We start from the raw sequence: 50,960 nt of genomic DNA, 5'->3' as shown, positions 1-50,960 counted from the left end.
AATAGCGTCGAAAAACCAAAAAACTCCCCTTCGGCGACTCGATCCACTAATACTCCTTCGGGATCGCGCACCTCAAAGGCACCGCTGCGGACCAAATACAATTTCGGCGCATCGGCATCAAAGGTCACAAACCCTGAGGCTTTACTGTAATACCCGACGATGACTGACTTAGCACAATGGCGAATGGTTTCGTCAGGCAAAGTATCAAAGGGAGCTGTAGACGTTAAAAACTGCACAACGGGTTGTAATTCGCTGGCGTTCATAGCAACACCTTATTTTAGGTGAATTTTATCTCACTATAACGCGCTCGATTGTTGGGCCATATACGACTAAAGTCAGGCTCAAACTCTGCACTGACACCACCAAAAACAAAAGGACGCAAACGCGTCCTTTTCTCTTAATCTAGGTGAAAGTTAGTGGCCGCTGGCCTCACCCGCCCCTTTAGGGAAACGGATAGACTCAACCATTTCCTGCACATGAGCTGGTGCCGCTGCGGTCAGTTTGCAGACAATAGCTGCTACCACAAAGTTCACTAGCATGCCCACCATACCGATACCTTCAGGCGAAATACCAAGAAACCAGTTCGCAGGCACGTTTGCAGTAGGATCAACAAACTTGAAGTAGATGATATAACCAGCGGTGAAGAATAAGCCAAGCACCATACCTGAAATAGCACCTTCTTTATTCATGGTCTTAGAGAAGATCCCCATGATGATTGCAGGAAACAGAGATGACGCAGCCAAACCGAAGGCGAATGCCACCACCGCCGCCACGAATCCTGGAGGGTTAACCCCGAAGTAACCCGCAATAACAATACCAATACCAGCAGCAAGTCGAGCGTACATTAACTCTTTCTTGTCAGAAATATTTGGCATCAGGTTTTTCTTCATTAAATCGTGTGACACTGATGTTGAGATAACCAACAACAAACCCGCAGAGGTAGATAGCGCCGCAGCGAGACCACCGGCAGCTACCAGCGCAATCACCCAAGCTGGCAGATTCGCGATTTCTGGCGTTGCTAATACGATGATGTCGTTGTCGATTTTCATTTCGTTAGGGCTAGCAGCATCTTCCATTTTGCCTTTGGCATAGTAGATTTTGCCATCACCATTTTTGTCATCCCATTTGATCAGACCAGTTTTTTCCCAGTTTTTGATCCAATCAGGCGCAGTTTCATAGGCAACACCCTTTTGATCTGGGCCGTTAATGGTTTCGATCATATTGACGCGAGAGAATGCCGCTAATGCAGGAACTGTGGTGTACATGATGGCGATAAACACCAATGCCCAACCCGCTGATATACGAGCATCTTTCACTTTCGGTACGGTGAAGAAACGCACAATAACATGGGGTAAGCCCGCTGTACCGACCATCAAAGCACCAGTAATACAGAACACGTCGATCATGCTCTTAGAACCATCGGTGTAAGGGGCAAAGCCTAAATCCACAGAGAGATTATTCAGTTTCTCTAACAGATAAACGCCAGAATTATTCCCCGCAGCATCGAGTAACTCAGCACCAAAACCAATTTGAGGAATGATATGACCCGTCATCATCACAGACAGGAAGATTGCAGGCACCATAAAGGCGAAGATCAGTACGCAATATTGGGCCACCTGAGTATATGTAATCCCTTTCATACCACCGAGTACCGCATAGAAAAACACTACGGCCATACCAATATATACGCCGGTATCTACCTCTACCTCAAGGAAGCGCGAGAATACCACGCCCACTCCGCGCATTTGGCCAGCAATGTAAGTAAAGCAAATGAAGATGGCGCAAATAACAGCTACCGTGCGCGCCGCTTGGGAGTAATAACGCTCACCCACGAAATCAGGCACGGTAAACTTACCAAATTTACGTAAGTATGGCGCCATACACAGGGCTAATAAAACGTAACCGCCGGTCCACCCCATCAAGTACACACTGCCGTCATAACCGACGAAAGAGACAATACCCGCCAACGAAATGAAAGATGCCGCAGACATCCAGTCGGCGGCGGTTGCCATGCCGTTTACAACGGGATGAACACCACCACCCGCTACATAGAACTCTTTAGTTGAACCTGCGCGAGTCCAGAGCGCAATCCCAATATAGAGGGCAAACGACAGCCCCACAATCAGATAAGTTAATCCTTGTACACCCATCTCTGTGCTCCTTAGTCTTCTTGTACGTTATATTTTTTATCTAAGGCGTTGGCTTTTGCCGCGTAGACAAAAATAAGCGCAACAAAGACATACATCGATCCCTGTTGAGCAAACCAGAAACCTAATTTGAATCCCATAAAATGGATTTCATTGAGTACATCAACCAATAGAATGCCACATCCAAACGAAACTGCGGCCCAAATAGCTAATAGGCCCAAAACCAGACGTAAATTCTCGTTCCAGTAACCTTTTGCTTTATCATTATTTTCAAACGCCATAGCGACTCCCCTGTGCTGTTTTATTTTTAAGTCTCGTTAAATCTAGCAACAGCTGGAGTGACCACAATCAAGACCTTAGTCTAATTTGCGAAATACCTCACATAGCAAAATACAAAATATCATTTAGAACCATCAACTTAACAATGTTTTTACATTTTGTTGTAAAAGTCGTTTTTTGAGCAACTTAGACCAATGTCGAAGAACTTAAGGCTAGAAAGAGACAAATTAGCGTGATAAGTGGAACAACTAGAAAGTAGTAATAGCCTGTCATGTAAACAAAATATCGTATTACTTCGAGTGTAATACGAGAGCAATCATCTCAATCTACACCACTTAGATTTGTCAGCAGACAGGCAAAAAATAACCCAGCATGGCTGGGTTATGGGAAATCGATAAATTGGCGCCAGCATAGACGCCAGTATCAACGTTATTATTTAGCGGCTAAGTACTTCACTAACTCGGCCAATTCTTCAGGAGTATGAACCTTAGACGTGACTAAATAACGGCCATTTACCAATAATGATGGCACACCTTTAATCCCAGCCAATTCCGCTTGCGAATCGTAACTCATCAGTGAAAATTTAGCGTCAACAGAATTCATCGCCGCATCCACATCATCAGCTTTAGCACCTTGAGCCACAAAAAAGGCTTTCACTTGCTCAGGGCGGGTAAATTGCTCACCCTTGTCATGAATTTGTTTAAAAATCGCCTCATGGACTTGCTTGGTCATATTGAGCTTTTGCGCGATATAATAAGCCAATTGGCTCAGTTCCCACGCAGGACGACCCGCCCCCACAGGCGTACGTTCAAAGGCTACATCCTTGCCCAAGAGTTTTACCGTGGAAGCGACAAAGGGTTCCTGTTTGTAGCAATGTGGGCAGTTATAGGAAAAAAACTCTCGCAGCACAGGCTTTTGCGCCTCGCTCATTCCTGCGACAGTGACATAATCCTTCCCTTCTTCAAAACTGGCCGCTTGCAGCGCAAAACTGGCGCTTAAGACCAATCCACAGGCCAAAGCAGCCAAAGGTCGAACAAGATTAGTTAGGGTTTTCATATATTCTCTTCTTATTAGTGAATGATTAACACGCATCATTGAATCGTAAGTCGTTTGCAACAGGCACAAGCCATTAAGATACCTCAAAATATGGCCATTGTTCTTAAACATTTGTTAACAATAGGTGGTAAATCCGCCGCTAACAGGCCGCTAGCATCGCAAGTGGGGAGGTAAACTGATACTTAAATCCCAGATCGCGGACGATTTTATCCCCCAGAATCACTTTGCTGGGTTGCAGCTGGGTATTAAATTGCGGTTCAGCCAATCCCAGTGACAGAGCCGCAGCACCGTAAAATTCGCTTCTCGATGGATGCTCTGGCGCGCATAGATTAAAGATAGAGGCGATCTTCTCTCCCTTTAGCTTAGTGTCAATAATTAAACTGACTGCCGCGACGCAATCCTGTAAATGCACGAGATTGACTGCAACATTACCACCAGCCACATCGGTTTTGCCTGCAAAAAAACGCCCCGGATGACGCTTTGGTCCAACGAGTCCAGCAAAACGCACCACGCAAGTATTAGATTGGTGAGCAAATAAAGCTTCAGCATCCAGCAACACCTGCGCTGAAGGTGACTCGGCCTGGGCATCGGCTTCGGTCATGGATTTATCAAGAGAGGGATAAACGCCCGTGGTGCTAATAAACACTATGCCTTGATATTGCCAGCCTTGGGTTAAGTCGATGAGTTGTTTTAGTTCGTTAAGATAAGCTGTATTACCATGCTTTAGACGAGGAGGAATATTAACAACAAGAAAGTCTGTCTGAAATAAGTCTTGCAACAGTTGTGCATCAGGAACAATATCAGCCTCATCACCAAGTTGTAGTTTGAATGCCTCAATACCCGCGTGTGTTAACGCAGGAAGATCCTCACACTGGCGCTTAGCCCCAGTCACGCGATAACCAGCTTGAACAAGTTGTTTTGCGAGCGCAAAACCGAACCACCCACAGCCTACAACCGCAACACTCTTTTTCTCCACCACAGTGTGTTCCATTATCTCTGACCTACTTACTGCTAATAATATATTTTGGCCAATAGCATACGGAACTCTGGTAAAGGGATTCAAGCTTGTAAGGAACTAAAATAAAAACTAATCCCCTTATCGACCTGCAATGTTCGCCTTGCGCCCTCAGTTAAATCTTCAACTCGCAAAGACTTTTGCACTGTCACGCCCTCATCACTTAAAAAGCGTAACGAAGCTTCACTACCATCTTCTTTACAGGCCCACACCTGAGGCTGACTCACCTCTTTCGTGGTCATAATGACTTTTGCAACGCTATCATCCGATAGCTTAACTAAGGTCCCTGGTGGATAAATACCTAATATCTTGACTAAGACAGAAATCAACGATTCCGAATGTTTACTGGCTCTATTTTTAAATAAGTAACCGAGGGCAACTTGAGGAGAAGAAGCTTGCTGACCACTCAGTTGCTGATCGTAATCATTTGCTAGACTAACGATTTGAGTGACGATGGGAATTTTATGACCTGTGAGCCCATCAGGGAAACCCGAACCATCAACAAACTCATGGTGATGTAACACGATGTTTAGTACTTCTTTAGGGAACAACCCAGAGCGATTAAGCATGTCATAGCCAAAATTAGGATGCATCTGTAAGTAATTGGCTTCATGGGGAGTCAGAGCACCACGCTTTCGACGGATCACATCGGGCACTTTTAGCTTGCCAATATCATGGAATAAACTGCCAAGGGCAATATCGCGCAAATCCCTCGCTGGTAAATCCAGTGCATGACCTATCATCATGGCGAGCACCGCCACTGATACCCCATGCTGGGTCACACTCACATCCTTTTCGTCCATCCCGACTAAGGTCAAGAAGGGTTTTTCCACCTCTTGTAAATGACTGAGTAAATCTTCAACTAAAGCAGCCGATAATCGATAGGCCCCTTCGGGATCACTGACGACCTTACCAAAGATATTACGACACTGATTAACACTCTCCAAAAATCGCTTTTGGCTTAATCGCATCGATTTACGCGTATCCGCTTTCAGATCTCGCTCTGGTGGCGCGGCGTCAATATCTTCAATTTCAACCTCTTCTTCAGCAGTATCAATCTCATCATTACTGCCAGAAATGAGGTAAACATAGGGAACACCAAGCCCCCGGATCATCTCAATCTGAGCCGCACTATTGATATCAACTCGGTTAAATAAGAATGGGTGATTTGTCCACGACAAAGGCAACTTAACCCGCATTCCTAGTTGAAGTTGTGAAAGTAATAGTCTTCTATGATCTGCTTTTGCCACGCAATATGACTCCTTTCATGCACGTAAGAACGCAATATGACTTCTTGGCGCGTACATTTAAGCTAAGTACATATAACTATAGATGATTCAGCAAAATCAGTAAGCTGTTGATGAAAAAATGCTTATCAAACTGAGGTATAGAACACATAAATTATGCTAACTTCATCGAATAAGATATAAAAATCTGTAATAACAAAGAGATGTAGACTAATGTTTTTTAAGTTTTTATTTCCTTCGGCCAATCCGTGAGATAATAAGGCAGTCGTTTTGACTGATAGACATAAAGACAGGACCAAAACAACACCAAGGCATCGAGTGCCAAACTCCAATGGAATAAAAACTGTCCGTGAATTAACCGCTGAGACAGTAAAACCGCATCAACTAATAATAATAACCACAGTCCCCATTTGAGATGGACAAACAACGGCCGAATCCATGAGGGCGAGCGGCGCCGCTCCGCAAGTACGACAAAATAAAGCACTACAGCACCAAGACCTGCCGCGAGTGCAAGTAAAAAGTCTGATTTTTCAGGATAAAAGAGCCTCACCAATTCCGCTCTATCACTGGCTTGAGTCAAGGAGGCTATAAAAATACACCAGCCTCGCGCGAGGAATGCCAAAATCACATATAAAAAAATCGGCGGTTTAATATGGCCTTTATCATCAAGCCAAGTGATGTGACTAAAATTCAACGGCAATCCATTTAGTAAAAACTTAAGCAATAAATATTAAATGGTGCCTATTGGCGTAATTTCAATGGGAGGGATAAACAAATCAAGCACACTCAACGGTTAGATCAACATTTCCGCCGTGTGCGCTACCCCATACTCCCTTCGATATGTAGATTTAACCATTTGAACTTAATATGAATAAGGTCGAAGGATTAGCCCCTTCGACCTGAACATGACAACCAGCCATAAAACTTCAAAAAGGCACATTAATTTACCGTCATATATGGCCAAATAATTGCCGCGGCGATGCTCCACATAGTCAACCAAATAAAACGATCTAAGTATCGCCACGCCGCTGGGCGGCTAAATATCGGCGCCAATAAACGCGCACCAAAACTTAGGCTGAAGAACCAAATAAACGAAGCCAGTACCGCACCCGCACCAAACCAAGGACGATGGGCATCTTCGAACTGAGTACTAATGCTCCCCAGCAGCACGACTGTATCTAAATAAAGGTGTGGATTAAGCAGGCTGATCCCAAGCGTGGTCAGCATGGCTTTACGCAAAGTGTCGGCATTTTGCGCATTATCCATCTCCATCCCTTTAGCGGCAAATGAGGCCTTAAGCGCATTGGCTCCGTACCAAAGCAAAAAAGCGGCACCACCAAAACTGGCCACATGTTTGATGGTCGGGAAGGCTTCAATAATATGCCCAAGCCCAGCAACCCCCGCAGTGATCATTAAGGCATCGATGATTGAACAAAGCAGCGCAATCGGCAAAGGATAAGCTCGCTTAATCCCCTGCTTTAGCACAAAGGCATTTTGCGCCCCTACGGCAATGATCAAACTACCACCAATGCCCATACCTTGTATAAACGCCGTTTGCATAACTACCTCTCATGTCTGAAGAAGGCGCTAGCATAGACAAAACAACAAAATTAATATAACTAATGTTTTTTATGTATCATAAGTAAAATTAATAACCTTAAGGACGGCAATCATGTTGGAATACGCCAATCTTAAAGCGCTTGCGGTCGTCGTCTCCGAAGGCGGCTTCGAGCGCGCCGCCAAAGTGTTGCATATCACCCAATCGGCGGTGTCACAGCGCGTTAGGCAATTAGAAGAACGAGTCGGCCAATCCTTACTTATCCGCTCAACGCCCGTGGTGGCGACCCCAACAGGGAAGCGTTTATTGCGCCACTATTCACAGGTGCAACTACTCGAGAGTGAATTGAGAGCCGAGTTAGATGCCGATGACCCAAATCATCCCACGACGGTGCGAATTGCAGTCAATGCCGACAGTTTAGCGACATGGTTTTTGCCCGCATTGGCCGATATGTTCAGCCGACATGCCTGGCTGCTGGAATTGATTGTCGATGATGAGTCCTACACCCATCACCTATTGAAAAACGGTGAGGCCGTCGGTTGCGTGACCACGACAGCCAACCCCATGGCCGGTTGTAGCAGCGAGTTTTTAGGAACCATGGAATATATGTGCGTCGCCACCCCAGCATTTGCGGCGCGTTATTTCGAATGGGCAAAAAATAGCGATAATGTCGGCGCTCAAATAACCCAAGCGCAGCTTGCGAAAGCCCCGGCCGTGGTGTTTTCGACCAAAGATAAAATGCATGAAAAGTATCTCGCCCAGTATTTTCAAATGTTGCCAGGTCAATGGTGGCAACACAGTATTCCCTCATCGGAGAGTTTTTTAGAGGCGATTAACTTAAGTCTGGGTTACGGTTTAGTGGGTCACTTACAGGCAAAACCCTTGATAGACAAAGGCATATTAATTGAGCTCACCCCAGAAAAACGCATTCGGGTGCCCCTCTATTGGCAGCATTGGAATATCAAAGCCAAACAAACCACTTTGGTTTATCGGGCGCTTGCCGCCACCGCACAGCATCTATTACAGCAATAATGAGTGCAGCAAGAGTGAGTAAAACAATTGTTAGTACAAATAGTTAGCGGATAAAAAAACTGAGCACTCGTGCCCAGTTTTGAACTATTAGTTTTTACCTATTACCAGCGGCTTAGGCTTCTGCCGAATCCGCCTTCACCTGCGCTATCGCCACAGGTTCAATCTCGGTTTTAGGCCAAGCATTGATCACCGCTTTCACCAAGGAGGCTAATGGAATGGCAAAGAACACACCCCAAACGCCCCATAAACCACCGAAAACTAACACAGCAGCAATAATGATCACCGGATGCAAATCCACCGCATCGGAAAACAGGATAGGTACAAGTACGTTACCATCCAAGGCCTGAATAATGCCGTAACCTAGCATTAAATAACCAAACTCAGAGCTAAAACCCCACTGGAAAAAGGCCACCAGCATAATGGGTAGAGTCACTAAGGTCGCGCCCACATAGGGAATCAACACCGACAACCCGGTCAACACCCCCAGTAAGGCCGAGTATCTCAGCCCCATAAAGGCAAAGAAGATGTAGCTCGCTACTCCGACAATCACAATCTCAATCACTTTGCCGCGAATATAGTTAAAGATCTGTTGGTGCATCTCAAACCATACCTTGCGGGCCAGCTGTCGATTAGTAGGGAAAAAACGCTTACTACCGCGGATCAGTTGATCTTTATCCTTAAGAAAAAAGAACACCAACAATGGCACTAAAATAGCGTACACCATCAGCACCAATAATGACGCAGAGTAACCAATCAGCTGTTTCGCAATGTCGAGCACATGTTGGGTATCAAGTAATTTCTTCAACTCGGAGACCATTAAATCAAGCTGTTCAGTACTTATAAATTTAGGATACTGGGTCGCTAACCCCTGCAAGGTCAGTAGCCCTTTATCTATCATATTCGGTAAATCCGTCATCAGACTTACCCCTTGACGCCACACGCTGGGGATTAGCCCAAAGGTCAGCAGCACCACTATCCCTAAAAACAGCACGAGTACTAAGGAGGCCCCCGTCGTGCGATTAATCCCCAATTTCAGCATTTGCGCCACGGGCCATTCGAGTAAAAAAGCCAACACCAGAGCAACAAGTAGCGGGGCTAACAAACCACCAGCAAAATAAAGTACTAACGCTAAACCCACTAGAATGGCCAATAAGGTGACAGCCTGTGGATCACTAAATCGCTCTTGATACCAACGAGAAAAAAAACTAAACATGCATTCATTCCAATGGGGGTTGGCTTTCCCAACAGGCAGGAAAGTGACTTATGAGTTAACCTTATCGCAGTAGATTAACTGTGTATATGCTTGAAAATCAGTTAACTGCTAACTATGACTGACAAGCCTAGGTTAAGTTGCAGTCAGCTAGCTAACTCGCCATTTTGACTGCGGCATTGAATCATGCTTTGTGTATGATTATCCCTGCGATAAATCAACTTTTGTAATTAATAGGCCTAACTGGCTCGCATCATCGTGTAACGTCACGACCTGATGCCCCTGTTTTTTTAAAAAAGTGGGAACATCTCGGCGGGAACCTGGGTCTGAGAGTAGGATATGTAAGCTGTCACCAGCAGACACAGACTTCAACGCAAGTTTGACCTTAACCAAGGGAACGGGGCAGCGCAATGATGTTAAATCAATAAAAATCATAATGAACTTGCTATGAACGAACTTGGGCTATTATCCTAAGTTGCAATTCAAACTACAAGCTAAGGGCTACCTAAGCCTTAGTTGAGACACTTAAAAGAAATAAAGGATCCACTTGCGTAATTTGACGTTTTTGACCCGATGTAAACCCCTTGCGGCGAGTGTGCTTTCATTAATGTTACTCGGTGGAGCCGCAAAGAGTTTTGCCAACAACGACTTGCCCGATCTGGGTACCGCCGCCGTCAATACCTTCAGCCTAGAAAAAGAAATGGTCTATGGCGATGCCTATATGCGCGTTATTCGCTCATCGGCGCCCATGCTGAACGATCCGGTATTGAGCCAATATTTAACTGAACTGGGCAACAAATTGGTCGCCCACGCCACGGGAGTCAAAACGCCCTTTTATTTCTTCTTGCTGCAAAATGATGAAATCAACGCCTTTGCCTTCTTTGGCGGCCACGTTGCGGTGCACACAGGGCTATTTCTTAATGCTGATAACGAAAGTGAACTGGCCTCAGTATTAGGCCATGAAATCACCCACGTGACCCAGCGTCACTTAGCACGCTCCCTCGAAGCACAGCAAAAGACCGGACCTGCGACTGTTGCTGGTTTACTCGGCGCCATTTTATTAACGATCGCAGTTCCTCAAGCAGGGATGGCCGCGTTGGCAACCACCCAAGCCATGGCGACACAATCAAAAATCAACTATACCCGCCTGCATGAAAAAGAAGCCGATCGTATCGGCATGCAAATTTTAGTCGATGCGGGATTTGATCCTAATGCCTCCGCCGATTTCTTTGGCAAACTCGCCAGTCGTTATCGTTTTACGACTACGCCACCGCAAATGCTGTTAACCCACCCTTTACCTGAATCACGGATTTCCGAAGCGCGGGATCGTGCCCAGCAATATCCCCACCGTTATGTGCCGGATAATCTGAACTTCCAGCTCGCTAAAGCCCGTATTCAGGTGCGTTTTTCCAGTTATAGCGACGATGCGGTATTAAGTATGTTTGAAAAGCAGCTCAATAAGCAAACCTACAGCTTTAAAGAGGCGGCCCTCTACGGCAAAGCATTAGCACTGTTTAGATTGAAGAAGTTTGATGAATCCGAAAAAATTGTCGATGAACTATTAAAAATCGATGATAACAACTTGTTTTATCTCGATACTAAGACGGATTTGCTTAACGAACGTAAGGATTATGCCCAGGCAACTAAGTTACTCGAAACTCAGCGGAAGATGAAACCCACTTCGCAGGTGATCAACGCTAACTTAGCCAATATCTATATCGAGGCTGGTGACCCCGCTAAAGCGATTCCGCTGCTCGAAGATATGATTTTCCTCGATAAGCAGAATCAACTGCCCTATCAGTTGCTAAATCTTGCCTACAAGAAACTTGGTAACCAAGGGATGGAGTATTTCTCCAATGCCGAGTTAATGGCGCTAGGCGCTAACTATAAGGGCGCTATCGATCAGCTTAACTTTGCTTACCGCGCCTCGGAAGGTAATCCATTACAACTGGCGCGAATCGAAGCACGTATCCGTCAATTTAAACAAGCGGATAAAGAGATGGATGCCCTAAAGTAAAATCGGCTCTGTTATTTAATCTATTGCTAATCCCTGATAATCGCGCCCCGAACACCCTGACGGGGCGCTGTTTTTTCTGCTATCATCCGCGCCATTGTTTTAGCCGATTGAGCATGAGAACTATGACCCAAGCAACGATTTACCATAACCCACGTTGTTCAAAGAGCCGCGAAACCTTAGCCCTACTCGAGCAACAAGGCTGCGATATCACAATAGTGGAATACCTTAAAAATCCTCCAAGCGCCGCTGATATTCGTGGAATTTTAGCCACGCTCAAACTCAGCGCCCGTGAGTTAATGCGCACTAAGGAAGACGAGTATCAAGCACTAGGTCTTGCCAATCCGGCTTTAACCGAAGAACAACTTATCGACGCCATGGTCAAGACGCCAAAATTGATTGAACGCCCAATCGTACTGGCTAATCAACAGGCAGCCGTTGGTCGTCCACCGGAAAATGTACTGAATATTCTCTAAGTTGTTCAGGCTATTTCACCACTGTTCCAAGATGTTTAGATTAGGAAAATCATGACCTCAAGCTCTCTACTGACACTTAGCCGCTTAGGCTACCTTGCCCTTGTTCTGCTGCTGGGCGGCTGGTTTATTGGTCAAGGCATAAATGGAGAATATACCTTATTATTCAGCCTATTATGGATAGTGCCTTTATTGCTTCCCATCAAAGGCATTTTAAAAGGTAATCCTTACACCTACGCATGGGCGAGCTTTATTTTATGCTTATATATGCTGCACGCCCTCACCTTGTTGTATGTCACGACCGATGCATTGGCCTTTGCCATTATTGAGGTCCTGCTCATTGGCGCGCTGTTAGTCGCGTTCCCGTTTTATGCTCGTATCCGTGGCCGTGAACTCGGCCTAGGTCTGAAGAAAAAATCCGATAAGCAAGACTAATATTCCGAATATAGTAAAGCGCGGTTGATTTACACCGCGCTTTTTGTTGCCCGACACACTCTCTGCGTCAGTCCATCCGTTTTTAGTCAAAATGATCAATGCCCCGCCTATCTCCAATAATCACTACAAACAATCTATACATTTAAGCTACCTTTGATCGCTTTTTGTAACTAAAAGAGCGTGCTATAGTCATTTTTTGTACCAATAAATGACGGTGAATCGTGCCTGTCAAACAACAAAAACAAACAATAACAGCGAATTAATTGGAGTGAGTCATGATGGAAATATGGGGCCCAATTCGTCGATTCAGTATCATAGCCGCAGCAGCAACATTGAGTGCCTGTGGCGGCGGAGGTGATAGCAACAGCGATGGCGGCACCGTTACACCTCCCACAACCAATGTGCCACGTTGTACCTCAGTCACACCATTAGTGACCACAGATACTGGTGCAATTCGGTTTAAGACGGAATCTCAATACGGTGTAGGACAATCCAGTGCCATTATTGCCAGTCTAGGTAATCGCGATTCGCAGGATCTCACCTTCCGTTGGCAACAACTCGAAGGCCCCAACATTGAACTCGTTAGTCAAAATAGTCCTGTGTTAGCGATGGAGCTCCCAGCCGCGGGCAGCTACCGCTTTCGCTTACAAATCACCGGCGCCAATACCAATGTGACGGGTGATATCAGCATTAATGCCGATAACAACACGGGCGGATTGCTGAATATTCGTCAAGATCATCAAGCCGTTGAGGGTAACGATGTGAGCTTGCGAATTGGTCAGCAAGCCGGCCTCAGTGCCGCCAATATCAATTGGTGTATCACCGAAGGCCCCGATGTCAGCCTTGACATAAGCGATCCCTTTAGACCCCTCTTTACCGCACCCGCTGTTGCTCAAGATACCTTAACCCGTCTTAGGGCATCAGCCACGATTAACGGTAATGTAGTGACAGATGAAGCCTTTGTATTAACCACGGCAGCGCCCACGATAAGCTCCAGTTACTTTGATACGCCACTTGCGCGTACTCATGCTTATCATCCAACCTCACCTTATGCCAGTGCGTTAACGAGCTGTGTGTACTCGAATCAGTTAAAAGAGGCTTGTACAATCAATCAATTGCCACTCATAGGCCAAGTTTCGGATAACCTTGATGTCGATACGATTCTTGATAGGGTATTAGTGTCCCACGATTGGATGGGGGACAATTTTGCCGCATTTTTACGGCAGATGGATCCTAATAGTGACTTTGCCCGCCTGCTACAATCGGTCACCGCAGTGGTGATTAGTTATGATGTGCGCCCATCTTTCTATTGGGTTGTTACAGGGGCGATTTATCTCGACCCCAACGACCTTTGGCTGACACCTATGCAGCGCGATACCATCAACGAAGCGCCAGATTATCGCAGTAGCTTTGGCAATGAGCTGAATTTCATCATGCCATGGCGTTACGTTAAAAATAATCAATATGCTTCACAGGGCTTCCCAATCACTACGCGCGCCACACGGACTCTGGCTCAAATTAACCCTGACCTCGCCTCACTCTTATACCATGAGCTCGCTCACGCTAATGACTTCTTCCCAAGAAGCGTGCACGCATCACTTACAGGTCCAAGACTATTGGATGACTATAGTCGCCGAAATGCCAGTAAGAGTTTGATTTCAGATCAAGTAAGCCGCAGTTATCCCCTCACGAGTACCGAAATGACTGGGCTTGCTGGAGTGAGCTTCTTGGGTGCGAAAGCCACTGCCACCCAAAAAGCCTACCAACCTTCGGATGTCAGTACGTTTTTCTCCGGTGATATCGCCAATGATTTTTACAATTATTCCAGCACCCGCGAAGACACTGCAATGCTATTTGAAGAAGCGATGATGAGCTATCGCTATCAGATCCTGCGGGATGTAGCTGTGACAAATGCACCCGATGTAATCACCGCGGATACGATTATCGTCAACTGGGGACAAAGAGGCCGCATTGGCGCCGATAATTTGCTCAACCGTGCAGCCTTAGTGATCGATGGTATGTTACCCGAGTTAGATGGTATTACCTTGCTAGCAAGCCTGCCCGAACCCATCCCGATGACCCAAGGGCAAAGCTGGCGTCAAACATTAGGGATATCGCCCAATGCTGCCATTGTGAAAGGACAACAAAGTAGTACCGCAGCCAGTCGCGATAGCATAGCCGAGCCAGAGCTGCGCTTCAGTGGCGATCGTCATCGCCATCCGCAGCAGTAGTCACTTGATCTAAGCGAGCAGATAGACAAGATTTCAGTATTTCAGCTCATTTGGAGATATAAAAAAGCCCATCGTAATTATGCGACGGGCTTTTTGCTAATACGGTATCGGCTCAGAGGTGCAGCATTTCTTTTGCAAAAGGAATGGTGAGTTTGCGCTGATGCACTAAAGATGCTTTATCAAGTTTATCTAACACATCAAACAGAGTACGAAGGTCTCTTGCCATTCGGTTGAGCAAAAAACGTCCAACGTCTTCAGGTAATTGCAGCCCACGCATGGCAGCACGGCGTTGCAATGCTGCGAGTTTTTCATCATCAGCCATAGGCTGGAGTTGATAATTGAGTCCCCACTGCATTCTTGAGACTAAATCGGGTAATAAAAACCCTGCATCCGCAGGCGAAGACCGACCACTCACCACCAGCGCGCAATGTTTATTTTCAGCAACACGATTATACAGATCAAAAATCGCCTCTTCCCAAACTGGGTGGCCTGCGATGTCGTCCACATCATCAATGCAAATCAAATCAAGTTGTTCCAAACCTTCTAATAGCGCCGTCGAAATACTCGCATGGATCCCAAGTGGCAGATAAAAGCTGCGGCGGTCGAGCTCATTCGCATGGGCACAGGCGGCATGCATTAAGTGAGTACGTCCCGATTTTACGGGTCCCCAAACATAGATAGCCGCTTCACCATGCCCCTCAGCATTAGCGCGCAGCTTTTGAATAAGTTCATCATTACCCGCTGCAGGATAATAACTATTAAAAGTTTCATCGTCTGGCAGATAAACCGGCAATGAAAGTTGTAGCGGTGAGTTTAATGGCACTCGTACGTCTCAATATCAATAAATTATCAACCCCACGCGACTGGGTAGAGTATTTCCCAGCCTCTACGAGGGAAGTTTAAGGTAACCGCCATTGATAGACAGTTTTACCCGCAGGGCTCGCACTGGCGGAAAACTCTCCAGGAGCGACCACCGAAATTCTCGGCTCTAAACTTAATAAACGCTCAAAGTCTGTCTGTGAGCCAAATAGATCTAACGAAAAAGTCACAGTGTTACCTTGAATGCGCGACAAAGTCGCATTCTTAACCGCACTCAGTTGTTTTAAATACTTTTCTACCTCGGCAACTTGTGCCATTTTATCAATGTTCACAAAGGTCACACTGGCGCCAACCTGCTCTCCAGAATCCGCAATAGCATACTTAGTAAAATAGTAATCCCCTAGAGCAGCCATCATCGCTGTGATCGCCTGCGCACTATTTTCGGCACTGCCATTAAAACTAAATAATGGTGGCGTTAGTGAATCAATCGTAGTTTTAGAATACAGATTTAAGCGATAACGCACCTGGTTCCCTGCTGGCTCAATGGCAACAAGCGCTAAGAAATCAGCTTGATAACGTCCAGAGACACTGGCCACGATATCTGCAAACATGCCTTTGACATCGTTCGGGTTAATCCCCATGAGTTCATCAAGATCGAGGATCGGCAATAGCACAGGTATCCCACGTTCATCAGAGAAAGAGCTAAACGACTGACGCTCGATCGATGTGGAAGAATCACTTAATAGAATGGTGTCACCTTCACTGGGCATCGCCACCCAAAACAGGGTCAATGGACGCTGGGTGCCCCATACAGGGAGTTGTGCTTGACGCAACAAGGACACAATCCGTCTATGCTCGAAATTTGCTTTCAGCAGCAATTGACCATTTTGTTCAACATAACCAAATTGACTTAGCAAGGCATCAGGATTGGCTAACTGCGATTGGATCACGCTATTGTCCAAAGAACGGGCCGTCCCCGTGTTTTTAATGATCACTTTTTCTAAAGCGGTTTTCAGCGCGCTATTACGCTCTGGAACCGCACGGGAAGTGACCGGTACATCGGCCTCATCTAATTTACTCACTTCAACAGCTTGCAGGCTATTAACGGTAAACAGGCAGTATAAAAACGCGACTAAGCTTGGCTTTAATAGAAATTTCAGCATCTTTGGGTAGTTGAAGTAACATCAGATAGTGCAAATTGTACCATAGTTCGCGCCTTTAGCGAGTCTTAGCCTTATTCGATAATCTGAATAAGGATCGCTACTCTGACAAGCCATAAAACAGTGATCGCCACCCGCAAATACATCATTTAATAAAGATCATATTGCAACAAACTGTTATCATCTCGCGGTTTACCCTAAATTTACGAGAATAATAAATGAGACGACTTGCTATTCCATTGCAGGGCGCACAAATGCTGTTTGTCGCATTTGGCGCCCTAGTACTGATGCCACTGTTAACTGGGCTCGACACCAGTGTTGCACTCTTTACCGCAGGTATTGGTACCCTACTATTTCAATTAATCACTAAACGCCAAGTGCCTATTTTTCTGGCTTCCTCCTTCGCTTTTATCGCCCCGATCCTTTACGGGGTACAAACTTGGGGGATCCCATCAACCATGGGCGGTATCATGGCCGCAGGCGCGGTCTATGTATGCCTAGGCGCCTTAGTTAAAGTACGCGGCACTGACTTTATTCATCGGCTGTTACCGCCTGTAGTTGTAGGACCCGTCATCATTATCATTGGCCTGGGCTTAGCGCCTGTTGCCGTGAATATGGCGCTGGGCAAAAGTGGCGACGGCAGTCTAACCTTAGTCGCAACCAATACGGCATTAATCATTTCGCTGGTATCCCTTTGTACCACCATTGCCGTAGCGATTTTTGCTAAAGGGTTACTCAAGGTGATGCCCATTCTTGCAGGCATTATCGTTGGCTACAGCCTGAGTCTAGCATTTGGTATCGTCGATTTTGCGGTAGTCACTGCTGCAAGTTGGATCGCCATTCCAAAATTTGTCGCCCCCGAATTTAACTGGCATGCCATTGCGTTTATGATCCCTGTTGCCATTGCTCCTGCGGTTGAACATATCGGTGACATCTTGGCTATTTCCAATGTCACAGGTAAGGATTTTATGAAAAAACCTGGCCTGCACCGCACCTTAACTGGTGACGGCGTAGCAACAATCGCCGCAGCGGCCTTCGGTGGTCCACCAAACACCACCTACTCAGAAGTCACAGGTGCAGTCACCTTAACCCGTAACTTCGACCCAAGGATCATGACATGGACAGCCATCACTGCCATTACCTTGGCGTTTGTAGGTAAATTAGGGGCACTGATGCAAACTATCCCCGTTCCAGTTATGGGCGGCATTATGTGTTTGTTATTTGGTTCAATTGCCGCTGTAGGATTAAATACCTTAATCCGTAATCACGTGGACTTATCCGAGCCGCGTAACTTAAGCATTGTCGGTGTCACCTTAGTCTTCGGTATTGGCGGTATGGCCTTTGGTATTGGTTCATTTAGCCTTACAGGCATTAGTCTTTGCGGGATTGTCGCCATTACCATGAATCTGCTATTACCTGCGAGCAAACACCACGATCGAGATGCGGCATCACACTAAGTGTTGCCCTTCAATTCCTCACTCAGTAGGAATATCGCAATAAAAAAGCCGCTAAGTTATTCACTTAGCGGCTTTTTGTTATTCTTCATCGCTCTGTTACGAGTAATTACTCTGCGGTTTTGTACTTTTCTGCAGTCGCTTTGATTAATGGCTGTAATTCGCCTTTTTGGTACATATCAACCACGATATCACAGCCACCAATCAGCTCGCCTTCAATCCACAGTTGTGGGAAGGTTGGCCAGTTTGCATACTTAGGTAATTCAGCACGAATATCTGGGTGCTGGAGAATATCCACAAACGCAAACTGCTCGCCGCAGTTAATCATGATTTGGGCTACCTGAGATGAAAAACCACAGCTAGGTAATTTAGGAGAACCCTTCATATATACAATGATTGGGTTTTCAGCGATCTGCTGTTTAATTTTCTCTACTGTTTCCATTTTAATTCCTAAGTATGATGACATTGACTCAATGCTGGCTATTGTACGACAGCTAAGCACAGAACAAAATCCCACAGTTTGTAAGGTTATGGCCTGCAATTAGTTTTTCGATGACTCCTATCTAATCAATTAGCCAAACAATGATTCACATCACAAATTTTATCGGTACAATAGTGTCCAGTGAGCACGTTTAAAAAACGATAACCTAAGACCATGGAGAGATACTAATGGCTTTCGAATTACCCGCATTACCATATGCAAAGAACGCACTAGAACCACACATTTCTCAAGAAACCATTGAATACCACTACGGCAAGCATCACAACACCTACGTTGTTAAGCTAAACGGTTTAATCGAAGGAACCGATTTCGCAGGCAAATCTTTAGAAGAAATCATCAAAACTTCTACTGGTGGCGTATTTAACAACGCAGCTCAAGTTTGGAACCACACTTTCTACTGGAACTGCTTAGCGCCTAACGCTGGCGGTGAGCCAACAGGTCCTGTGGCTGATGCCATCAACGCGGCTTTCGGCTCATTCGATGCATTCAAAGCACAATTTACCGATTCTGCGGTAAACAACTTTGGTAGCGCTTGGACTTGGTTAGTGAAAAAAGCCGATGGCACTGTTGCTATCGTCAACACTAGCAATGCTGCAACTCCTCTGACTGACAGCACTGTGACACCAATCCTGACTGTTGACGTGTGGGAACACGCTTACTACATCGATTACCGCAACGTACGTCCTGACTACTTGGCCCACTTCTGGCAATTAGTTAACTGGGACTTCGTGAACCAAAACTTCGCGGGTTAATCGTCTCTCAGCGATCCTTAAAAAGAGCCCAAGTGGCTCTTTTTTATTACCTCAAAAATCATTCATCTTCGACTTCCCGTTAAACTTCACCTGATAACTACAAGTGCAATAATTGCAATTGCAATCATTTGTTATTGTTTTTATTTGATATTTTTTTGACACAGCAAGCAAGTTTGTGTCTAAGATTAGTGTAGGAAGCTGAAAAATCAGTTATCCCTTCCATAACATCACTGGCGTTTCAGGGGGTTTATATGGGCATTTTCGAGCATTACCAAAAGCGCTACGAACAAAAACTCGATGAAGAATACACTTTGCAGGAATTTCTGGATATCTGTAAAGAAGATCGCAGTGCTTATATGTCAGCATCTGAGCGATTACTGCTCGCCATCGGTGATGCTGAAATTATCGATACGGCTAAAAATCCAACCCTAAGCCGTATCTTTTCGAATCGTCTCATCTCACGCTATCCCGCATTTAAAGACTTTTACGGTATGGAAAATGCGATTGAGCAAATCGTTGCCTACCTAAAACACTCAGCCCAAGGCTTAGAAGAATCTAAGCAAATTTTATACTTACTCGGCCCTGTCGGTGGCGGTAAGTCATCACTGGCCGAAAAACTTAAATCATTGATGCAAAAAGTGCCCATTTATATTCTGAGCGCTAATGGGGTAAGAAGCCCCGTGAATGATCATCCCTTCTGTCTCTTCGATGTGGACGAAGATGGTCAACTATTGCGGGATGAATTCAATATTCCCAGCCGTTATCTCAAAACCATCATGTCACCTTGGGCGGTGAAACGTCTGCACGAGTTTGGCGGCGATATTTCTAAATTCCGCGTGGTCAAAGTCTATCCCTCTATTCTCGATCAATTGGCGATTGCCAAAACTGAGCCTGGGGATGAGAACAACCAAGATATTTCCTCTTTGGTGGGTAAGGTTGATATTCGTCAACTGGAACATTACTCCCAAGATGATGCCGATGCCTATGCCTACTCCGGCGCATTATGTCGCGCTAACCAAGGGATAATGGAGTTTGTGGAAATGTTTAAGGCGCCAATTAAGGTGCTACATCCACTGCTGACCGCGACGCAAGAAGGTAACTATAACGGCACGGAAGGCTTGTCTGCCCTGCCCTATAGCGGGATTATTTTGGCACACTCTAACGAGTCAGAATGGTCAACCTTTAAAAATAACAAGAACAACGAAGCCTTCCTCGACAGGGTTTATATTGTCAAAGTGCCCTATTGTCTACGGGTATCAGAAGAACTGCAGATTTACAAAAAGCTCATACAAAATTCTGAGCTATCTCAAGCACCTTGCGCCCCCGGAACCATAGAAACCCTAGCGCAATTTAGCGTACTATCAAGGCTCAAAGTCCCAGAAAACTCTTCTATCTACTCGAAAATGCGAGTTTATGATGGTGAGAGCTTAAAAGATACTGATCCTAAAGCAAAATCCTACCAAGAATATCGCGATTATGCAGGCGTCGATGAGGGAATGAACGGTCTTTCTACCCGTTTTGCCTTTAAGATCCTGTCACGGGTATTTAACTTTGACCATTCCGAAATTGCCGCTAATCCAGTGCATTTATTCTATGTGCTTGAACGGCAAATTGAGCAGGAGCAATTCCCTAGCGATACCGCCGAACGTTATCTGGAGTTTTTAAAAGGCTATTTAATTCCTAAATATGTCGAATTTATCGGTAAAGAAATCCAAACCGCCTATTTAGAGTCCTACTCTGAATACGGCCAAAATATCTTCGACCGTTATGTCACCTATGCCGATTTTTGGATTCAGGATCAAGAATATCGGGATCCAGAAACGGGCCAGTTGTTTGACCGCGCCGCACTGAATGCCGAACTTGAAAAAATCGAAAAACCTGCGGGCATCAGTAATCCAAAAGATTTCCGTAACGAAATTGTCAACTTTGTCCTGCGCGCTCGCGCAAGTCATGAGGGCCATAACCCACTGTGGACCAGCTATGAAAAACTACGCACTGTGATCGAGAAGAAAATGTTCTCGAATACAGAGGACTTACTGCCAGTTATTTCCTTTAACGCCAAAACCTCGACTGACGATCAACGTAAACACGATGATTTTGTCAATCGAATGATGGAGAAAGGCTATACCAAAAAACAAGTCAGACTCCTGTCTGAGTGGTATTTACGGGTTCGTAAATCCTCTTAACTTGCGCTCACTAAAAACGAGGCTTTGGTGTTGCCAAAGCCTTCGCTGGGGTTTGGGAGGTGCATATGGCGAACTTTATCGATAGACGGTTGAATGCGAAAGGAAAAAGCACAGTCAACCGCCAACGCTTTATCAACCGATATAAGCAACAAATCAAAAAAGCCGTCAGCGATGCCGTCACGCGTCGCAGTGTAACGGATGTAGATAAAGGTGAAAAAATCAGTATTCCCACACGGGATATCAGTGAACCTATGTTCCATCAAGGTAAAGGAGGCGTAAGAGACAGAGTTCACCCAGGGAATGACCAATTCACCCGTGGCGATAAAATTGACAGACCACCGGGAGGTGCTGGCGGCGGAGCGGGTAAAGGTGATGCCTCCGATTCAGGTGAAGGTAATGATGACTTTGCATTTGAAATCTCAAAGGATGAATACCTTGAGTTGTTATTTGAAGATTTAGAGCTACCGAATCTACAAAAAAACCGTCTCAACAAGCTCGTTGAGTATCAAATCTACCGTGCGGGATTCACCAATGATGGGGTGCCTGCCAATATCAATATTGTGCGCTCACTGCGTTCATCCTTGGCGCGCCGTATCGCCATGTCGGCGAGTAAAAAGAAATTGCTCAAAGAGTTGGAACAGGAACTGGCAGAGCTTGAAAATATACCTGGAACAAAAGCTGAGCTGATTTTGGATTTAAAAGCACAAATTGAGGAGTTAAAGCAGAAGATTGCTAAAGTACCGTTTATCGATACCTTTGACTTACGCTTCAACAACTTTACAAGGCGCGAGGTGCCCTCAAGCCAAGCGGTCATGTTCTGCTTAATGGACGTATCAGGCTCGATGGATCAAGCGACAAAAGATATGGCGAAACGTTTCTATATCTTGCTGTACTTGTTCCTCACTCGTACCTACAAAAACCTCGAGGTGGTCTATATCCGTCACCATACCCAAGCGAAGGAAGTAGACGAACATGAGTTCTTCTATTCCCAGGAAACTGGCGGCACCATAGTGTCGAGCGCCTTGAAATTAATGCACGAAATTCAACAGGCGCGTTACCCTGCCAATGAGTGGAATATTTACGCCGCGCAAGCATCCGACGGCGACAATTGGGCCGACGATTCACCAACCTGTAGGCAATGGTTAGAACAAAAAATATTGCCACTGGTGCGCTATTACAGCTACATCGAAATCACCAATCGTGCCCATCAAACCCTGTGGCGTGAATACGAATCCCTAAAACAACACTACGACAACATAGCGGTACAACATATTCGTCAAGCCGAAGATATCTACCCTGTCTTTAGAGAATTATTTAAAAAACAGGCGGTTTAAGGGGGCTCTATGGGGATTAAAGAAGCAAAAACACGTACAGCCTTAAGCGATGGTCCAGACTGGAGCTTTGAGCTGCTACAAAGTTATTTAAAGGAAATTGAACGGGTGGCAGCAATTTACAAATTAAACGCCTATCCGAATCAAATCGAAATCATCACCGCAGAGCAGATGATGGATGCCTATGCCGGTATTGGGATGCCCATAGGCTATACCCATTGGTCTTTCGGCAAACGCTTTATTGAGACTGAACAAGGCTACAAACGTGGGCAAATGGGGCTCGCCTATGAAATCGTGATCAACTCCAACCCTTGCATCGCCTATCTCATGGAAGAAAACACCATTACAATGCAAGCATTAGTGATGGCGCACGCCTGTTTTGGACATAATAGTTTTTTTAAAAACAATTACCTATTTAAAACCTGGACCGATGCGAGTTCGATTATCGACTATTTGGTGTTCGCTAAAAACTATATCAGCGATTGCGAGCAAAAATACGGTGTCGAGCAAGTTGAAAGCGTGATTGACTCCTGCCACGCCTTAATGAACTATGGCGTTGATAGATATAAACGTCCTGCTGAAATCTCTTTTAGGGAAGAACAAGCGAGGCAAAAAGACCGCGAAGCCTATCTACAAAGTCAAGTAAACGATCTGTGGCGAACCATTCCTACCTATCAACAGCAGCAACCGTCGACCACTAAGCGCCGTTTTCCCGCCGAGCCGCAGGAAAACATTCTGTATTTTATTGAAAAAAATGCGCCATTGCTGGAGTCATGGCAGCGGGAAATTATCCGGATCGTACGCAAAATGGCACAATATTTTTATCCGCAAAAACAAACACAAGTCATGAATGAGGGGTGGGCAACCTTTTGGCACTACACTATTTTGAATCATTTATACGATGATGGTGTTGTCACTGACCGCTTTATGATGGAGTTTTTGCAAAGCCATACGGGCGTCGTAGCGCAGCCTGAATATAACAGCCGATACTACAGCGGTATCAATCCCTATGCCCTAGGGTTTGCGATGTTTACCGATATTCGGCGCATCTGTGAGGCTCCGACTGATGAAGACAAAGCCTGGTTTCCGGATATTGCGGGGAGTAATTGGCTCGAAACCCTACACTTTGCGATGCAGAACTTTAAGGATGAGAGTTTTATCAGCCAATACCTGTCACCAAGAGTGATCCGTCAATTCAAGCTGTTTGGCATCCATGATGATGAAAAACGTAACTATTTATCCGTATCCGCCATCCACGATGAACAGGGCTATCAAGATATTCGTAATTTATTATCGCAGCAGTACAATTTGTCTAATATTGAACCCAATATTCAAGTGCATAATGTTGAAATAAACGGCGACAGATCCCTTACGCTAAGGTATGTTCCCAACAAAGATATCCCGCTTGCTAATAGCTACAAAGAAGTGCTCAAGCATCTGCACCGTCTTTGGGGTTTTAGTGTTAGCCTTGAACAAGCCAACGCTGATAATAGTATTACATTATTAGCTACATGCCCTGAGCAGCCCAAAGCGGACTGATAATCCGTGGTAAGACAACATACAAAAAAGCCGTTTTAGCGAAAACGGCTTTCATATTTTATTTGGCCTGATGTTAACAAGCACCCAGATAGTGAATGCTCAGTGTCAGCTACGAATGCGAATCCTGTTGAGCAATTGAAGACGGCATATCATCACGCAATTGCAGCCACATTTTGCCACTATTGATCCCATAGGTACGCATTAATGCAGGCACATCGAGATAGTTTTTCGCTTTCGCTAACAGTTCTAACTCTTTATAAAAATTAAGTGCCAACTGACGAGCCTCTGGACTACTAAAATAGTAACGCCCAACTCGACTATATAGTCCCTTAAAGCCATTCAAGATCAATACATAAAGCGGATTACCCGATGAGAACGCTAACGTATGATGCAACAGATAATCATACTCGGCAAAAGATTCAGCGGTATCCTCTAACTGATGGATTTTAGCCAATACTTCCATCGCAGTATCAGGGCTGTTGCGCAGTGCGCCACGGAAATAAATTGCACTCACATTGGTACGAGCAGAGAGTAATTGGTCCACTAGTACAGGGAAGCCCTCAGGGTTGAGATCTGCAATCGTCTCAAGAATATTCAGACCCGAAGTTTCCCAAAAATTATTGACACGAGTCGGCTTGCCATGTTGAATTTTCAACCAACCATCACGCGCTAAACGCTGTAACACCTCACGCAACGTCGTCCGGGTCACGCCGATCAATTCAGAAAGCTCACGTTCAGCCGGTAAAATGGACCCTGGAGGAAACTTATTTTCCCAAATCGATCTTACAATATACTTCTCTGCAAAACTTGCAGGTCCTTTGGCATTGATAATCATCAGCCCACTTATCCAGTTGTTGTGCTTTAATAATGGTCACTGATCATACCAGAGCGGTAAAAAATGGAAACCATTGACTGAAACTCCCCGCTTCATCAGCGTACAATTGTCACAAAAATGTTTAATAAATCGACACAAATCAATAGCAATTGTACCAATTTTGCCGATTAGCTCCGCTTTTTGAAATCTGGGTTTGAGTAACTCGTTACATTAGCATTCTCTTTAGGCTAGACTGAATCCTAAAAACATATGTCACTAACAATAACTTGTGAAATTTAAAACATAATTAGAAGAGAGGATGCCATGCCGATGACAATGAGTCAGGCGTTTATTGGAAACTTCTTAGGTAACTCACCTAAGTGGTACAAGATCGCAATACTGTCGTTTTTAATAATCAATCCAATACTCTTTTTCTATGTCAGTCCCTTTGTGGCTGGTTGGGTATTAGTGCTTGAATTTATTTTCACCCTAGCAATGGCGCTAAAATGCTATCCATTACAACCCGGCGGTTTGTTAGCCATCGAAGCGGTTGCAATTGGCATGACTTCAGCCAGTCAAGTGCTACACGAAATTGAAGCTAACCTTGAAGTGTTATTATTGCTAGTGTTCATGGTGGCTGGCATTTACTTCATGAAGCAACTGCTGCTATTCGTATTTACTAAGATGATCACCAAAGTCCGATCTAAAATCTTAGTGTCTTTAATGTTTTGTTTAGCTTCAGCATTCCTATCCGCCTTTTTAGATGCTTTAACCGTTATTGCAGTAATTATTACCGTTGCAGTGGGCTTTTACTCTATTTACCACAAAGTTGCCTCGGGTAAAGATTTCTCTGCCGATCATGACCATACCTCAGAAGATAAAAACGAGGAAGGTGATGCCCAACTCAACGAAGCTGAGCTGGAGTCTTTCCGTGGCTTCTTACGTAACCTATTGATGCACGCAGGCGTTGGTACCGCATTAGGTGGCGTGTGTACTATGGTTGGCGAGCCTCAAAACTTAATTATTGCCGCCCAAGCTAACTGGCAGTTTGGTGAGTTTGCAATTCGTATGTCACCAGTTACCGTGCCGGTCCTGATTGCTGGTATCTTAACCTGCTACTTAGTCGAAAAATTCCGTATCTTTGGATACGGTGCGCAATTACCTGATGCTGTTCATAAAATCCTCTGTGACTATGCAGCCTATGAAGATGCACGTCGTACCAATAAAGATAAAATGAAGCTTATTGTTCAAGCCATTATTGGGGTTTGGTTGATTGCAGGTCTTGCGTTACATTTAGCCTCTGTAGGCTTGATTGGTTTATCCGTGATTATTTTAGCCACTGCGTTTAACGGTATTACCGATGAACATGCCCTAGGAAAAGCCTTCGAAGAAGCTCTCCCCTTTACGGCGCTGTTAGCGGTATTCTTTGCCGTGGTCGCAGTGATTATTGATCAACAACTATTTGCTCCCGTGATCCAATGGGCGCTGAACCACGAAGGTAATACCCAATTAGTGATTTTCTATATTGCTAACGGTTTACTCTCTATGGTCAGTGATAACGTGTTTGTGGGGACGGTCTACATTAACGAAGTCAAAGCGGCTTTGATTAATGGTCAAATTACCCGCGATCAATTCGACCTGTTGGCTGTGGCAATTAACACTGGAACTAACTTGCCTTCAGTTGCAACACCCAATGGTCAAGCTGCATTCCTGTTCTTACTGACATCAGCACTTGCACCACTCATCCGCTTGTCCTACGGCAGAATGGTATGGATGGCATTGCCTTACACGATCGTCCTATCGGTTGTGGGTGTAATGGCGATTCAAATGGGTTTCTTAGAGCAAATGACGCAGTATTTCTATGATTCCCATGCGATTTTGCACCACAGTGTTAAGGAAGCCTTAGCGCCTGCGGCAGCTCACTAACATAAATATCAGAGTTGACTGAACTTTATGAGTTCAGTACAGTCAAACAAACGCCCTATATTCAAGGGCGTTTTTTGTTGATATGGAGTTCACTTTTGACAGCATTCACTCGCTTTGCCCATTCCCGTGCATCTTGGTTTATTCTGACAGGCTCTGCGATTGTCCTTGAAGCGGCCGCTTTATATTTTCAATACGTGATGAAATTAGATCCCTGTGTGATGTGTATCTACCAAAGACTTGCTGTATTCGGTATTTTGGCTGCAGGACTTGTGGGAATGACGGCGCCAAAGTACCGTATCGTTCGAATTTTGGGAGCACTGGGTTGGGCAATAAGCGCAACATGGGGCCTAAAGCTAGCATTAGCCTTAGTGGATATGCAAAACAATCCCTCACCATTTTCTACCTGCTCGTTTTTACCCGAATTTCCAGCCTGGATGCCACTGCATGAATGGTTTCCTGCCATCATGATGCCGACGGGTATGTGTACCGATGTGCCATGGCAATTTATGGGAGTTACAATGGCCGAATGGATGGTCGTTGCCTTTAGTGGTTATCTAGTGATGTTATTACTGTTTATTGTGCCAATTCTCAGCGGCTCAGATAAACCGTCACTCTATAAATAAGTTTCAATAGGCAGACTTAAGGTCTGCCTTATTTTTATGCCTCTCCATTTATAACTTTAGTTAGTGTTATGACTTAACTTTGATTTAAGCCAATGGCAATTAGATCAAAAAAAGCTAAACTGGCTCAATGATCGCGGCATTTGGACCCCGTATAACATGGATAAACGGCCTATCATTGCGCCACAAGCCTCGTTAACCCAATGGCAAAAAAGCCTGCCGTTTAAGCTCAGCTTGCTCCAACTCATCATCGCCAGCATACTGATTTTCAGTACTGCTTGGGTCATCCTTAATATCCAGACCCAACAAATCAGTGAGCAACAGACGTTGCTTAATCAGAATCACGGGCAAATAATTATTGCTAAACTGCAGGAGATGACCTCACAAGTCGAAAATCAAGTGAATGCGATTAGTCAAATCGCCATGCTCTACCGCCATGAACCTGAACAGCTCAGTAAAAGTATTCCCGTTTTACTTTCGATAGAAAGTCAAAAGGACATCATCTCTGGTGGCGGTATTTGGCCTGAGCCAGGCGCATTTAATCGGCAAAAGTTCCGTGACAGCTTGTTTTGGGCGCACAATATTCGCGGTGAGTTGGTAGCGATAGACAGCTACAACAGTGATAACTTCCCAAGTTATCATACTGAAGAATGGTATCGACCAACCCGTTTTTTCCCCGCAGGTAAAGTCTTTTGGTCTAAATCCTATATCGATCCCACAACCCATGAACCTATGGTTACCGCATCAAGCGCCATGTGGGTAGATCACCAATTTATCGGTGCAGCGACCACGGATATTAGTCTAGAAAAACTCAATCAGCTGTTACGCAATGCCATGTTGGATGTCAGTGGCTATGTCGTGGCTATTGACCATCAAAATCAAATACTGGCTTTTCCTAATCGTGATAATACACGCCAATCTCAGTCTGATACGACACACCATTTAATGAGCTTTGATGCGTTAGCTAAAGTAGAGCACGCTTTTACTCCTATAGCATCAGCGCTTCAGTTGGCAGATCGCAGTTTTATCGACCAAGCAATTGCTGAGCGCGTTTTTACTCAAGAGCAAATGGATAATCTCACTCGATTAAGCAGCGATAATGAGCGAGAAATGCTCTCTGCAATTGTGAATGACAACGCGAAAAACCATTTCACAACCCCCCGACGTATCGCTTCAATCGCATTGACAATGGATCCTGTCCTAAAGGCGCCTTCACTCGTTTCCGTTTTTCTTATGCCCCATACTTATTGGAAAATTTTAGTCGTCACACCAGTCGCGCCGTTACAAGACACCGCTAAAAAACTGATTGAAAAGGTGGGGCTTTCTTTAGTCGCAATCCAAATGCTAGGCCTTATATCCTTGTTCATACTGCAACATAGGCTAATCATGGCTCCTATAATGGAAATGGTCAGAGCGCTTAAACGCAATGACTCTGCCTCCATCGAACTCAAAGCCAAAGAGCGCCATGACGAAGTCGGATTACTCGCAAAGACTTTTTTATCGCGTACTCAACAGCTTGAAATCGCTATGGCGAGTTTAGATGCCAGCAATCTCGCACTGGAACAACAGTTACTTAGTCAACAACATGTTCAACAGGAATTGAATCGACATAAGGAACAATTAAGATCTTTATTAGACTTTGCATCTACCATCATTTATATCAAAGACTTAAATGGCAGATACACCTTGGTCAATCATAAATATTGTGAAGTACTCGGTATCGAACGGCGAAAAATTATCGGTGCCATGGATTTTGAACTCTTCCCAGCTCCTCTTGCTCAACTCTACCAACAGAACGATCAACGGGTAAACCATCGCCACGATGCTCTGCATTTTGAAGAGCCAATACCAACTCCCCGTGGTGAAATTATTTACCAGATGACAAAGTTTGATATCCGAGATGATGAAGATAATTCTATCGGCGTTGGTGCAATTGGCTTTAATATGGATCTCAAAAAGCGCCAAGAGAAAGCACAAGAAAAACTGCTAGAACAACAACAGCAACAAATGAAGGAACAGCAACATCAAACTCAGTTAGCCCAGCAAGAACTCGCCTTAATGAGGGAGCAGATAGGTGAGCTCAATCATGAAATTACACAGCAAATCCAACTCAACCTCAATAAACAGCAAAGTCTAAAACTCATGCAGCACTTCCTCGCCGAAGTGATTAATCAAATGATGCAAGAGCAGGATCGCCTCCTCGCTCAAGTATGTCAGATTCGTCAAGATGAATATGTCGACCAGTCTGCTAAAGCGGTGCATCTCATGAGTCAACAGGCCGTAAGATTAAGACAAATATCGCAGCTATTTACTGATCAACATAGTGAAATACGCCCGCTCCATTTAGCGCAGTTTCTCCAGCATTTGCTCAGCCTATTACAGCCACAATTACTCAAAGCACAGGTGAAAGTAAATCTTAACTGCGATGAACTATTAATTATCGATGGTAATGCTTGGCAATATTTGCAGTTTTTCTATCGATTGCTTAATAACACTCTACAACACGCATTTAAAGAGCATCATCAACACCGCGAAATACTGTTGCAACTCGATAAACGAGGTAATGAATTACATATACTGCTACAGGATAATGGTGTGGGGATCTCGACAGCTCATCTTGAGCAACTCAGGCATGACATACATCAAAGACAATGTACAGGAACGCTATCCTGCCTCAATTTGTGGATAAAATATGAGTTAAATGGCGAGCTAATCGTGAACAGCGAACTCAATCTAGGCACTCAAATCGAGTGCTATTGGCCGTTGGCTACGGTGTAACAGCTCTTTGCCGCCCTGCTGTATGCTTTACAAATTAAGCATCAACAATCCGAGCAGTTACTCTCTGTTACAGTGCAATCACTTTGTCGTCGTCTAGCCATTCCTTAGCCAGTACACGCTCATTTTCGCCAAAGACTTTAACCGGACAAGGCAACATAAAAGCTAACGTATTGACCATAGTCCCAAGCATTTGCGTATCCGCAATCATCACTACCCGCGCGAAATCACTGAAATGGAACACACTGAGTAAAGCATCGTCCCAAAGTGCTCCAACTGTAACACCCATAAAATCAGCACTAAATTCATACCATAAACGAATACAAGCATGATCCAATAACTTGGCTTCAATGGCCGGAAACAAAATGGTTTCAATATCCTGATGCGTTACCTGACCGGAAACAGCAATGGTTAATAAATCATCGGCATAGCTAGGACATATGGTTAGCATCATGCATCTCCCTTCGTATATCACCCAAAAATATCGTTATAGAGTAAAGATATACCCTGTAAGCAAAGATGCTTAAACAACTGGTGATTTTTCTACGACTCGGAAAGCAAAATAAGCAGAGTGATAGCTTATCTCCCCTAACCACATAGGCTTTTGTGCGAATATCGACAGAAAACAGAAAAATGAGCACAAAGGGTTGTTACTAACAACGGCAATCAATCCAGCGTGAAGAGACAAGCCATGATGGAAAAACCAATATGCAATTGCTGAAGGCAAGAAACGGGATTAAAACACGACTTCAATTCCCAAGAGCTAACGATAAGCAATGGGAGTAAGAGTAACCCGATGACTAGCCTCAAACATTAAGCATGGGATTGAAATTTTGCGATCTCTTGATCAAATAAATTTTTGATGAGTCCTGAAAATTCAGTGATAAACAGCGTTTGCTCAGGTGTTGCCCTATGATTGGCTACAGAGGCGAGAATTTCCTCGAGATCATACACAATGGCATCGACCTCACGGATAATGGTATTACGCTCACTAAAGGAGAGTGACGGATTTTGACCACAGACCATAATAATCTGCGCGGATAATTGTTCCTCAAACAATTCCATCACGGTATCGTCGGACACATTTTGGGTATCAGGCGTTTCGAACAAGCCAAGGTGCTCAGTCAAATACTGGATTAAATGCATGTAACCGTCTTTATCTGTGACCATTTTTAACCCTTAAAACAACTAAATCGAGCGCCATTAAGGACACTGTTAACATCTAAAAAGCCTCAACATCCACCCATTAAGTGGTCAGTATGAGCATTATACGTCAGCCACCTCATAACCTTATCTTAAACAACAGCTGACGTATTGATCTAAACCAATCTTATTGTTGTTACTGAGTTAAGGTTAGTACAAACGACACCGGAACGGCTTGGCTAATACTAGATAAACCTGCAATATCACGCAACTTATCAACCCCTGCAACCAAGCCAAATTCATTGGCATTGATAATTATCGGCTGAAAACTACTAACCATCAGTTTATTATCAGATACTTTGGTCAAAATTACCGAAAAAGTTTTTGTTTGCTGTTTTCCATGCAGGGCAATTTTGCCCTCGATGTCAACAACCTTTGACTCATCCACGGCAAGCGCTTTGAGCATTTGACTATCGACTTGGGCACTCAAGTTAAGTTCAGGATACAATGACACTTCAAACAATAAGTGCTGCATACGCTCATCACGCACATCAATACCCGTTGCTACGCTTATCAGCGGAATTGTTAGCTCAAATTGGCCAGTATCCTTCAGAGTACCTTTTAGCTGCTTAAAATGATGAACCTCAGCAATATCCCCCTTTTTTACCGACACGAAACTGACCCTAGAATCCTGCTCAATCACTTGCCATTGGGCAACGGAGCTGAAGCTCATCAACGTCGATAATGCCGCGATTCCTATCCATTTATTCATCGTATCCATCCTCAATTGTGAGTTGTAAGACCCAGCAGTTCCTTGTTATGAAGTACAAAGCTGCTCAGCACTTAGCAAACCGTGACAAAGATCACCTAAGCTTCACTAAAGATACTCTTTTTATTGATTAGCGACCAGTGAACTATCATTTAACCCGCACAAGCCATTTGTCTAAACTATTGGCAAAAGCCTGCTTATCGGCCGCAGACAAAGTATCAGGTCCACCTGTATGTACACCCGATGAACGTAAATCTTCCATAAAATCACGCATCGTAAGTTTTTGGCGAATATTGTCAGTGGTGTAGAGTTCACCGCGGGGGTTGAGCGCCAGCGCCCCCTTTTCGATCACTTGCGCCGCCAACGGGATATCGGCAGTGATGACTAAATGTGTGGCCTCAACATGGTCGACAATGTATTGATCCGCCACATCAAAGCCTGAGCCAACACGCACTTGACTTATATACGGTGACGGTGGCACCCGTAGCATTTGGTTCGCCACCAGCACTAGCGGCAGCGCCTTTCGCTCAGCTGCGCGAAATAAAATCTCTTTAATTGAGTTTGGGCAAGCATCGGCATCCACCCAAATCTTATACTGTTCCACATTAAGCTCCTAAAGCCATTAGGGTGCTAAACGGTCAATCATCCATTCATCCGCTTGGCGAGTGTAGAGAAAGCGGTCATGCAGGCGATGCTCTCCACCTTGCCAAAACTCAATACTTGACGGCTTAACTAAGTAACCGCCCCAAAAGCTCGGCAATGGTACATCGCCCTTAGCAAATTTCGCTTTCATTTCAAAGAACTTACCTTCGAGCACTTGTCTGGCACTCAGTTTGCTCGACTGCTGCGACACCCAAGCGGCAATCTGGCTATCCTTGGGGCGGGTCATAAAGTATTTCAGCACTTCGGCGGTAGAAAGCGGCTGCGCCTCACCGAGAATCGACACTTGGCGTTCAATCGGATGCCAAGGAAAATGTAGACTCACTTTATTATTGGCCGCAATCTGCTGTGCCTTGCGACTGCCTAAGTTAGTGAAGAACACAAAACCTGTTTCATCAAAACGCTTCAACAGTACAATTCGTTGAAAAGGTTGGCCATGTTCATCCACTGTGGCAACACACATCGCGGTAGGATCAGTTAACTGCGCATCTCTGGCTTGTGTCATCCACAATTCAAATAATTGCATCGGGTTTTGGGGTAAATCGGCGCGTCTTAAGCCACCTTTGGTGTATTCACGGCGAATATCACTGAGATCTGTCATAGGTTTTCCTTTTTATAAGCGCACAATGATTGCTATCGGTGCAATCCGCTGATAGATCAAGTTTATCATGGCTCCGCCAGAAAACCGCGCCCAACCAAGATGAACCCTCAACAAAAACGCCTTGCTAAGCAAGGCGTTTTACTCATCAAATCAAACTCGCATTAGGTATTGGCAGCGAGCAGTGCAAGCAATTCGTCTTCGCCAATCACCTTCACGCCAAGCTCCTGCGCTTTGGAAAGCTTAGACCCCGCCGCTTCGCCCGCGACTAAGCAATCGGTATTTTTCGACACACTGCCCGCGACTTTGGCGCCTAAGGCCTGTAACTGCGCCTTAGCATCGTTACGGTTGAGTTGATTTAAGGTACCCGTTAACACCCAAGTCTGCCCCTTCAATGGTTGTTCATCGGCACTTGGCGCTGCAATCGCAGGCCAGTTGACACCAGCCGCAATCAAAGCATTGATCACCTCTAGGTTATGGGGCTGAGCAAAGAAATGCGCTACGTGCTGGGCAACGACTTCACCAATATCTTCAACTTGAATGAGTTGCTCAATGGTAGCTACGCGCAGTGCCTCTAGACTACCAAAGTGAGTCGCAAGATTCGCCGCCGTGGCCTCCCCCACCTCTCGAATGCCTAAGGCATAGAGGAAACGAGGCAAAGTCGTGGTTTTAGCCGCTTCAATCGCCAGCGCGAGATTGGTGGCCGACTTCATTCCCATACGGTCCAGCATAGTCATCATAGAGGCGGTGAGTTTAAATAAGTCCGCCGGGCTTTGAACCAACTCCTTATCAATCAACTGCTCAACAATTTTATCGCCCATGCCGTCGATATCTAATGCCTTGCGGGAGGCAAAATGTTTGATCGCCTCTTTACGCTGGGCCTCACAGAATAAGCCGCCGCTACAACGCGCCACGGCCTCACCTTCTAATCGCTCAACCAAACTGCCACAAACGGGGCAATGTTGTGGGAAGGCAATCGCCTTAGCATCTTCAGGGCGACGCTCTGGCACTATGGCCACAATTTGCGGGATCACATCGCCGGCGCGGCGGATAATCACGGTATCGCCCACCATCACACCTAAACGCTCGATTTCATCGGCATTGTGCAAAGTGGCGTTCGATACCGTCACGCCGCCGACAAACACAGGTTTTAGGCGTGCGACCGGAGTCACCGCGCCGGTGCGACCCACTTGAAAATCTACGCCTTCGAGCAGCGTCATTTCTTCTTGCGCGGGGAATTTATAGGCAATTGCCCAGCGGGGAGATTTGGCCACAAACCCTAAGGTTTGCTGCTGTGCGATATCGTTCACCTTCATTACCACACCATCGATTTCAAAGGGTAAATCGCTGCGGCGAGTCAATATATCTTGATAGTAGGAAAACACTTGGCTGAGTTCGTCGCAGACTTTAATCTCGCTACTGACTGGCAGCCCCCAAGATTTAAGTTGCTGCAATTGCTCGTAATGCGTCTTAGCTAACTCGTGGGAAGTCGGCTCCACCACACCTAAGGCGTAGGCATAAAAAGACAGCGCCCGTGACGCGGTAATTTTACTGTCGAGCTGACGTAAGCTGCCCGCTGCCGCATTACGCGGATTCACAAACAGTTTTTCATCCTTTAAGCGTGCACGCTCATTTAGCGCCTCAAATGCCGCCTTGGGCATAAAGGCTTCGCCGCGCACTTCAACCAATTCGGGATAGTTGTCACCGCGCAGTTTGAGCGGAATTGATTTAATGGTTTTAACGTTTTCGGTAATATCTTCGCCCACAGTGCCATCGCCCCGGGTCGCGGCGCGTTCAAGCACCCCATTGCGATACAAAATACTCACCGCCAAACCATCGAGTTTCGGCTCACAGCAAAAACTCACTTGCCCCACTCTGTCGCTGACACGCTTATGAAATGCACTAAAGTCCGCCTCATCGAAGGCATTATCAAGACTTAACATGGGTTTAAGGTGAGTAATTTGTTCAAACTTTGCCAGCGCCATGCCGCCCACTCTTTGGGTGGGCGAATCGGCAGCAACAAACTGAGGATACTCGGCCTCAAGCTGTTTCAGCCGCTGCATTAATCTGTCGTATTCTGAGTCAGTAATGCTTGGCGCATCGTCGACATAGTAACGAATATTGTGTTCATTCAGAGATTGGCAGAGCGCCTGCATCAATGGCTGCGCATTTTCCGACGTAACAGCTTGTGAAAGCAGTTCAGATAGGCGTTTATCGAGTTGAATGTCTTGCATATTCATTATCCAGAATTCTTAAGCATCAAAAAGTTGCAAAAAATGAGGCCGCATTTAGCGGCCCCATCTGTCCATCACCGCGGTCTCGCGGCGGTGCATTAAGCGTTTGCGCGAATGCGGTGTAAATAATCTTGCTTAGTAAACTCGCCCCAAGGTTGACGCTGACCATCGAGCACAACCGCGTCGATATCATCCGCCAATTGGCGCGCCGAGTTAAGCATGATAGAGAAATTCATTAGCGCATCGCCGTAGCAAGGTAAAGTCATAAAGAACACCACGCCTTGGGTGCTGAATTGCTCCATATTGTCTGGGTCAAAAACACCAGGTTTTACCATATTAGCAATGGAGAACAACACCTTACCATTACCCGCATTATCCACATGACGATGGAAAATATTCATATCGCCATATTTAAAGTTAAGGGTTAAGAAGCAAGGTAATAATTCTGCACCATTAAGTTGCTGACCTTCTTTCGCCACTACGTGCAGCACTAATACATCACGTGGTTCACCTAAATCATCATCGGCCTGTTCAACGGCTTGAGGTTGCTCTTCTTCATACGCCTCTTCATCATCAAACAACGCGGTTTGGGTGGGCATTTGCACTTGGGCACGTTGCTCTTCAGCCGCCTTTTGCGCCACTATCGCCGCATGGGATTGGCCAACGTGAGCTTGATTTAAATGCGCTGTATGGCTTTGCAATACTGGCTCTTGGCGCGATGCTTTAGGGCCGCGGTGTTGCTCTTTCACACTCGGTGATTGCAAATTAAAGTCGGGCTGCGCCATGCTTGGTTCTTGCTTAAACAGTGGTTTAGGTTCAACTTGAACGGGTTCCACTGGTTGTGGTTGTGCTTTGGCTTCTTGCTTTAAATAAGGGTTAAACGCAGGTGCCTCTGGGGTATGAGCTTCATTCGCTTTACGAACTCTGACGGCGCCAATACCATCGGCGTCGAAACCATCGGCATCGATACGCTTGGGGGCAGCCTCGCCACGCTCTGCCTGCTTTTTGTAGAAATTGCCCATCGGACTATCTTTCAATGACTTAGGCTGTTGTCTTCTGATAGACCAAAATCCATGCACCAGCACAGCAACTATGGCTATGGCGCCTAAAACGAACAAAACTAGTTGCAAATCTTCCATTGGTTACCCTGTCTTTCTTCTAGTTATCACGCGTCGGCCATCGCCACCGCTTGCTCTAAATCTACTGCGACTATACGGGATACACCCGGCTCATGCATAGTCACACCGATAAGTTGATCAGCCATCTCCATCGTAATTTTGTTATGGCTGATATAGATAAACTGTACGCTCTGCGACATCTCCTTCAATAATCGGCAGAAACGTTCTACGTTGGCATCGTCTAAGGGCGCATCCACTTCGTCTAACATACAGAAGGGAGCTGGATTCAACCTGAAAATCGCGAATACCAATGATAAAGCCGTTAGGGCTTTTTCACCACCGGAAAGAAGATGGATTGTGCTGTTCTTCTTACCTGGCGGCTGGGCCATGATGGTCACGCCCGTTTCTAATAAATCATCTTCCGTTAGCGCAAGGTAAGCACGCCCGCCACCAAACACCTTGGGGAACAATCGCCCTAAATCCTCGTTGACAGCATCAAATGTGGCTTTAAAACGGGTGCGGGTCTCCTTATCGATTTTACGAATGGCTTCTTCTAGTGTTGCAAGCCCTTTATTGAGATCTTCATCTTGATGATCCAAATAGGATTTTCGCTCACTTTGTTGCTCAAATTCTTCGATCGCCGCGAGGTTTATCGCACCTAAACGGATAATTTTTTGGCGGATCTGATCCAAATCACGCTGCCACTTATTTGGCTGACCATCGCTAGGCAGCGAATCAATCACCTGAGCAAGCACAATTTGCTGTTCCGCCAGGGCTGCCAACTGGCTGTCAGCCTGCCCTTTTAATCCCTCACGACGTAACTTTAACGTGCTGAGGCTTTGAGTCAAGCCCTCAAGCTTACCAAGCTCTTGTTTTTGCTTTAATCCTATACTGTTTAGCGTTTCAGTGAGCGAACTTTGTTGTGCCCTGAGCGTTTTAAGTGCCTGTTGCTGACTCTGTTGCTGATTGAGTAGCTGCGCCAGTTGTTCACTCAGCTTTGCCGTTTGCTGAGCACCCTGCTGTGCGACAACACTGGCAAGCTGGGCTGACAGTGTTTCCTGTGAGTGGACTAATTCACTGACACGGACCCGCTGTAATTCAATTTGTTCTGTGCTCACTGCCATCCGAGTGGTGACCGATTGTAGACTGGCATTGAGACTCGCTAAGCGGCGCTCGGCATCGCTAATTTGTGCCTTTAGCGCTTGGTGACGGGCTAAATCCCCTTGGGCTTCAAGACTTTGTTGTTGCTGTTTCTCAAGGCTTAACGCTAGCGCCTCCGCCAATTCATCCTCTTGTTCCGAAAGCAGCATTAACTGCTCAGCCAGCTCGGCTAACTCATTGCGCGTTTGCGCAACGGTTTCTGCTAGTTGTCCCCGTTTAACTTCGCGCTGCTTGGCCTGGGCCTCTGCGTTATTAAGCTGCGTAGATTTGGTGGCTTTATCGAGCTGTAACTGGTGTAAGCGTTTGATACCTTGGCTTAAGCTGTCACGCACTTGGGTTAATTGCTGCGCCAACGCCTCGAGCTTTGACTGCTGTATTACCCGCGCCTGCTCACACTCATTAATCGCTTCGCTTAATTGAGTTTGTTCTTTACTCAGTTGCACTAACGATTGGCTATTGTCTTGTTTGGCAATCAAAAAACCTTTGCCAAGCAGATAACCATCAGCGGTCACTATTCGCTCATCGGCCGCCAAGCTCGCCACTTGTGCTTGTGCGCTGGCCAGATTATCGGCCCATTTAAGTCCCTTAAGCCAAGGGGCAAGGTTCAATTTTGCCCCTAAGATGGGAGAACCATCGAGATGCGCATCCGCCGCCAAGGCTGCATCGGCATAAAACCCTATCTCATTGGCGTCAACGCCCACGGGCAGCGTCATTAATCCCTGCAGCGCCAGCTCTGCCGCGGCTTCCCAGCCATTTTCCACTTGAATACTTTGCCACAGCTGCGGCTTATCACTTAACTCTTCTTGTTTTGCCAGCCATTGTTCAACCAGTTCGAAGCGTGCCCGCATCGAAGTTAAACGCTGCGATAACTGCTCAAACTCACCTCGCGCAACATCTAACGCGTGAGTATCGGTAGCCAGAGTGGATTCAAACTCTTGATTAATTTCAACTTGTTCAGCTAATGCTTGCTCTAACTGGGTAATCTCGTCATTGAGTGATGCGCTGTTATCTTCAAGGGCATGCTCATTGAGTGAGGCTAACTCTTGCTGTTGTTCTTGGTGTAACTGGGTTTTATGGGCATTTAATTGCTGCTGATGCGCCAGTTTGCTGCGGTGTAATTCTAATTGCAGCTTATGCTGAGCGGTTGCCGCCGCCAGCACTCTGGCGCTTTCACTCTGCGCCTCACTGCGCGAAACACTCATCTCCCATTGGACTTGAAGCTCATCGAGCATTTCTTGCTGCAATTCATGTTGCGGCGCAAGTTGGCTAAGCTCCGCCTCAAGCGCTTGAAAGCTGGCTTGGTAAGCGGCTAATTTGGCTTGGTTTTGGGTGATTTGCTCGCTTAATTGCTCGAGCTGAGTATGTAGCTGGGCGTCGCGCTGCTTTTGGCTCTGCAACTGTTGCTCAAGCTTTGCGATTTCAGTACCCGTTAGATAATAGGCTTCGACCGCCTGCTGCTCTTGCTCGGCTAACTGTGAAAGCGTAACTTGCAGCTCGGTGCTTTCTAACTCACTCGTTTGCGCTAAGGATTGCGCTGCCGCTTGTTGCAGCTCGAGCGAGCTAATCTGCTCCGATAAACTCGCCATCTGGCTTTGCAGCTCTTGGTAGCGCATCACCAGCAATTCAGCATGGGTTTTACGCTCAGCCTGCTTTAGCTCGCGATATTGTGTTGCGGCTTTTGCCTGCTGACTGAGCTTTTCCAGTTGTTTGGCTAACTCACTGCGAATATCCCCTAAACGCTCTAAGTTTTCACGGGTGTGACGAATACGATTTTCCGTTTCACGCCGCCGTTCTTTATAGCGAGAAATCCCCGCCGCCTCTTCGATAAAAGTACGTAAGTCTTGGGGTTTAGATTCGATTAAACGTGAAATCGTGCCCTGTTCGATAATGGCATAGCTGCGCGGTCCAAGCCCGGTGCCCATAAATAGATCGGTGATGTCTTTGCGGCGACACTTTTGGCCGTTGAGAAAATACCAAGACTCGCCGTCACGGCTGACCTGACGTTTTACCGAGATTTCTTCATAACTGGCGTATTGGCCCGCAAGGCGGCCTTCTTTATTTTCAAACACCAGTTCAACGCCTGCCACAGACACAGGTTTACGGGCGCTGGAGCCGTTAAAAATCACGTCACTCATGGAGTCGCCGCGCAAATGTTTGGCCGAGCTTTCGCCTAGCACCCAGCGCACAGCGTCAATCACGTTCGATTTACCGCAGCCATTTGGGCCAATAATGGCGCTTAATGCCTGTAAAAACGGAATTTTGGTGGGATCGACAAACGACTTAAAGCCGGCAAGTTTTATTTGTTTTAATCTCATAGTGCCAGTTAGCGCGTCTCAGTTTAAAAAGCCATCAGGGCGATGGCAGATATCGGTGCAGGCCAATATTAGCCCGAGTCGTGTCATAGAATTCTGAGGCCAACTTTAACAAAGCAAGCTGCATTTTGTAACGCTTTTTATTGAATTCATGCGGCTTTTAGCTTGTCATCTCGCGACGAGTTGATCACAATCGTACTTATCTGTCTCTCAGGCTGTATCTCAACTTTCTTGGAATGACGATATGACACAGAAATTTCCCTCGCCCTCACAGGCTAAAAGTGGTGTGAATTATTTTCTCGATGGCTTTGGTTTGATCACACGTAAAGGTCTTCGTACTTTTGTATTTATTCCTTTAATGATTAACCTGTTACTTTTTGCCGCCGTAATTTATGTGGCAGTCGGTCAGCTCGATCTGCTCTTTACTTGGATGAATGCCCAACTGCCTGAGTATTTAAGCTGGCTTAACTTTCTGCTCTGGCCACTGGCGGTTGTCACTATGTTGGTGATGCTAGCCTTTGTGTTTAGCTCAGTGATGAACTGGCTAGCCGCGCCTTTTAATGGCTTACTGGCCGAAAAGGTTGAACAACTATTAACCGGCAAACCCATGCATACCGGTTCAGGCATGGACTTAGTCAAAGACTTACCGCGCATTCTTGGCCGTGAATGGATCAAGCTGAAATACTATCTGCCCCGTGCATTGGTATTTTTACTGCTATTTTTAGTGCCAATGGTCGGGCAAACCTTGGCGCCTATTCTGTGGTTTTTATTCAGTGCTTGGATGATGGCGATTCAATACTGCGACTATCCCTTCGATAACCACAAGGTGAGCTTCAAGGATATGCGCTTTGCACTGAATCAAACCCGCGGCACCAGTTTCAGCTTTGGCGCAACAGTGACACTGTTTTCGATGATCCCTGTGGTGAACTTTATTGTGATGCCTGTGGCTATTTGTGGCGCCACCGCCATGTGGGTCGATAAGTACCGTGAAGCCTACCGTAATCCTGTGGTCGCACCTGAATAATCCTCCTTATCGCACTGGATGCATGCCATCCAGTGCGCTTTGGCTCTAACTCAATCCAATTTAAATACAATCCTTGTAACAATTACTCATTCTTGTTAACTCAAAACTTCTGGCACACTGCGCGTAATTTACGGATTATTTTGGGCCCAGTTGTTGAAGACGTTTCTCCCCTTTCTGCTATCGAGCATGATGTTTCTGAGCTTACCGAGTCAGGCCGGCTCAGTTAGCCAATTTCAGTTAACGATTCCAACCTTAACGGATACCGCCGAGATTGATGGTGAATTTGATGAGGCAGTGTGGCAGCACGCGGCGCTGGCCGAGTTGCGCTATGAGACTCAGCCCGGAGAAAACACTGCCGCTCCGGTTTATACCGAGGCCAGAATCTACGCCACCCAAACCAGCCTATTTGTGGCCTTTATCGCCAAAGACAGTCAGCCTCAACGCATTCGTGCCACTCTCAAGGACAGGGATAATCTCTGGGGTGATGATCTGGTGGGGATCAAACTCGATACCCTCAATAACGCACGCTTGGCCTATCAGTTTTTTATCAACCCGCTGGGCGTGCAACTAGACTCGATAGAGAATGAACTCACGGGCGAAGAGAGCGAAGCGTGGGATGGCATTTGGAAAACCGCCGGTAAAATCACCGCCGATGGCTATCAGGTGGAAGTCGAACTGCCATTACGGCTATTCAACTTTGACGATAAAAAGCCCATTCAAGACTGGGGATTTGAGCTTATTCGCTACTATCCACGTAATGAAAACCATCGTCTCTCCACCCATAAAATTGACCGCAACATCAGTTGCCAGCTCTGTCAGCTCGGTGTCGCCACAGGTTTAGCTTCAGCCAAGCAAGGGCAAGATCTGCAAATTACTCCCGCTTTTGTAGCAACTCGCAATGAACATAAAACTGCACATGGTTGGCAAACAGATACGGACTATGAACCTGGGTTTGATTTACGCTGGGGAATGAATGCCCGCACCTTGTTGAATGCAACCATTAACCCCGATTTCTCTCAAGTCGAATCCGATGCGGGTCAGCTCGATATTAACAGTACTTTCGCATTGTTTTACGACGAAAAACGCCCCTTCTTCCTCGATAATAAAGACTACTTCGATACCCAAGTGAATCTGCTACATACCCGCAATATCGTATCACCGGATTACGGACTCAAACTCACCAGCCAAACCGAGCAACACACCTGGGCACTGCTGGCCGCCAATGACAGCCAAGCCACCTTTTTAATGCCGGGTAATTTAAGTTCAGAGGTCACCTCATTAGCAGAGGAAAGCCTCAATCTGGCTGCGCGTTACCGCTTCGATATGGATAAAACCTTTTCCTTTGGGGGTCTTATCACGGCAAAGAGCAGTGCCGACAATCAACTGACTGAATTTGCTGTACAAACCGATGATAATAATGATTACCACAATTATGTCATAAGTTTAGATACCAAATACCAGCCTACTGAGCAAGATATATTGACCGCTCAGGTCGCCCATTCCCAGACACGTTACCCCACAGCCCTGTACCAACAATTTTGTGGCAATGTGGAGGGAGAACTCACAGAAGGGCTACTCTGCGGTCAAACGCCCTTAAACTGTGAATTTGGCCTATGCCAAGTGAATGAACAAGTATTACGTAGCCAATCAGATGAGGATTTTAGTGGCGCCTTGTATCAACTGACCTATGAACACAATGCCCGCGATTGGTTTGCCTACAGCGAATATCACGATGTTTCCCCTAATTTTCGTGCCGATTTGGGCTTTGTAGAGAAAATTGACTATCGCACCTTTATGGCTGGCGGTGGCTTAATTTGGTATCCGCAAGTGGTGTTTAACAAGATAAAATTTGGTGGTGACTGGGATATCACCCACAATCAAGCGGGAGAGCTACTCGAGCAAGAATTTGAGATCTTTTGGGAAATGTATGGCGCACTACAAAGTGAATTGTCCTTTGGGGTAGAAACCCGTGAGCGGGTCGGACCACGCCATAATACAGCGCAACTCGCCGTAATAGGTAACAGCAATCAATATGAGGAAACTCAAGGCTGGCTTTACGGAGCCATTACGCCGATTTCAGCCCTCAGCCTTGAGCTGGAGATCCATTACGGCGATGAGATTGATTTTCTTAATGATAGATTAGGCACCAACACCTTAATCAATCCGATATTCAATTGGAAAATTGCCAACGGTTTATCGGTAGAAATTTCTCACCAGTACCAACAAATGGAAATCGAGCAGGACCGATTATTTACCGCAAACCTCACGGATATGCGCCTTCATTGGCAGTTGAGTTTGCACAGCTTTATTCGCCTATCGAGCATTTATACCCAAATTGAACGTAATCTTGCGCTCTATCTGTATTCCAATCCCGATAGCCAAGCAGCACATTTAGGCAATGAAATCCTCTACGGCTACAAACTCAATCCTCAGAGTGTGTTCTATTTGGGCTATTCCGACAGTTTAACCTCGGATGATGAACTCACGCGGCTCACTCGGGACGAGAAGACCTATTTTATGAAGCTAAGCTACGCCTGGTTGCTCTAGGCAGAAAGGTTTAGCATAAAGCCCACAACAAGGCTTGTGGGCTTAAATCAGAATTCTAGCTAAGACTCATGGATACCCAATAAGCTTGGGCTAGGAAGCGCAATCCCCATTGCGGTGAGCTCCACTCCAAAATGCTGCAGCAGCGCAAGATACGCCTGCTCAAAGGGATAACGTGGCCGCGGGAATACCCACTCAGAAGGGAAACACCATTCCTCCTCACTCTCATCAATCGCTAAATAAATGGCGAAATCATGGTTTGTCTCGCTCAGCGCAGCGATTAGATTTGTCGCCATTGCAGCCCTGTGGGCAGAGGTAAATCCCAACTGTTCACCAAACTCATCAAACACATAAGCATCGTACAGCGCTTGCAGCTGCACGGGATCTAAAGGATCGTAGCGATTGAGTATTTCCCCGAGCGTTTCCTCGCGGTCATAACAATTAAAGGCGCCAAGAAACCAGCCAGGATTGGGATGGAACGGAATATCCGAATCAGGGTAAAGAAGCGTCATGGTGACAGGTTCTCGTATTGCAACTGAGGCTTTAAAAAACTGTTTTTAAGGCTGTTAACTGCCTTGTCTAATTAAAAGCATTTTCGGTTAAGGTACGACATCAAGCCGTTTAACCAATGTGCTGATATAAAAGCAAAAGCCCCATTGCTGGCAATGGGGCTTTTGTCGATTTAGCGTTTTTGCAGGATCACGCTACCGATGGAGTAACCCGCACCAAAAGAGCTTAATAGCCCTAAATCGCCCGCATTAAAGTCAGCGGAATATTTATGGAAAGCAATCACAGAGCCAGCGGAAGCGGTATTGGCATACTCATCGAGCACCACGGGTGCCTGATCGGGCGTCACCTCATCCCCTAGCAGTTTTTTCACCACAAACAGGTTCATATTGATGTTGGCTTGATGCAACCACAAACGCTTAAAGGACTGCGGCGTGAGGGATTGCTCGGCCAGATGCTCATCTAAATGCTGATAAATCATCGGCAACAGTTCTTTAAAGACTTTGCGCCCCTGTTGGTGGAATAGCTTATCCGCCTGATGCGCCGAACTTGGATCGCAGCGATTGAGAAAGCCAAAATTACTGCGAATATTGTTCGAGTAGTCAGTAAAACAACGGCTTGAAACAATATTAAAGCCTTTACTCGCGGCCACTAGGCTTTGCTCTTCGAGCACCATAGCGGTTGCGACATCCCCGAAGATAAAGTGACTGTCACGGTCACGGTAATTCACCTGCGCCGAACAAATTTCGGGATTAATCACTAACGCGCGCGACGCCGAGCCAGTCGCAATCGCATTGGCGGCAGCCACAATGGCAAAGGTGGCCGAAGAACAGGCAACCTGTATATCATATCCATAGCCACGAGTACCGAGTGCTCGCTGGATTTCAATCGCCATTGCCGGATAAGCGCGCTGCGTATAAGCACAGGCAACGATCACTAAATCGATTTGCTCGGCCTTCACGTCCGCTTGTTTCAGTGCCATCAATGCCGCCTCAACCCCAATTTCGGCCTGCATAGATAACTCGTCACTGCTGCGCTCAGGGATAAGCGGCATCATGATTTCAGGATCGAGAATACCGTCTTTAACCATCACATATCTGTGCTTGATGCCCGAGGCTTTCTCGATAAACTCACTGGAGGAATAAGACAGCGGCGCGACATGGCCCTGCTCAATTAATCCTGCATTTTCAAGGTTAAACATATCGACATAGGCGTTGAAGCTTTCCACCAAAGCTTCATTTGAAATACTGTGTGGCGGCGTAAATAAACCGCTGCCAGAAATAACGACCTGTTTCATAGGTGCTCCGAACGGGTGCTTGTTGTAAGGTGAGCAGACGTCGCATTATTCTGTGTTGGCACGGCGGCTAATGCGTGTTCAGCCTGCGCCTGTTGCTGCTCTAATTGTTGCTTTTTATGCATTTGCGCTAAGTCTATCACGACTGTGGAAGATATCTTATCTTGGATCCCCTGCCGATTGGCATCCCAAAAAATCTGGATAAAGCCAAGTAAGCCTGTCGTAAAGCCCGCCGCATAGCCACCATAACGGCCAAAAGCGGTCCAGAGGCTGATTTTAGCGCCATCAAGTTGAATAACGCGAATACCTAATAGTTTTTTACCTAAGGTCTGACCATCAAATTTGGCGGTAAACACGGTAAAGTAAAATGCTGCCCAACCAAACCCTAAGCCCATATCGCTCATAAAGCCTTTAATCCACGCCAGCACACTGCGGGTATCACTTTCCTCCTCATCGGCGTTTTCGGTGTTGTTACTTTCCGCTTGACGCACGGAATTAAGATCTTCATCTGCGGCTTGTTTATCGGTATGCGCGTTAGCTAATCCATCGGCTTGTGGTTCAGACACTGGGTTCGCCCTACGTTCAAGCTTGTCATCAAGCAAATGACTTGGCTTTGGTGATTGTGATGGTGTTGTTGAATCCGTGGCTGAATCGAGAGTGACTTCAAACACTTTCACCTCGGGCCATAGAGTGCCCGCCATGATTTCATCACGTAACTGCGTTTTATCAGCCTCGGATAAATCCGTGCTAGCTAAAGTATCTAATACCATATCGCGGCGCTCAGCTGCCGACATGCCCTCAATGGGTACATTTTCCAGCGTCTGAGTTTCGAGCGTCTGTTGCAAAGAACGGATTTGTTCACGGGCACAATCCGTATTTTCACAGAGTCCGAGGGAGACAAGGCCAGGAATCGCCTTAACAACAGCCTGAATATCCTGGGGCGCGGAGACCTTTTCGCGAGTCGATTGATTCGATTGATGCAAATCCCACAAATTCCCCGCCGAGCTAAAGAGCATTAACCCTAGCATGGCGGCATAGAGGCCCCATTTGAGAAAGCGGCCAAACTGCCGGCTACGTTTTTCGATATAAATAATCCCCACCACCAGCAGAACAAACAGCCAATCCATTTGCTCGGCTAAAATAGTGATAAATAAACCGTCGATTAATATCGCTAGCGCCCGCTTAAATGGTGTTGCTAACGGGGTATAAAGTACCGATTCGGCAATAGTAAATGCCTTAGGGGTGACCATAGTTCTAGGATCTTTGCCCACATCTGTTTGTTGTTGCTTCATAATGGTTGAAATCCGATTCCGATTAGCGCTTTTATCACCAAAACATCAAATGACTGTTCTCGTTCTATTGCAATTTTTATTGATGTTAGCAAGAGGTTAACACAGTTAAACCCACGACCAATCTGGCTTTACGAATAACAGCGACGTCTTTAATAACTTAATCGAATAAAGAAGAACAAACAATCACTTCTAAATACGCCACAGGCGATTATGATTCAATAGTGCAAACATAGGAGCAAGCAATCCATGAGCAAAATTTTCGAAGACAATTCATATACTATTGGCAACACCCCGTTAGTGCGTTTAAACCGCGTAAGCCAAGGTAAAGTGCTCGCAAAAGTCGAAGCACGTAATCCAAGTTTCAGTGTCAAATGCCGTATCGGTGCCAATATGATTTGGGATGCCGAGAAAAAAGGCCTGCTCACCAAAGATCATGAACTGATTGAGCCTACCTCAGGTAACACCGGGATTGCCTTAGCTTATGTAGCCGCCGCCCGTGGTTACAAGCTGACGTTAACGATGCCAAACACTATGAGCCTAGAGCGTCGTAAGCTGCTTAAAGCTTTAGGCGCAAATCTTGTGCTGACTGAAGGCGCAAAAGGCATGAAAGGTGCGATTGATAAAGCGGAGGAAATCCGTCAATCAGCGCCTGAAAAATACATTATGCTGCAGCAGTTTAATAACCCTGCTAACCCAGAAATCCATGAAAAAACCACAGGTCCAGAGATTTGGAACGATACCGATGGTGCTGTGGATGTGTTTGTTGCGGGTGTAGGTACTGGTGGTACTATCACTGGCGTGAGCCGTTACCTGAAGAAAGTTGCAGGCAAAACCATTACATCTGTCGCGGTAGAACCCGCAGATTCACCGGTTATTACCCAAACCTTAGCGGGATTACCCGTACAACCTGGTCCACACAAAATTCAAGGTATTGGCGCTGGTTTTATTCCAGGTAACTTAGATCTTGAGTTAATCGATCGCGTTGAAACCGTCACTAACGATGAAGCTATCGACATGGCCCGTCGCTTGATGCAAGAAGAAGGCATTTTAGTCGGTATTTCTTCAGGCGCTGCAGTGGTTGCTGCTAACCGTATCGCTGCCCTGCCTGAGTTTGCGGATAAAAACATTGTGGTTATCCTGCCTTCGGCTGCCGAGCGTTACTTATCATCAGTATTGTTCCAAGGCCAATTTGGCGACGAAGAAAATATTCAGTAATCTCATCGCTTGTTGATAAAGATACCCAGCTCCGTCTGGGTATTTTTATGCCTGCCAGTTAATTCTTGCCATGCATATCTCTTTCGAACGAATATTGTTTCTATCAAGAGCCTGATTTGTTGGTGAAATTGGACACAGTTCATAGTTTTTCCGTGCAATGCTAGCTTTAACAATTCAGTCCGCTATAAATAGCCCTCTCCAAGATTAACGTCAGTCTTTTATGTCTTTCTACCAAAACCCAAAAGTGTTAAGCGCCTTTGATGCTAAGTTTGAGGCACAGAAAATTGCCTTTGGACCCGTGAGTTTTCAGGTCGCGCATTGTCTACTCAAATTTGAAGTGCTAGCCACTATTGATAAGGCTGGTGAGCAAGGGGTGACCTTAGCGAAATTAGCCCAAACGAACCTGTTGAGTGAATACTCCCTTGGGGTGTTATTGGATATGGGACTAAGCATGGGGCTGGTATGGCTTAACGAAGACGCCTATGTCCTCGATAAAACAGGTCATTTTTTACTGCATGATGATATGGCAGCAATCAACCTCAACTTTGTGCAGGACGTATGTTATCAGGGATTGTTTACGCTGGATAAGGCGCTACTCACTGGTAAACCCGCGGGGCTGAGTGTATTTGGTGACTGGCAAACTATCTACCCCGCATTGAAAGATCTGCCTCACGCCGCAAAAGAGAGTTGGTTTGCATTTGATCATTATTATTCTGATCATGCTTTTCCGCAGCTTTTACCCTTAGTCTTTGCCCATAGTCCAAAACACTTAGTCGATATTGGTGGTAACACCGGAAAGTGGGCTCTACGCTGCTGCAAATTCGATCCTAAGGTTGAAGTGACCCTGATGGACTTTCCAGGGCAATTAGCCATTGCCAAAGAAAATGCTGCAAAACATGGCGTTACCGATAGAGTCCATACCTTTGCCACCGACTTACTCGATGAATCGCGCCCTTTTATTGAAGGTGCAGATACCTATTGGATGAGTCAGTTTCTTGACTGCTTCTCTAAGGCGCAAATCTTAAGCATTTTGCAACGCACCGCAAATGCGATGACAGCCAATAGTCAGTTGTTTATTGTCGAAACCTTCTGGGATAGACAGCCTTCTGCCGCCTCGGCCTATTGTGTTAACGCCACGAGCTTGTACTTCACCGCAATGGCCAATGGCAATAGTCGAATGTACCACTCTAAGGACTTGATGGCCTTGCTGCATCAAGCAGGTTTATATGTCGATGAGGATACTGACAATATTGGGCTTGGGCATACTTTGCTTCGTTGTAAACGAAAACCTTGTTAGTTAATAAAAACTGAATCAATGAGTAAAATTAATCAATTTTATTTATTTACACCTTAGTCATACACTGACATTAACAAATAGATATATCGAATTAATGTCAGTGTTGAGAGGTAAGTAATATGACTTCAAAGCGTAAACGTTGGACCGCACAGGCCGCAAAATTACCTAGCCCTATGGGCGGACTCGCACTCGCAATCGCAAGCTTAGGGTGGACTTGGGAAAGTGTAATGCCTTCACTGAATGGCTGGGGTCAATTAATCGGTGCAATTATTGCCTCAGCACTGTTACTAATGCTAGCCGGTAAGTTTTTGCTGCATCCTACAGTGCTCAAAAATGAACTTAGCCATCCCGTCGTCGGCAGCGTAATACCGACTTTTGCCATGGCATTAATGGTAGTGTCTAACCTGCTCGGTCACTATTTTCCCCATGCGGGATTAGCCCTTTGGTTAGCCGCCATTGCGATTCATATCGTATTTTTAGGCGCCTTTATCTACTATCGTGCTATCGACTTCAAACTCGAACATATGGTGCCTAGCTGGTTTGTGCCACCCATTGGCATCATAGTGGCTGCTGTGTCTTTCCCCAGCAATGGTGAACCTTGGTTAGTTAACACCATTTTAGCCTTCGGTATGATCGCCTATTTAGTCATGCTGCCACTGATGCTCTATCGCTTGATCTTTTGTCAAGCGATTCCTGACGCAGCTAAGCCCACTATTGCCATCCTTGCTGCTCCCGCAAGTTTATCACTTGCAGGCTATTTAACGGTTTGTGAGCAACCATCAATCGCCTTAGTCGCCTTATTGGCAAGTATTGCTATTTTGATGACAGCGGTTATCTACCTTGCTTTTTTCCATTTACTTAAATTGCCCTTTAGCCCTGGTTATGCAGCCTTTACTTTCCCCATGGTGATCGGTGCTACTGCACTCTTTAAAACCGCTCACTGGCTTGAGCAATTTAGTCAAATGACCGATCTCACTCAATGGGTAAGGTTGTTGGCAGATTTTGAACTCGGTGTCGCCACTGTCGTCGTTGCCTACGTCGCTCTTCGGTATTTGACTCATTATCTACCCAACCCAATGGCCAATATTGACACAACTATAGTTGAACTTAAGTAATAGGCATAAAATACGGTAAGTGTATTTGGCTACTTAACGTACTAAATAAAAATTTAATAACACAACATACAGAATAAAATAAGGAGTGAATTTATATTCACT

At 45.8% G+C, this 50,960-nt stretch carries 42 protein-coding genes and 1 pseudogene; 18 read left to right on the top strand and 25 right to left on the bottom strand.

Annotated elements, in window-relative coordinates:
* The 8 genes and pseudogenes from L976_RS06280 to L976_RS06245 all read right to left on the bottom strand — a co-directional run.
* A pseudogene (locus L976_RS06280) lies at nucleotides 1-263 on the bottom strand (DUF294 nucleotidyltransferase-like domain-containing protein); the annotation flags it as partial.
* A 150-nt stretch (nucleotides 264-413) separates the two neighbouring features.
* Nucleotides 414-2,150: a sodium:solute symporter family protein gene (locus L976_RS06275; protein ID WP_037419920.1), complete on the bottom strand. Its 1,737-nt coding sequence runs from the start codon at nucleotides 2,148-2,150 to the stop codon at nucleotides 414-416.
* 11 nt (nucleotides 2,151-2,161) lie between these two features.
* Nucleotides 2,162-2,428: a DUF4212 domain-containing protein gene (locus tag L976_RS06270; RefSeq protein ID WP_011622295.1), complete on the bottom strand. Its 267-nt coding sequence runs from the start codon at nucleotides 2,426-2,428 to the stop codon at nucleotides 2,162-2,164.
* 430 nt (nucleotides 2,429-2,858) lie between these two features.
* A complete protein-coding gene (locus tag L976_RS06265; RefSeq protein WP_047535254.1) occupies nucleotides 2,859-3,482 on the bottom strand; it encodes a thiol:disulfide interchange protein DsbA/DsbL in 624 nt (207 codons plus the stop codon).
* A 139-nt stretch (nucleotides 3,483-3,621) separates the two neighbouring features.
* Nucleotides 3,622-4,473 carry an NAD(P)-binding domain-containing protein gene (locus L976_RS06260; protein ID WP_047535250.1) on the bottom strand — a complete coding sequence of 284 codons (852 nt, stop codon included), beginning with the start codon at nucleotides 4,471-4,473 and terminating at the stop codon, nucleotides 3,622-3,624.
* Nucleotides 4,474-4,541: 68 nt separating this feature from the next.
* On the bottom strand, nucleotides 4,542-5,747 hold the full coding sequence (locus tag L976_RS06255) for an HD-GYP domain-containing protein (RefSeq protein ID WP_037419911.1): 1,206 nt from the start codon (nucleotides 5,745-5,747) through the stop codon (nucleotides 4,542-4,544).
* Between the two features lie 217 nt (nucleotides 5,748-5,964).
* A complete protein-coding gene (locus L976_RS06250; RefSeq protein ID WP_047535247.1) occupies nucleotides 5,965-6,438 on the bottom strand; it encodes a DUF2919 domain-containing protein in 474 nt (157 codons plus the stop codon).
* Nucleotides 6,439-6,683: 245 nt separating this feature from the next.
* A complete protein-coding gene (locus tag L976_RS06245; RefSeq protein ID WP_037419906.1) occupies nucleotides 6,684-7,304 on the bottom strand; it encodes a LysE/ArgO family amino acid transporter in 621 nt (206 codons plus the stop codon).
* 112 nt (nucleotides 7,305-7,416) lie between these two features.
* On the opposite strand from L976_RS06245, the gene L976_RS06240 reads away from it, so the two are divergent.
* A complete protein-coding gene (locus L976_RS06240) occupies nucleotides 7,417-8,334 on the top strand; it encodes a LysR family transcriptional regulator ArgP (protein WP_037426785.1) in 918 nt (305 codons plus the stop codon).
* 112 nt (nucleotides 8,335-8,446) lie between these two features.
* Here the strand turns inward: L976_RS06240 and L976_RS06235 are convergent, their stop codons facing one another.
* Nucleotides 8,447-9,547 carry an AI-2E family transporter gene (locus tag L976_RS06235; RefSeq protein ID WP_037419898.1) on the bottom strand — a complete coding sequence of 367 codons (1,101 nt, stop codon included), beginning with the start codon at nucleotides 9,545-9,547 and terminating at the stop codon, nucleotides 8,447-8,449.
* Between the two features lie 198 nt (nucleotides 9,548-9,745).
* Nucleotides 9,746-9,979 carry a sulfurtransferase TusA family protein gene (locus tag L976_RS06230; protein ID WP_037419895.1) on the bottom strand — a complete coding sequence of 78 codons (234 nt, stop codon included), beginning with the start codon at nucleotides 9,977-9,979 and terminating at the stop codon, nucleotides 9,746-9,748.
* Between the two features lie 112 nt (nucleotides 9,980-10,091).
* Between L976_RS06230 and L976_RS06225 the strand changes: the two genes are divergently transcribed.
* From L976_RS06225 to L976_RS06210, 4 genes are all read left to right on the top strand, one after another.
* Nucleotides 10,092-11,561, top strand: coding sequence for a beta-barrel assembly-enhancing protease (locus L976_RS06225; protein ID WP_047535243.1), 1,470 nt, complete (start codon nucleotides 10,092-10,094; stop codon nucleotides 11,559-11,561).
* A gap of 122 nt (nucleotides 11,562-11,683) precedes the next feature.
* Nucleotides 11,684-12,034 (top strand): arsenate reductase (glutaredoxin), encoded by a 351-nt coding sequence (arsC, locus tag L976_RS06220; protein WP_047535240.1) that lies wholly within the window; start codon nucleotides 11,684-11,686, stop codon nucleotides 12,032-12,034.
* A gap of 51 nt (nucleotides 12,035-12,085) precedes the next feature.
* Nucleotides 12,086-12,466, top strand: a complete 381-nt coding sequence (locus L976_RS06215) for a DUF2069 domain-containing protein (protein WP_037426780.1) — start codon at nucleotides 12,086-12,088, stop codon at nucleotides 12,464-12,466.
* 278 nt (nucleotides 12,467-12,744) lie between these two features.
* The gene (locus L976_RS06210) at nucleotides 12,745-14,697 is read left to right on the top strand and encodes a hypothetical protein (protein WP_047540192.1); all 1,953 of its coding nucleotides are present in this window, start codon (nucleotides 12,745-12,747) and stop codon (nucleotides 14,695-14,697) included.
* 112 nt (nucleotides 14,698-14,809) lie between these two features.
* Here the strand turns inward: L976_RS06210 and hda are convergent, their stop codons facing one another.
* Together hda and L976_RS06200 are read right to left on the bottom strand one after the other, a co-directional pair.
* Nucleotides 14,810-15,520, bottom strand: a complete 711-nt coding sequence (gene hda / locus L976_RS06205; RefSeq protein WP_047535237.1) for a DnaA inactivator Hda — start codon at nucleotides 15,518-15,520, stop codon at nucleotides 14,810-14,812.
* 76 nt (nucleotides 15,521-15,596) lie between these two features.
* The gene (locus tag L976_RS06200; protein WP_047535234.1) at nucleotides 15,597-16,679 is read right to left on the bottom strand and encodes a DUF2066 domain-containing protein; all 1,083 of its coding nucleotides are present in this window, start codon (nucleotides 16,677-16,679) and stop codon (nucleotides 15,597-15,599) included.
* A gap of 215 nt (nucleotides 16,680-16,894) precedes the next feature.
* Here L976_RS06200 and L976_RS06195 point away from each other — a divergent pair, with 215 nt between their 5' ends.
* Nucleotides 16,895-18,133, top strand: coding sequence for a uracil-xanthine permease family protein (locus L976_RS06195; RefSeq protein WP_037426776.1), 1,239 nt, complete (start codon nucleotides 16,895-16,897; stop codon nucleotides 18,131-18,133).
* A 106-nt stretch (nucleotides 18,134-18,239) separates the two neighbouring features.
* Here L976_RS06195 and L976_RS06190 read toward each other — a convergent pair whose 3' ends face one another.
* Nucleotides 18,240-18,572 (bottom strand): Grx4 family monothiol glutaredoxin, encoded by a 333-nt coding sequence (locus tag L976_RS06190; RefSeq protein ID WP_007649079.1) that lies wholly within the window; start codon nucleotides 18,570-18,572, stop codon nucleotides 18,240-18,242.
* A gap of 227 nt (nucleotides 18,573-18,799) precedes the next feature.
* Between L976_RS06190 and sodB the strand changes: the two genes are divergently transcribed.
* The 4 genes from sodB to L976_RS06170 all read left to right on the top strand — a co-directional run bounded on the left by sodB (nucleotide 18,800) and on the right by L976_RS06170 (nucleotide 24,440).
* Nucleotides 18,800-19,384, top strand: coding sequence for a superoxide dismutase [Fe] (sodB, locus tag L976_RS06185; RefSeq protein WP_011622352.1), 585 nt, complete (start codon nucleotides 18,800-18,802; stop codon nucleotides 19,382-19,384).
* Between the two features lie 251 nt (nucleotides 19,385-19,635).
* Nucleotides 19,636-21,570: a PrkA family serine protein kinase gene (locus tag L976_RS06180; protein WP_047535226.1), complete on the top strand. Its 1,935-nt coding sequence runs from the start codon at nucleotides 19,636-19,638 to the stop codon at nucleotides 21,568-21,570.
* Between the two features lie 65 nt (nucleotides 21,571-21,635).
* Nucleotides 21,636-22,904, top strand: coding sequence for a YeaH/YhbH family protein (locus L976_RS06175; RefSeq protein WP_047535224.1), 1,269 nt, complete (start codon nucleotides 21,636-21,638; stop codon nucleotides 22,902-22,904).
* Nucleotides 22,905-22,913: 9 nt separating this feature from the next.
* A complete protein-coding gene (locus L976_RS06170) occupies nucleotides 22,914-24,440 on the top strand; it encodes a SpoVR family protein (RefSeq protein ID WP_047535221.1) in 1,527 nt (508 codons plus the stop codon).
* Between the two features lie 109 nt (nucleotides 24,441-24,549).
* Here the strand turns inward: L976_RS06170 and fadR are convergent, their stop codons facing one another.
* Nucleotides 24,550-25,275 (bottom strand): fatty acid metabolism transcriptional regulator FadR, encoded by a 726-nt coding sequence (fadR, locus tag L976_RS06165; RefSeq protein WP_037419862.1) that lies wholly within the window; start codon nucleotides 25,273-25,275, stop codon nucleotides 24,550-24,552.
* 303 nt (nucleotides 25,276-25,578) lie between these two features.
* On the opposite strand from fadR, the gene nhaB reads away from it, so the two are divergent.
* From nhaB to L976_RS06150, 3 genes are all read left to right on the top strand, one after another.
* Nucleotides 25,579-27,180: a sodium/proton antiporter NhaB gene (gene nhaB / locus L976_RS06160; RefSeq protein WP_037419860.1), complete on the top strand. Its 1,602-nt coding sequence runs from the start codon at nucleotides 25,579-25,581 to the stop codon at nucleotides 27,178-27,180.
* Between the two features lie 95 nt (nucleotides 27,181-27,275).
* Nucleotides 27,276-27,803 (top strand): disulfide bond formation protein DsbB, encoded by a 528-nt coding sequence (gene dsbB / locus L976_RS06155; protein WP_047535219.1) that lies wholly within the window; start codon nucleotides 27,276-27,278, stop codon nucleotides 27,801-27,803.
* A gap of 156 nt (nucleotides 27,804-27,959) precedes the next feature.
* Nucleotides 27,960-30,578 carry a cache domain-containing protein gene (locus tag L976_RS06150; protein ID WP_047535217.1) on the top strand — a complete coding sequence of 873 codons (2,619 nt, stop codon included), beginning with the start codon at nucleotides 27,960-27,962 and terminating at the stop codon, nucleotides 30,576-30,578.
* A 67-nt stretch (nucleotides 30,579-30,645) separates the two neighbouring features.
* Here L976_RS06150 and L976_RS06145 read toward each other — a convergent pair whose 3' ends face one another.
* The 8 genes from L976_RS06145 to smc form a co-directional block, all read right to left on the bottom strand.
* Nucleotides 30,646-31,026 (bottom strand): STAS/SEC14 domain-containing protein, encoded by a 381-nt coding sequence (locus tag L976_RS06145; protein WP_037426761.1) that lies wholly within the window; start codon nucleotides 31,024-31,026, stop codon nucleotides 30,646-30,648.
* A gap of 362 nt (nucleotides 31,027-31,388) precedes the next feature.
* Nucleotides 31,389-31,745 (bottom strand): DUF3802 family protein, encoded by a 357-nt coding sequence (locus L976_RS06140; protein WP_037419846.1) that lies wholly within the window; start codon nucleotides 31,743-31,745, stop codon nucleotides 31,389-31,391.
* Between the two features lie 169 nt (nucleotides 31,746-31,914).
* The gene (locus L976_RS06135) at nucleotides 31,915-32,490 is read right to left on the bottom strand and encodes a YceI family protein (protein ID WP_047540190.1); all 576 of its coding nucleotides are present in this window, start codon (nucleotides 32,488-32,490) and stop codon (nucleotides 31,915-31,917) included.
* A 145-nt stretch (nucleotides 32,491-32,635) separates the two neighbouring features.
* Nucleotides 32,636-33,091, bottom strand: coding sequence for a YaiI/YqxD family protein (locus L976_RS06130; RefSeq protein WP_047535214.1), 456 nt, complete (start codon nucleotides 33,089-33,091; stop codon nucleotides 32,636-32,638).
* 18 nt (nucleotides 33,092-33,109) lie between these two features.
* Complete coding sequence (gene pdxH, locus L976_RS06125) at nucleotides 33,110-33,748, bottom strand: pyridoxamine 5'-phosphate oxidase (protein ID WP_047535211.1); 639 nt, start codon at nucleotides 33,746-33,748, stop codon at nucleotides 33,110-33,112.
* A gap of 161 nt (nucleotides 33,749-33,909) precedes the next feature.
* Complete coding sequence (gene ligA, locus L976_RS06120; protein WP_047540185.1) at nucleotides 33,910-35,979, bottom strand: NAD-dependent DNA ligase LigA; 2,070 nt, start codon at nucleotides 35,977-35,979, stop codon at nucleotides 33,910-33,912.
* Between the two features lie 98 nt (nucleotides 35,980-36,077).
* Nucleotides 36,078-37,118 (bottom strand): cell division protein ZipA, encoded by a 1,041-nt coding sequence (gene zipA / locus L976_RS06115; RefSeq protein WP_037419838.1) that lies wholly within the window; start codon nucleotides 37,116-37,118, stop codon nucleotides 36,078-36,080.
* A 26-nt stretch (nucleotides 37,119-37,144) separates the two neighbouring features.
* On the bottom strand, nucleotides 37,145-40,573 hold the full coding sequence (smc, locus tag L976_RS06110) for a chromosome segregation protein SMC (protein ID WP_047535208.1): 3,429 nt from the start codon (nucleotides 40,571-40,573) through the stop codon (nucleotides 37,145-37,147).
* Nucleotides 40,574-40,814: 241 nt separating this feature from the next.
* Between smc and cysZ the strand changes: the two genes are divergently transcribed.
* Both cysZ and L976_RS06100 read left to right on the top strand, forming a co-directional pair.
* Nucleotides 40,815-41,594 (top strand): sulfate transporter CysZ, encoded by a 780-nt coding sequence (gene cysZ, locus L976_RS06105; protein ID WP_037426752.1) that lies wholly within the window; start codon nucleotides 40,815-40,817, stop codon nucleotides 41,592-41,594.
* Nucleotides 41,595-41,780: 186 nt separating this feature from the next.
* Nucleotides 41,781-44,141, top strand: a complete 2,361-nt coding sequence (locus tag L976_RS06100) for a carbohydrate binding family 9 domain-containing protein (protein WP_052183970.1) — start codon at nucleotides 41,781-41,783, stop codon at nucleotides 44,139-44,141.
* Nucleotides 44,142-44,200: 59 nt separating this feature from the next.
* Here L976_RS06100 and L976_RS06095 read toward each other — a convergent pair whose 3' ends face one another.
* The 3 genes from L976_RS06095 to L976_RS06085 all read right to left on the bottom strand — a co-directional run bounded on the left by L976_RS06095 (nucleotide 44,201) and on the right by L976_RS06085 (nucleotide 47,231).
* A complete protein-coding gene (locus L976_RS06095; protein ID WP_047535194.1) occupies nucleotides 44,201-44,650 on the bottom strand; it encodes a hypothetical protein in 450 nt (149 codons plus the stop codon).
* Nucleotides 44,651-44,820: 170 nt separating this feature from the next.
* A complete protein-coding gene (locus tag L976_RS06090; protein ID WP_047535191.1) occupies nucleotides 44,821-45,942 on the bottom strand; it encodes a beta-ketoacyl-ACP synthase III in 1,122 nt (373 codons plus the stop codon).
* Nucleotides 45,939-47,231 carry an RDD family protein gene (locus L976_RS06085; protein ID WP_037419821.1) on the bottom strand — a complete coding sequence of 431 codons (1,293 nt, stop codon included), beginning with the start codon at nucleotides 47,229-47,231 and terminating at the stop codon, nucleotides 45,939-45,941. The genes L976_RS06090 and L976_RS06085 overlap by 4 nt, the downstream gene beginning before the upstream one ends.
* A gap of 246 nt (nucleotides 47,232-47,477) precedes the next feature.
* Between L976_RS06085 and cysK the strand changes: the two genes are divergently transcribed.
* From cysK to L976_RS06070, 3 genes are all read left to right on the top strand, one after another.
* Nucleotides 47,478-48,446, top strand: a complete 969-nt coding sequence (gene cysK / locus L976_RS06080) for a cysteine synthase A (protein ID WP_037419818.1) — start codon at nucleotides 47,478-47,480, stop codon at nucleotides 48,444-48,446.
* A 220-nt stretch (nucleotides 48,447-48,666) separates the two neighbouring features.
* Entirely contained in the window at nucleotides 48,667-49,743 is a 1,077-nt protein-coding gene (locus L976_RS06075; RefSeq protein ID WP_047535188.1) for a methyltransferase, read from the top strand.
* A 119-nt stretch (nucleotides 49,744-49,862) separates the two neighbouring features.
* On the top strand, nucleotides 49,863-50,858 hold the full coding sequence (locus tag L976_RS06070) for a TDT family transporter (RefSeq protein WP_037419806.1): 996 nt from the start codon (nucleotides 49,863-49,865) through the stop codon (nucleotides 50,856-50,858).
* The last annotated feature ends 102 nt before the right edge of the window (nucleotides 50,859-50,960 follow it).

Origin of the sequence: Shewanella sp. ZOR0012, from assembly GCF_000798835.1 — a bacterium.
Classification (GTDB): Bacteria; Pseudomonadota; Gammaproteobacteria; order Enterobacterales; family Shewanellaceae; genus Shewanella; species Shewanella xiamenensis.
This window is presented reverse-complemented; position numbering and strand designations above follow the sequence as displayed.

Excerpts from the sequence above, each read along its gene's own strand:
- L976_RS06275 (WP_037419920.1), bottom strand. The coding sequence starts at position 2,150 with ATGGGTGTACAAGGATTAACTTATCTGATTGTGGGGCTGTCGTTTGCC.
- L976_RS06270 (WP_011622295.1), bottom strand. The coding sequence starts at position 2,428 with ATGGCGTTTGAAAATAATGATAAAGCAAAAGGTTACTGGAACGAGAAT.
- L976_RS06265 (WP_047535254.1), bottom strand. The coding sequence starts at position 3,482 with ATGAAAACCCTAACTAATCTTGTTCGACCTTTGGCTGCTTTGGCCTGT.
- L976_RS06260 (WP_047535250.1), bottom strand. The coding sequence starts at position 4,473 with ATGGAACACACTGTGGTGGAGAAAAAGAGTGTTGCGGTTGTAGGCTGT.
- L976_RS06245 (WP_037419906.1), bottom strand. The coding sequence starts at position 7,304 with ATGCAAACGGCGTTTATACAAGGTATGGGCATTGGTGGTAGTTTGATC.
- L976_RS06240 (WP_037426785.1), top strand. The coding sequence starts at position 7,417 with ATGTTGGAATACGCCAATCTTAAAGCGCTTGCGGTCGTCGTCTCCGAA.
- L976_RS06235 (WP_037419898.1), bottom strand. The coding sequence starts at position 9,547 with ATGTTTAGTTTTTTTTCTCGTTGGTATCAAGAGCGATTTAGTGATCCA.
- L976_RS06230 (WP_037419895.1), bottom strand. The coding sequence starts at position 9,979 with ATGATTTTTATTGATTTAACATCATTGCGCTGCCCCGTTCCCTTGGTT.
- arsC (WP_047535240.1), top strand. The coding sequence starts at position 11,684 with ATGACCCAAGCAACGATTTACCATAACCCACGTTGTTCAAAGAGCCGC.
- L976_RS06215 (WP_037426780.1), top strand. The coding sequence starts at position 12,086 with ATGACCTCAAGCTCTCTACTGACACTTAGCCGCTTAGGCTACCTTGCC.
- L976_RS06210 (WP_047540192.1), top strand. The coding sequence starts at position 12,745 with ATGGAAATATGGGGCCCAATTCGTCGATTCAGTATCATAGCCGCAGCA.
- L976_RS06200 (WP_047535234.1), bottom strand. The coding sequence starts at position 16,679 with ATGCTGAAATTTCTATTAAAGCCAAGCTTAGTCGCGTTTTTATACTGC.
- L976_RS06195 (WP_037426776.1), top strand. The coding sequence starts at position 16,895 with ATGAGACGACTTGCTATTCCATTGCAGGGCGCACAAATGCTGTTTGTC.
- L976_RS06190 (WP_007649079.1), bottom strand. The coding sequence starts at position 18,572 with ATGGAAACAGTAGAGAAAATTAAACAGCAGATCGCTGAAAACCCAATC.
- sodB (WP_011622352.1), top strand. The coding sequence starts at position 18,800 with ATGGCTTTCGAATTACCCGCATTACCATATGCAAAGAACGCACTAGAA.
- L976_RS06180 (WP_047535226.1), top strand. The coding sequence starts at position 19,636 with ATGGGCATTTTCGAGCATTACCAAAAGCGCTACGAACAAAAACTCGAT.
- L976_RS06175 (WP_047535224.1), top strand. The coding sequence starts at position 21,636 with ATGGCGAACTTTATCGATAGACGGTTGAATGCGAAAGGAAAAAGCACA.
- L976_RS06170 (WP_047535221.1), top strand. The coding sequence starts at position 22,914 with ATGGGGATTAAAGAAGCAAAAACACGTACAGCCTTAAGCGATGGTCCA.
- fadR (WP_037419862.1), bottom strand. The coding sequence starts at position 25,275 with ATGATTATCAATGCCAAAGGACCTGCAAGTTTTGCAGAGAAGTATATT.
- nhaB (WP_037419860.1), top strand. The coding sequence starts at position 25,579 with ATGCCGATGACAATGAGTCAGGCGTTTATTGGAAACTTCTTAGGTAAC.
- L976_RS06150 (WP_047535217.1), top strand. The coding sequence starts at position 27,960 with ATGGATAAACGGCCTATCATTGCGCCACAAGCCTCGTTAACCCAATGG.
- L976_RS06145 (WP_037426761.1), bottom strand. The coding sequence starts at position 31,026 with ATGCTAACCATATGTCCTAGCTATGCCGATGATTTATTAACCATTGCT.
- L976_RS06140 (WP_037419846.1), bottom strand. The coding sequence starts at position 31,745 with ATGGTCACAGATAAAGACGGTTACATGCATTTAATCCAGTATTTGACT.
- L976_RS06135 (WP_047540190.1), bottom strand. The coding sequence starts at position 32,490 with ATGAATAAATGGATAGGAATCGCGGCATTATCGACGTTGATGAGCTTC.
- pdxH (WP_047535211.1), bottom strand. The coding sequence starts at position 33,748 with ATGACAGATCTCAGTGATATTCGCCGTGAATACACCAAAGGTGGCTTA.
- ligA (WP_047540185.1), bottom strand. The coding sequence starts at position 35,979 with ATGCAAGACATTCAACTCGATAAACGCCTATCTGAACTGCTTTCACAA.
- zipA (WP_037419838.1), bottom strand. The coding sequence starts at position 37,118 with ATGGAAGATTTGCAACTAGTTTTGTTCGTTTTAGGCGCCATAGCCATA.
- smc (WP_047535208.1), bottom strand. The coding sequence starts at position 40,573 with ATGAGATTAAAACAAATAAAACTTGCCGGCTTTAAGTCGTTTGTCGAT.
- cysZ (WP_037426752.1), top strand. The coding sequence starts at position 40,815 with ATGACACAGAAATTTCCCTCGCCCTCACAGGCTAAAAGTGGTGTGAAT.
- L976_RS06100 (WP_052183970.1), top strand. The coding sequence starts at position 41,781 with ATGATGTTTCTGAGCTTACCGAGTCAGGCCGGCTCAGTTAGCCAATTT.
- L976_RS06095 (WP_047535194.1), bottom strand. The coding sequence starts at position 44,650 with ATGACGCTTCTTTACCCTGATTCGGATATTCCGTTCCATCCCAATCCT.
- L976_RS06090 (WP_047535191.1), bottom strand. The coding sequence starts at position 45,942 with ATGAAACAGGTCGTTATTTCTGGCAGCGGTTTATTTACGCCGCCACAC.
- L976_RS06085 (WP_037419821.1), bottom strand. The coding sequence starts at position 47,231 with ATGAAGCAACAACAAACAGATGTGGGCAAAGATCCTAGAACTATGGTC.
- cysK (WP_037419818.1), top strand. The coding sequence starts at position 47,478 with ATGAGCAAAATTTTCGAAGACAATTCATATACTATTGGCAACACCCCG.
- L976_RS06075 (WP_047535188.1), top strand. The coding sequence starts at position 48,667 with ATGTCTTTCTACCAAAACCCAAAAGTGTTAAGCGCCTTTGATGCTAAG.
- L976_RS06070 (WP_037419806.1), top strand. The coding sequence starts at position 49,863 with ATGACTTCAAAGCGTAAACGTTGGACCGCACAGGCCGCAAAATTACCT.